Source organism: Dactylosporangium sp. NPDC005572, from assembly GCF_040605515.1.
Taxonomy (GTDB): domain Bacteria; phylum Actinomycetota; class Actinomycetes; order Mycobacteriales; family Micromonosporaceae; genus Dactylosporangium.
On the sequence record NZ_JBEXCY010000069.1, the window covers coordinates 1 to 51151 of the forward strand.

The window sequence follows — 51151 nt, forward strand, 5'->3', positions numbered from 1 at the left end:
CCGGAACTTACCGGCGTCACCATCGGAACGGCTGGGATGTCGCCGCGACGGTCAGGGTGGAACGCATGTGCCGCCTCCACAAGGAAGTGTTCAATTTCCTTGGTTCAAAGTTATTGGAGAGGCATACGACGCCGGAAGATCTTCCGTCGTCTTAACAGTTAACGCTCTGGCCTGCTGAGTGATTAACAGTTAAGAGTAGCCACGCCGGCGACGAGCACGGCGCCCGCGCGGGACGGTCGCCTGAATGAAAAAGCCGGGCGGCCGCACCCGCCAACTTGTGCGACCGCCCGGCGTCCTTGGTTGCAGGGCCCCCGTTCACCCCTGCGTTCAGCAGGTCACGTGAGGCGGATCCAGGCGGAGGCGTCGGACGGCAGGGTCCCGTCCTCGTTCAGGGGCACGCTCGTCAGCAGTACCTCGGCGTGCGGCGGCAGCGGCACCGCGGACGGGCCGAGGTTCGTCACGTTGGCGAAGCCGTCGCCGCGCGCGAACGCGAGCACCTGCGGGTCGGCGTCCAGCCACCGCATCGGCCCGTCCCCGAGCGAGGAATCGGCGCGGCGGATGCGCAGCGCCTCGCGGTACAACTCGAGGAAGGACCCCGCCACGCCCTCCTGGGCGGCGACCGTCTTGCCCGCCCAGCCCGCCGGCTGCGGGAGCCACGGGTCGCCGGTGGCGTCGGCCGGGCTGAACCCGAACGGCGGGGCGGACCCCGACCAGGGCAGCGGCACCCGGCAGCCGTCCCGGCCGGGGTCGATCCCCCCGGAACGGTGGAACATGGGGTCCTCGCGGAGCGCGTCGTCGAGGTCCTCGACCTCCTCCAGGCCGAGCTCCTCGCCCTGGTACAGGTAGACGGCGCCGGGCAGCGACATGATGAGCAGCGCGGCGGCACGGCCCCGGCGGGCGCCGAGCTCCAGGTCCGACGGCACGTCGAAGCGCTTGTCGGCGAACGCGAAGTTGGTGACCTCGCGGCCGAAGCGCGTCACCTCGCGCGTCACGTCGTGGTTGCTCAGCACCCAGGTGGCCGGGGCGGCGACCGGGGCGTGCACGGCCAGGGTCATGTCGATCTCGTACCGCAGCCGCTCGGCCTCCCACGGCGCCCCGAGGAAGGCGAAGTTGAACGCGGTGTGCAGCTCGCCCTCCTGGAGGTACCGCGCGAACGCCTCGTGGTCGGGCAGCCAGACCTCGCCGATGAGCGCCCGCGGCGGCGAGTAGGTGTCGGAGATGCGCCGCCAGGACTGGTAGATCTCGTGGATCCCCTCGTTGTCCTCGTAGTCGTCGCTGACCAGCGGGTCCTTGATGAGCACGGCGGCCGAGTCGATCCGGATGCCGTCGATGCCCCGGTCGAGCCAGAACCGCACGATGTCCTCGAACTCCTCGCGGACGGCCGGGTGGTCCCAGTTGAAGTCCGGCTGCTCGGGCGCGAACAGATGCAGGTACCACTCGCCGTCGGCGACCCGGGTCCAGGCGGGGCCGCCGAAGATCGACTGGAGGTCGGTCGGCGGCAGCTCGCCGTGCTCACCGCGGCCCTTGCGGAACCAGAACAGGTCCCGCTCCGGCGAGCCGGGCGCGGACGCGAGCGCCCGCTGGAACCACGCGTGCTGGTCGGAGCAGTGGTTCGGGACGATGTCGCAGATCACCCGGATGCCGGCGGCGTGCGCCTCCTCGATGAGCTTCTCGGCCTCGGCGAGGGTGCCGAAGATCGGGTCGATGGCCCGGAAGTCGGCGACGTCGTAGCCGCCGTCGGCCAGCGGCGAGGGGTACCACGGCACGATCCAGATCGCGTCGACGCCCAGGCCGGCCAGGTACGGCAGGCGCGAGCGCAGGCCCGCCAGGTCGCCGACACCGTCGCCGTTGCCGTCGGCGAAGCTCCGCAGGTAGACCTGGTAGATAGCGGCGCTGCGCCACCATGCTTGGTGGTTCTGGTCGGCCACGTGGAACCTGCTTTCTTGCATAGAAGTGTGGTGGGACGGTCAGGGGCGTGCGCTCAGCCCTTGACGGCGCCGCCCAGGCCGGCGCTGGAGAGGAACAGGCGCTGGAAGATGAGGAAGAACACGACCGGGATCAGCGTCGAGATCGCGAGGGACGCGAGGAACACGCCCAGATCGGTCTGCTGCGCGATCGCGGGCAGGCGCACCGACAGCGGCTGCTTGGCCTGGTCCTTGAGCACGAGCATCGGCCACAGGAAGTCCTTCCAGCTCGCGATGGCCGCGAAGACCGACACGACGCCGAGGATCGGCTTCGACATCGGCAGGACGACCGACCAGAACAGCCGGAACGAGCTGGCGCCGTCGACCTTGGCCGCCTCGAACACCTCGCGCGGGAGGCTGTCGAAGAACCGCGTCACGATCACCACGTTGAACGCGCTGGCGCCGGACGGCAGCCAGACCGCGAAGAAACTGTTGATCAGCGACGTGCCGATTCCGGGCGGGTTGAGGATCGTGAGGTAGAGCGGCACGAGGAGCACCACGCTCGGCACGAACAGGGTCGCGATCACCAGGCCGTGGACGATCTTGGCCCAGGCCGGCCGCAGGACGGACAGCACGAAGCCGCCCGTGGTCGCGACGAGCAGCTGCACGAACCAGGAGCCGGCGGCGAGCCAGATCGTGTTGAGGAAGTACCGGCTGATCTGGACGTCGTTCCACGCCTCGCTGACGTTCTCCCAGCGCACGCCGTGCGGGAAGACCGCCAGCGGCGTGCGGATGATGTCCTGCGTCGGCGTGATCGCGTACTTCGCGAGCAGCAGCATCGGCCCGATGCCGACCACCAGGAGCAGTGCCAGCAGCGTCCAGTGCAGGAGCTTCATGGTCACGCTGACGCGAGGGTTGCGCCAGTCCTGGTCGGAGACGAAGCCGCGGCTGCCGTCGAAGTGGGACGCCTTGGGCTTGCGGACCGGCCGGGCGACCCTGACCGCACCGGCCGGCGTCGCCTCGCCGGCCGGTGGCCGGGCCGGACTGGTGACGGTCATGGTGGTCCCCTTCTGGCCGGTCACGACTTGCTCCAGCCGGATGTGAGCTTGAAGTACACCAGCGACAGAATCGCCAGGAACGCGGCGAGCATCACGGACAGGGCCGTCGCCGCACCGTAGTTCCCGCCCAGGGAGCTACCGAATCCGTAGTTGTAGATCATGAGCAGGATCGTCAGCGTGGCGTTCGCCGGGCCGCCGCCGGTGAACAGGTAGGGCTCCAGGAACACCTGGACGGTACCAATGATCTGGAGAATGAAGGTGATGAGCAGGACGCCCCGCAGCTGCGGCATGGCCACGTGCCACACCTTCCGCCAGACGCCGGCCCCGTCGACCTCGGCCGCGTCGTAGAGCTCGTCCGGCACGCTGATGAGCGCGGCCAGATAGATGATCACGGTACCGCCGGCCGCGGCCCACGTCGCCTCGACGACCAGGGACGGCATCGCCAGGGACGGGCTCGACAGCCAGGTGTACGGGCCGAGGCCGACCCAGTCCAGGATCGTGTTGAACACGCCGTCCGCGGAGCCGTCGTAGAAGAACTTCCACAGCAGCACGGCGACGACCGGCGGCACCACCACCGGCAGGTAGGCGAGCGCGGAGTACAGGCCCTTGCGCTTGCGGACCGAGCTGATGAGCACCGCCGTCACCAGCGGGACCGGGAAGCCGATCACCAGGGCGAGCAGCGCGAAGTAGAGGGTGTTGCGGATCGCCGTGGGCAGGTCGGGATCGGTGAGCACGTACTGGAAGTTGTGCCAGCCGACCCACTTCGGCGTCCCGACGAGGTTGGTCTTCTGGAAGCTCATGACGACCGACCGCACGATCGGCCACCACGAGAAGACGCCGAAGATGACCAGGAGCGGCAGCGCGAACACGATCGAGCTCAGGCCGCCGCGCTGGACCCAGGTCATCGGGTCGCGCCGGCGCGGCCTACCGCTGGTCGCCGGCCGATGGTTGCCCCTGGCGCCGGTGGCGTCGCCGGTGCCGCGCGGGGCGCCCAGAGCACTCACGACACATCACTCCTCGTCCTGGTTTCCCGGCGTGGGCCGCCGGTCGTCCGGCGGCCCACGCCTTGCGGGTTGTTGATGGTGTGGTGAGCGTCAGCCGGCCGCGTCGATGGCGCGCTGCGCCTTCGCGTTGGCCTCGGTGAGCAGCTGGTCGATGTTGGCGTTCTTGTCGGTCAGGACCGCCTGCACCGCCGTGTCGAGCGCCTTGTAGACGTCCTGGGTGGCGATCGCCGGCTCGTTGACGAGCTTGGCGTCGAACACCTTGCTGGTGAAGGTGGTCATCTGGTCCAGCGGGACGTTGACGTAGGTCTTGATCCAGTCCTGGTACTGCTGGTACTGCTGCTGGGTGAAGATCGGCAGCTCAGGGGTGCCCACGGGCTGCTTGCTCGCCACCTGGATCTCCGCGTTCTTCTTCGCGGCGCCCTCGTTGGTGTACTTGCGCAGGTAGTGGTAGTCGATCCACTTGACGGCGGCGGCCTTCTCGTTGTTGCTGGCCTTGCTCGACACGGCGGCCATGGTGCCGCCACCGAGCACGCCCGACTCGCCACCCGAGAGCGGGATCATCGTCAGACCGTACGACTTCGGGTTGATGTTGTTGGTCTGCACCAGGCTCGTGTAGACGTCCTGACCCGAGGTGTACATGCCGATCTTGCCGGCGGCGAACGCCTGGTTGATGCCCGACCAGTCGTAGCTGAAGTTCGCGCCCATGGAGTTGTCCGTCCAGCGCAGGTCCTTCAGGAACTGCAGCGAGGCCTTGGTCGCGTCGTTGGTGAGCGTGGCCTTCTTGCCGTCCTCCATACGCCCGCCACGGGAGTAGGTGTCGACCGTCAGCTGCCAGCCGCCGGTGCCGTCCTTGGACATCTGGGCGAAGCCGGCCTGGCCGGTCTTCTCCGCGATGGCCTTGGCGGCCGTGCGGACCTCTTCCCAGGTGGTCGGCGGCTTGTTCGGGTCGAGGCCGGCCTGGGTGAACAGGTCACGGTTGTAGTGCAGGCCGATCGCGTAGATGCTCTTCGCGGGGATGGCGTAGACGTGGCCGTCCGAGCCCTGGCCGTACTGCAGCAGGTTCTTGTTGAAGTTCGACGCGTACGCGAGCTGGGTGAGGTACGCCTGCATGTCGGCGATCTGCGCGTTCGCGATCAGCGTCTTCGCGTCGGTGAAGGGAATCTCGAACACCGAGGGCAGCGTGCCGCCGGCGAGGTCGGCCGCGAACGTCGTGGCCTTCCACTCGTAGTCGTGGGTCTTGACCGTGATGTTCGGGTTTTCCTTCTGGAAGTCCGCCACCTCGTCCGCGAGTGCCTGCTGGGCCTCGGGCTTCGCGCCGGGGAGGAGCCCCACGACGTTGAGCGTGACCTTGGTGTTCGGGTCGAGCGTCGTCGAACCAGAGTCGCCGCTGCTGCTGTCGTCCGATGAGCACGCGCCCAGCGTGCTGCCGAGCGCGAGCGCACCCACGACGGCGATTGCCATCGTGGTACGTCGAGAGAACTTCATCGTCGCTCCTTGTTGGGGGGTGTGTAGGCATCCGGCCCGGCACGGTGCGGATCGGATGGAGGAACTGCTTCGAACGAGGCCGGACGGGCAGCAGGGCGTCCAACCTGGGCTGCCCGGGGGTGCTGCAAGCGCGTTACTGATCGGTTTCCATCGCATCGCGTCAGGATTTCGGCCTGGCGTTGGCAAGAGATTAGGCTCACGCTCCACAAGAAGTCCATGGTCCGTTGCAAAATTTTAATGATCCACTGGCACTTGCTTGCACGGACACGCTCCCATTGCCTACAACTTGCGCGGAAGCGTCCCAAAATGGATCGAGCGGCATGCTGCCTATCCCACCTGCGTAGTCGCAAGATCACGGATCGCAACTTGTAAGCGCTTAACGTCGGCAACGCAAAGAGCGCCGCGACTCCCTTCCGGAAGTCGCGGCGCTCGCGGGCCTGCTGGGGTGTGCGGCGGTGCTTATGCCGCCGAGGGGGCCTTGGCCTCCTGCAACGCGCCCGTGGAGCCGCGCACGACGAGCTCGGGCTCGAAGAGCATCTCCTCGGTCGGCACGAGGGTGCCGGCGACCTGGCTGACGAGCAGCGTCACCGCGGCCTGGCCCATCGCCTGGATGGGCTGGCGGACCGTGGTCAGCGGCGGGTCGGTGCAGTTCATGAACAGCGAGTCGTCGAAGCCCACGACCGAGACGTCGTCGGGCACCTCGCGGCCGAGCCGGCGGGCGGCCCGGATCGCGCCCAGGGCCTGCACGTCGCTGGCGCAGATGATGCCGGTGACGCCGTGCTTGATGAGCCGGGTGGCGCCGGCGCGGCCGCCCTCCATCGAGAAGATGACCCGCTCGACGTCGTCCTCGCTGACCGACTCGGAGAACGTCGCGGCCGCCTTGAACGCGGCGAGCTTGCGGTTGGACGGGGCGTGGTCGGCCGGCCCGAGGATCAGCCCGATGCGCTTGTGCCCGAGCGAGATCAGGTGGTTGAACGCCTGGTCGACCGCGTGACCGTCGTCGACCGAGACGCGCGGGAAGCCCAGGTCGTCGATGGCCGCGTTGACCAGCACGGCGGGCAGCCCGCGCTCGTGCAGGCGGTGGTAGTGGTCGTGCTCGGCGGCCGCCTGGTGGTAGAGCCCGCCGCAGAAGATGATGCCGGAGACGTGCTGGTCGAGCAGCATCTCGACGTAGTCGGCCTCGGACACCCCGTCGGCGGTGCGGGTGCAGAGCACGGGGGTGAACCCTCGCTTGGACAGCGCACCGGCGACCACTTCGGCGAAGGCGGGGAAGATCGGGTTCTGCAGCTCCGGCAGCACCAGGCCGACGAGGCGGGCCCGCTCACCGCGCAGCTTGGTCGGCCGCTCGTAGCCCAGCACGTCGAGTGCGGTGAGCACGGCCGTGCGCGTCGCGTCTGAGATGCCGGGCTTGCCGTTGAGCACCCGACTCACGGTCGCCTCGCTCACGCCGGCATACTTCGCCACCTCAGCGAGTCGTCGAGTCATGCCCGCAAGCGTAGTGCATACCTACGCAATTTTTTGCACGGATGTCACCCACCCAACCACACCGCGGGCCTTCACCCCCGGACGCCCCGCGATCCTGGAGTTGCGGTCCCGGGTTTGTCCCGACCTTCCGGACATGTTCGGGACCACAACTCCAAGATCGCGGGGACGGTGCGCGGACCGGTCAGGTGCGGCCCTCGCGCTCCTGGGCGGCCTCCAGGGTCGATGAGTGCGGGACCCAGTCGGCGAGGCGGACCGGGTAGCCCAGGCCGCGCAGCTTCTCGATCACCTCCGGGTCGTCGTCCACGACGATCTCGATCGGCGACTCGCGGGCCAGCCGGGCCAGCTGGCCGGCCTTGAAGTCGCGGGACGGGCGGCGGTCGTTCGCCGGGCGCATGAACAGCAGCTCGGCGGGCAGCTCGTGGCGGCGCAGCCAGTCGGTCGTCAGCGTGCGCAGGTGCTCGGGGCGGCCGGTCAGCCAGACCAGGACGTGGGTGGCCGCGTACTCGCGGGCCAGTGCCACGCCCACCGCGAGGGCCGGGTCGCGGCCCGCGGCGGCGAAGAAGCGCGACCAGTTCTTCGGGCGGCGCTCGAGGTGGTGCAGCCGGTGCCGGACGTCGGCCACCACGCCGTCGACGTCGAACACCGCGATCGAGGAGTCCACCCGCACATCTTTCCCCACGGAACCCCGCGCCGCATCGGTCACGCCCGGTCGCGCCAACCGGCCCATCACCCGGTGCGGGTTAGCCGAAAGTGGCGTTTCCGCAGGTCAGCGAGGGGTAGGCTTCGCCCCGACGCGGCGTGTCGCGGCAGAGCGACGACGGGGACGGAGGGGTGACACCACCGGCCCCACCGCGCGAGTGAAGGGGGTGTCCGCTTGATGCGGATCGATGGCCTGCGGGCCGCACCGGTGACGAAGGATCACGGCCATGTGGCCGCCTGAACACGAGCGCTTCGCGGACCGGACGGCCGCGGGACGCATGCTCGGCACCGCGGTCGCGGCTCACTTGCGGCAACTCTCGATGGCCGGAAAGCGCCCGACCGGCGAACTGCCGCCGATGGTGCTCGCCCTGCCGCGCGGCGGGGTGCCCGTCGGCGTGGCGGTGGCGGAAGGCATCGGCGCCGACTTCGACCTGGTGATCTCGCGCAAGATCGGCCTGCCCTGGCAGGCGGATCACGGAGTCGGCGCGATCGCGGAGAACGGGCCGCCGGTCTTCGACCGCAGCGCGCTCGCCGCGGTGGGGCTCAACGCCAGCGATCTCGGTCCCGCGGTACAGCGGGAGCGGGTGGAGCTGCGAAGGCGCCAGGAGCGCTATCGCGGGTCGCGACCGGCACCCGACGTGGCCGGCCGGATGGTGGTGGTCGTCGACGACGGCCTCGCCACCGGGGTGACCGCGCGGGCGGCGGTCCGTGCCCTCCAGGCGGGCAAGCCCGCCCACCTGGTGTTCGCCGCGCCGGTGTGCGCGGCGGAGTCGGTCGACCTGCTCGCCACCGACGTCGACGCGGTGATCGACATGCACAGCCCGCGCGAGTTCCACGCGCTCGGGCTCTACTACCGGAACTTCGCCCCGCTCACCGACGCCCACGTGGCCGAGCTGTGCATGCGGGCCTGGGGCGCGGCAAAGGTGCCGGCCGCAGTCTGAAGACCGAAGAATTCAACTGCCCGCCCGTGGTGTTTATAACGCCGCGGGCGGGTAGAGCATCACCCCATGAGGGCGGGAGGCCTGCGGGCCAGCATCGAGCGCCGGGGTGACGCGACCGTCGTGCGCCTCGGCGGGGTGCTCGACGTCGAGAGCTGCCCGTCGCTGCGGTCCGCCGTGATCGGGTGCCTGGCGACGGAGCCGTCGGTGATCGTGCTGGACGTCGCCGACCTGCGGCACCAGGACGACGTGGCCCTGACGGTCCTGCCGGCGCTCGCCCAGCACGCCGCCGCCTGGCCCGGCAGCGCCGTCACCCTGGCGGCCGCTCCCCCGCCGCTCGCCTCGGCGCTGGACCGGATGGCCGTCATGCGGCTCGTGCCGCTCTTCCCCACCACCGACGCGGCCCTCGCGCACCGGCCCGACGGCGCCGCTCCCCGCCGCCTCGAGGTGACCCTGCAGCCGATGGTCGACGCCACCGCGGCCGCCCGGCACCTCGTCGACCGCGCGTGCCACCTCTGGGACATCCCGCAGGTCAAGGACCTCGCTGAGCTCGTCGTCACCGAGCTGGTCAGCAACGTGGTGCGGCACGCCCGGACCGAGATGGAGGTCTGCGTGGCGCTGCGCCGGCGGCTGCTGCACGTCGCGGTGCGCGACCACAGCGCGGATCCGCCGCGGCCCGGCGCGACCAATGACTCACTGCGCGAGGACGGTCGCGGACTGTTGGTCGTCGGCGCGTTGACCGCCGGTTGGGGATATACACCTGTGCCCGATGGCAAAGTCGTCTGGGCCACTATTCGAATCTGAGGAAAAAGGTCACCCGCCAGCTCACCCTTTCGCATGGAAATCGGCGACTTCGCCGTGCGTACAGTGATGCGGAAAGCCAATCCGCCCACGTCCGTGACCGCACGCTCAACCGCGAATCGCTTGCCCCGCAATGCGATGGGATAGGGGGGAGTCTCCACCATGGAGACAATGCCCATAGAAGAAGTCCGAAGTGATTCGGTACTTTCACTGGAGACCTGGCGTAATGGCGACGACGAAGTCCTGCGACCGTCGGGAATCCTCGACTACGCGGCCAGCCTCGATCTGCGCGTGGCGCTGTTCGAACGTCTCGACGCCGGACACAAACAACTGACCGTCGACCTTTCCCGGCTGCGCCTGCTCGACTGCGCCGCCGCCGACACCTTGCTGCGGGCCCAGCTGGAGGCCCAGGAGCGGGGCGGCGCGCTGCGCGCCCCCGGCGCCAGCGAGCTGGTGCTCGACGTCCTGGAGATCATCGGGGCGGCGAAGCAGCTGAGGGCGTACGACGACCCGCCGCCCGGCTCGCCGCCGGCGGACGCCGACGCGGACGAGGCGGGAAACGACCCGCCGAGCCAGTGGACGACCGTCAACGAGCTGCTGCGTCAGGCGGCCGCCATGGACCGCAGCGACCCCCGGCGGGGCGCGCTGCGCGAGCGGGCGATCGAGCACAGCCTGCCGCTCGCCGACCGGCTGGCCCGCCGCTTCCACGGCATGGGCGAGTCACCCGCCGACCTGAGCCAGGTCGCCGCCCTCGGGCTGATGAAGGCGATCGACGGCTTCGACCCGGACTACGGCACCGATTTCGGCGGCTACGCGACGCCGACGATCGTCGGGGAGCTCAAGCGGTACTTCCGGGACAAGGGCTGGGGCGTCCACGTCCCGCGCCGCCTCCAGGAGCTGCGGATCGAGATCAACCGGGTCCGCGACACGCTCGGCCAGCGGCTGGGCCGCTCGCCGACCCCCAAGGACGTCGCCGAGCACCTCGGCGTCGACGAGGAGCAGATCCTGGAGGCGCTGGTCGCCTCGTCGGCATACCGGCCGGTGTCGCTCTTCGCGCCACTCGGCGGGGACGACGACGCGGGCACGCTCGCTGACGTGCTCGGCGACGACGACCGGGACATCGACGGGGTGGAGTTCCGGCAGGCGATCAAGCCGCTGATCGCCCGGCTGCCGGAGCGCGAGCGGCGGATCCTGTCGCTGCGCTTCTACGGCAACCGCACCCAGGCCCAGATCGCGGCCGACCTGGGCATCTCCCAGATGCACGTGTCGCGGCTGCTCAGCCGGACCCTCGAGGGACTGCGGAGGGCGCTGCTGGACGGCTAGAGCCTGGCGGTTGGGATCTTCGGTCGTGGGGTAGGAGGCTCCCCGGTGCGGGCGCCGACGCCGTCGCGTGTCTGCGCCCGCCCGACCGAAGGGGGAGATGTGACTGACCTCCACACCGTGGAGATCGCCGCCGTCCTGCGCCAGCTCACCGCGCGCCTCATCGCCAGCGACGACCTGGACGAGGCCATGGAGGACCTGGTGGAGACCGCCGCGGACCTCGTCGACGGGGCCTCGTGGTGCGCGGTGACCCTGGTGCGGGCCGGCGGCCCGTCGACCGCGGCGGCGTCGTCCGGGCTGCCGGCGGACCTCCTCGACAGCCAGTACGACAGCGGCACCGGGCCGTCGATGGAGGCCATCCGCTCCAGGGATCTCATCCTGAGCGACGACCTGGCCGTCGACACCCGGTGGCCGCGGTGGCGCGAGCGGGCCCTCGCGGCGGGCGTGCGCGGGGTGATCACCGTGCCGGTCGACATCGACGAGCAGGTGATCGGGGCGCTGACGGTCTACTCGGCCGCGGCGGGCTCGTTCACCACGGACGTCGGCCTGACCGCGATGCTGGTCGCCGAGCACGCCGGGCTGCTGCTGTCGGCCGTCCTCGACCGGGGCCGCCGGGCCGGGCTGCACGCCCAGCTGGAGGAGGCGCTCGCCGACGGGGAGACGGTGAACCGGGCGGTCGGGATCATGATGGTCCAGCGCGCCTGCTCGGCCGACTCCGCGCTGGAGGTGCTGCGCAGCACGGCGGGGCGGCTGCAGCTGCCGCTCACGACGGTGGCGCAGCGCCTGGTCGAGACCGTGGAGCGCCGCGCCACCGTATAGCGCCGGCTCGGCGACGGTCAGGCGCCGCGTGCCCGTCGCGTTGGCGGGCGGCTGCCGCCGTTCAGTGCGACAGGCAGTCGATGGTGGCCAGCAGGTTGTTCAGCGGGCGGCCGCTGGTCAGGCCGGTGTCGGCGAGCGACAGCCCGTGGACCGACGTCGCGTGCGGCGCGTTCGCGCTGTAGAACACCACCGGGAGGCCGGCCGTGGCCCGGTTGGCCCGCAGGAGGTCGAGCAGCTCGTCCCCGTCCTGCCGGGGCAGGTGCAGGTCGAGCACGGCCACGTCGAACCGCGGGTGGTCGGCGGCCATCGAGAGCGCCTCCCGCGGGCTCGCCGCGGTGATCACGTGGTGGCCGCCGATCTGGAGGCGGATCGCCGTCGTCTCCCGGATCGCCGCGTCGTCGTCGATGAGCAGGACTCGCGCCATGACAGCAGGGTTCCCTTCCCGATGGGGCCGCAACCTCCCCATCGGTCCGAATCGGCCGGAATCGGCGGGAACCTGAGTGCTACTGCCGCGGGCGACGCCGGCGCATGACGATGATGACCACCACGACCGCGACCACCACGACCACCGCGCAGCAGCAGGCGCCGATGAGGCCGCCGCTGGCGCGCGGGCGTCGCTTGGCGACCTCACCGCCGAGCTCCAGGGTGGAGGCGTCGACGACGGTGGCGAGATAGGCGTGCAACCAGGCGAAGACTGCGCTCATCCCGCCACCGTAGCCGGTCGTGTCACGCCCGCAGCCAGGCCGTGGTGTCCGGGGGCAGCGTGCCGTCGGCGGCCAGGTCACCGCTCGCGAGCAGCACCTCACCCGCCGGCAGCGGCACCGGCACCGGGCCGAAGTTGGTGATCACGCGGATACCGCCGTTGCGGAAATCGACCACATCCTCACCCTCGCCGGACCAGGCCAGGGTGCCGCCGCCGAGGGCGTGCTTGCGGCGCTGGCGCAGGGCCTCGACGTACAGCGTCAGCGTGGAGCCGGGAACCTCACGCTGGGCGTCGGCGGCGAAGCGGGCCCAGTCGGCCGGCTGCGGCAGCCACGACGCCGGGCCGGGGCCGAAGCCGTACGACGGGGCGTCGGCCGCCCACGGCACGGGCACCCGGCAGCCGTCGCGGCCGCGGACCTCGTGCTTCGAGCGGAACCACGTCGGGTCCTGGCGGACGTCGTCCGGGAGCGCGGTGTGCTCGGGCAGGCCGAGCTCCTCGCCCTGGTAGAGGTACGCCGAACCGGGCAGCGACAGCATGAGCAGCGTGGCCGCGCGGGCCCGGCGCAGGCCGAGGGCCTCGTCGGGCTGCCGGTCGCCGATCCCGATGCCGCCCTGGGTGGAGTAGCCGGGCTCGAAGCCCAGCCGGCTCGCGTGCCGGACCACGTCGTGGTTGGACAGCACCCAGGTGCAGCTCGCCCCGACCGGCTCGACGCCGGCCAGGCTGGCCTCGATCGCGGCGCGCTGGTCGGCGGCGGTCCACGGCGCCATGAGGTAGTTGAAGTTGAACGCCTGGTGCATCTCGTCGGGGCGCACGTAGCGGGCCAGCCGCTCGGCGGGCGCCACCCAGGCCTCCCCCACCATCATCCGATCGCCGTCGTAGCTGTCCAGCACGCGGCGCCACGAGCGGTACACCTCATGCACCCCGTCCTGGTCCCACATCGGGGGGACGCGGTGCTCGGCGCCCGGGCTGGTGATCGGCACCTGCGCCTCGGTCCAGTCGGGCAGGCCGCTCTCCTTGATGAGGCCGTGGGCCACGTCGACGCGGAAGCCGTCGACGCCCCGGTCGAGCCAGAAGCGCAGCACGTCCTCGAACATGGCGCGGACCTCGGGGAGGTCCCAGTTGAGGTCGGGCTGGCTGGTGTCGAACAGGTGCAGGTACCACTCGCCGTCGGGCACGCGGGTCCAGGCCGGGCCGCCGAAGACGCTCTGCCAGCCGTTGGGCGGCAGCTCGCCGTCGACGCCGGTGCCTTTCCGGAAGTGGTACCGGTCGCGCGCCGCACTGCCGGGCTCGGCGGCGAGGGCCTCCTGGAACCAGACGTGCTCGCTCGACGTGTGGTTGGGCACCAGGTCGACGACGACCCGCAGGCCGCGCTCCTTGGCCGCGGCGACCAGCGCGTCGAAGTCGGCGAGCGTGCCGAACCGGGGGTCGACGTCGCGGTAGTCCGCGACGTCGTACCCGGCGTCGTGCTGCGGAGACGGGTAGAACGGCGACATCCAGAGGGCGTCGACGCCCAGTTCGACCAGGTGGTCGAGGCGCGACGTGATGCCGCGCAGGTCGCCGAGGCCGTCGCCGTCTGCGTCGGCGAACGACCGCGGGTAGACCTGATAGATCACGGCATCGCGCCACCAGACCAGCTGACTCACCCCTTGACTCCACCGGCCAGCAGGCCGCGCACGAAATAGCGTTGCAGGGACAGGAACACGATCAGCGGGATGACCATCGACACGAACGCGCCGGACGTCAGCCGCTGCCAGTCGTTGCCCCGGGTGCCGGCCAGCTCGGCGAGCCGGACGGTCAGTGGCCGCGAGTCCACACCCTGGGTGAAGACGAGGGCCACCAGAAGATCATTCCAGATCCACAGGAACTGGAAGATCGTGAGTGACGCCAGCGCCGGCGTGATGAGCGGCAGGACGATCCGCCGGAACGTCATCGCCGGGCCCGCGCCGTCGACCCGGGCCGCCTCGAAGAGGTCCTTCGGCAGCTCGGACATGAAGTTGTGCAGCAGGAACACGCCGAGCGGGAGGCCGAAGCAGGTGTGGGCGAACCACACCGCGAAGAACCCGCCGCCCATGTCGGTGAAGCCGCTCAGCAGCTTCAGCATCGGGATGAGCGCCATCTGGATCGGCACGATCTGGAGGGCGAACACGCCGATGAAGATCCAGTCCCGGCCGCGGAAGTTCAGCCACGACAGGGCGTAGGCGGCCATCGCGGCCAGGCTGACCGAGAACAGCACGGCCGGCACCGTGATGGTGAGCGAGTTGATGAAGTAGCTCGCCAGCTGGCCGGACGAGGCCGACGTGCCGAAGACCACCTCGTTGTAGTTGTCGAGGGTCAGCGTGGGGTTCTTGAAGAACGTCCACCAGCCGGTGGTCTTGATGTCGTTCTCGGGCCGCAGCGACGAGACGAACAGACCGAACGTCGGGATGGTCCACACGATCGCGATGATGATCGAGATCACGCTGGCCACCCGCGAGGTGAGCCTGCGCCGCACGCGGCCGGCCATGGTGCTCGGCTCGGGCCGGTGGAGCGGGCCGGCCTCGGGAGCGTCGGTGCTGACGGTGCTGCTCATCGGATCTCCGTTCGGTGCCGCAGCTGCCGGACCTGGAAGATGACGATCGGGATGACGAGCACGAACAGCAGCACCGCGAGGGCGGAGCCGTGGCCGTTCTCGTACGCCCGGAAGGCCTGGTTGTACATCTCCAGCGCGAGCACGCTGCTCTTGAACTGGCCGCCGGTCGACGTCCGGACGATGTCGAAGACCTTCAGCGTGGCGATCGTGATGGTCACGACGACGACCACGACGGCCGGCCGGATGGACGGCATCGTCACCCGCCAGAACATCTGCCACGGGTTGGCCCCGTCGAGCCGCGCCGCCTCGACGATCTCGGCCGGGATGGCCTTGATCGCGGCGGAGAGGATGACCATCGCGAAGCCGGCCTGGATCCAGATCAGCATGATGATCATGTAGAACGTGTTGCTCGGCGAGTTGCTCAGGAACTGCTGCGGCTCCAGGCCGAGCCAGACCAGGATCTGGTTGAGCAGGCCGATCTGCTCCTGGTCCGCCTCGCGGAAGGCGTAGATGAACTTCCAGATGATCGCCGCGCCGACCAGCGAGATGGCCATGGGCATGAAGATCAGCGACTTGGCGATGCCCTCGCCGCGGGCCTTGTCCACCAGTACCGCATAGATCAGGCCGAACGCGGTGGACAGCAGCGGCACGCAGACCACCCAGATGAGGGTGTTGCGCAGCATGAGCAGCGTGTCGTCGTTGGTGAAGATCCACTTGTAGTTCTCGATACCGACGAACTCCTGGCTGGCGGCATCGAAGAACGACAGGTACACCGTGCGGATCAGCGGATAGAGCAGACCCACGCCGAGCAGGACGAGCGCCGGGCCGAGGAACCCGGCCATCTGCAGCCGCTCCTTGCCCTTCCCCCACCTGGGCAGGATGTCGAGCACGAACAGCAACGCGCCGACCACGACGATGAACCCGCCCATGTAGGCGAGCGCAGGCCAGATCTTGGCGACGTCTTCGGAGAAGTCGTATTCCATGGGGTGTCCTCCGACCAGCCGGGTCCGGCGCCGTGGTGCGTGGCGCCGGACCCGGACTTCAGTTCGCTACTTGGGCCAGGTGCTTTCGATGTAGTCCAGCGTGGCCTTGGTGTCCTTCGTGCCGTTGATCCAGTCGGTCATGCCGGTCCAGAAGGACTTCGAGCCGACCGCGGCGGGCATGAGGTCCGACCCGTCGAACCGGGCCACGGTGGCCGGGTCCTGCAGGATCGTGACGGACAGCTTGTCGATCGTGCCGCTCACGTTGCTGGCGTCCAGGCCCTTGTTGGCCGAGATCCAGTCACCGAGCTTGGCCTTGCTGTTCGCCCACTCGGCCGAGGCCAGGTAGGTCTGCACCTTGACGACCTCGTCACGGTCCGAGAAGGCCGAGACGAACTCGCCGGCGATGAGGACCGGCTTGCCCTTGCTGGGGTCCAGCGGCGGGAAGTAGAAGGCGAAGACGTCGCCGTCCTCAGCGACCTTGGTGCCCTTCTGCCACTGGTTGGAGTAGAAGTTCGCCTGGCGGTGCAGGCCGCACTTCTTCTCCTTGACCGGCAGGCCACCCTCCTGGAACGAGGTGGTGACGATGGTCTTGGGGTTGCCGACGTACTTCGGGTTCTTGAGGATCGACGCGGTGCGCTCGGCGGCCGAGAAGATCTTCGGGTCGTTGAACGGGATCTCGTGGTTGACCCACTTGTCGTAGGTCTCCGGACCCTGGTCGCGCAGGACGATGTCCTCGATCCAGTCGGTGGCCGGCCAGCCGGTGGCGTCACCGGACTCGATGCCCGCGCACCACGCCTGGATGCCGCTGGCCGCGATCTTGTCGCTGAGCTGGATCATCTCGTCCCACGTCTTCGGGACCGTGTAGCCCTTCTCCTTGAAGAGCTGCGGCGAGTACCACACCAGCGACTTGACGTTGGCGCCCATCGGCACGCCGTAGACCTTGCCGTCGACCGTGGCGTACTTGGCCCAGTCCTTCGACCAGTTCTTGTCGAGGTTGGCCTTGACCGGCGCCGGCAGCTCCTTGAGCTGCTTGCTCTTCACGAAGGAGGCAAGGAGGCCGGGCTGCGGGAAGACCGCGATGTCCGGCGGCTGACCACCGTCGGCGCGCACCTTCACCTGGGTCTCGAACTCGCCCGAGCCCTCGTAGTTGATCTTGATGTTGGTGCAGTCCTCGAACTGCTTCCAGGACTGGGTCAGCTTGTCGGCCTCGGCGTCGCGAATGGTCGCGTAGATCGAGACTTCCTTCTTCTTGTCGACCTTGTATTGCGCGTACGGCGCGCACTCGGGCTTGTCGGCGGTGCTGGAGCCGGAGTCGCTGTCGCTGCCGCAAGCGGCTGCCGCGAGGGCCAGACTGGCCACACCGGCGAGCGCGAACGCCCGACGCCGCCACGAGGGGACGGCCATGGTTAGCCTCCTTTGGCTTACCCGGTCCGGGCGGGTAGCCGCCCGCGTACCGGTGTGCTGTGTTCCTCGGATGTAAGCGTTTGCAGGGTTGGTTTGTCGAGAGCCTTGGCCGCTTTCATCGATAACGAGTGAGTAACACGATGGACATATTGCCGTGCGGCGCTGTGTTGCTAGCCTCGCCCTGTGGCCGACCCTTCCGTGCCCGTGAGCATGGAGGACGTGGCCCGGCTGGCCGGCGTCTCGACGGCCACCGTGTCACGCACCCTCCGCGGGCTGCCCAACGTCTCAGAGGAGACGCGCGGCCGCGTCCTGCAGGCCGCGGAGTCGCTGTCGTACGTGGTCTCCCCGATCGCGTCGCGGCTGGCCAGCGGGCGCACCCACACGGTCGGCGTGATCGTCCCGTACGCGTCGCGCTGGTTCTTCGGCCAGATCGTCGCCGGCGCCGAGTCGGTGCTGCGCGAGCACTCGCTCGACCTCCTGCTGTACAACCTGGGCGACATCCCGGCCCGCCAGCGCTTCTTCGGCCAGCTCCCGCTCCGCCGCCGGGTCGACGCGGTGCTCACCGTCGCGATGCAGTTCACCGATGCCGAGATGTCGGCCATGCGAAGCCTGGGCGTCCCGATCGTCGCCGTCGGCCACCACGTCCCGGGCGCCGGCTGCGTGCGCATCGACGACGTCGCGGCCGCCGCCACCGCGGTCCAGCACCTCCTGGGTCTGGGCCACAAGCGCATCGGCATGATCTCGACCTACAACGACCAGAGCATGTTCCTGCCCGTCGCCCACGCCCGGCGGCGCGCGTACGTCGAGACGCTGGCCGCCGCGGGCGTCCCCTTCAACGGCGAGCTCGTCATGTCCGTCCCCCATGGCATGGACGGCGGTGAACAGGCGATGCGCCGCCTGCTCACCCTGGCCGACCCGCCGACCGCCGTCTTCGCGGAATCGGACGAACTCGCCTTCGGCGCGCTGAGCGCCCTTCGCCGTACCGGACGTCACGTATCGGTCATCGGCTTCGACGACCACGAACTGAGCGCGTTGCTGGACCTGACCACGGTCCGCCAGCGCGTCTTCGAGCAGGGGGTGCTGGCCGCCGGGATGCTCCGCCGCGCGATGACCACGAGCGACTGGAGCCCGGAAGAGCTGCTGATGCCCACCACCCTGGTCCTTCGCGCCTCCACCTGGCCGGTTGCGGTTAGGACGCCAGACGCCGGGTAGGTCGCCGCCGCCACTTTGGAACTGATTCCGGAACCCGGGGGTGTGCCATGACAGCGGAAATGCCGAACCCACCCGTGACGTGGGACCAGCCCGACGAAGAGCTCGAAGAGCTCGTCGGACCCGACGCCGACATGATGATGGAGGAGGACTCCGACGAGGCTCCGCAGACGGACTTCTTCTGGGAGGACGACGAGGAGTAGCGACGCACACCGGAGGGGCGGGGGTATCTCGTTGGTGGGGCACGCAGGGGGCGTGCTAGGGTTACCTCCGTTCAGCCGGGCGCCGCTAGCTCAACTGGCAGAGCAGCAGACTCTTAATCTGCGGGTTGTAGGTTCAAGTCCTACGCGGCGTACTCGAATTGGTGGCCCCTGCTTCGCGGCGGGGGCCTCTTGCCTTTGTCGAGTCCGTATTCTTCGCGCTCGCTTCGCTCGCTCCCCAGTGGGGGGGCTTCGCCCACCCACACCCCCCGAAAACCGCAGCCATGTTCGTTGGCGGAATTGCGGTCCACCCGCATTCTGTGGGCGGTTATTCGCGTGGCGGAGGCTATTCGTGTTCATCGTCACGGCGATCTGAGAGTGGCTGAGAATGTCCATCAGCACCGGGGGCGACACGCCGCCGAGGAGGAGCAGGGTCGCGCAGGTGTGCCGGAGGTCGTGGAAGCGGATCTGACGCACCGCGGCACGGTTGATCAAAGTACCAAGAAGGTGTAAGAGCGGGGCACGATTGGCGTCACCAGCAGCGGATCCATGCCGTTCTCCACCGCTTCGACGACGGCGGGCATCACGTGGGCTCAGACATCTGGTTCACCGGCGTCAGGGCCGACAGTCCTGCAGTCATCGATAGAGCCGAGCAGGTGCTGTCGGGCTGGCTGTCGGACATCGGGCCGTGCTGTTGTCGAGTCCGCATTCTTCGCGCTCGCTTCGCTCGCTCTCCAGTGGGGGGCTTCGCCCACCCACACCCCCGAAAACCCCAGCCATGTTCGCCTGCGGAATTGCGGTCCACCCGCATTCTGTGAGCAGTTGCTCGCGTGACAGCCGTCGATTGTGTTCAGCGTCACGGCGACGCGACTTTGGCGGTCCGTAGACGACTCTGCCGCCCCGGGCCCGTTGCAGCGTCTGCACCACCTGCGGCTGGCGTCGGCACAGGTCGCTAACACCCCAAGAGTTCTCGCCGCAGACCGGAGGAATGTTGGCTGACCTCAGCGGGTCAGGGCGGGGCTACCCGCTTCGATCCAGGCGGGCGGGCAGCCCGGATCGGCAGATGGATCAAGCTGTGCGGCGAGCGGGCTGCCAGCCCCCACACCAGTGCGAACGCCACGGCTGCCGGCTTGTCGACGCTGAACTGGGCACCGAGTCGTCCCCCGTAGAGCATGGCGTGCTTGAGGGCTCGCGCCGGCCGAACGACCCGGTACTCGTTTGGGCCCGGGCGGACGTGGCTGACCAACACCGGCCAGGCCTGCTCCGACAACCGCACCGGCACCTCGTTCTGCCTCCTGCAGCGCATGGTAGGCCCGGGCCACATCACGATCACCCGGTTCTGCCCGGCGCCCGCACCGGAGTCAGCGACGCAGGATCAACCCACAGACTCGACAAGCCCCGGTCCGCCGGCGAGACCGCGGACCAGGGCGCGAGCGTCGATCGGGCGAACAACGCAAGGTATGAGCGGAACTTGCGGTGCGGTGACACCCTCCCCGACCCGGCAAAACCCGTGGTCTGGGCCCGCAAACCAGGGTTAGCTTCCTGCTGGCTCAGGTCCTGCATGGTGGAGGCGACAGGCATTGGCACACGCAAGAGTGACGGTGTGTGTCGTCGTGACCGACGGGCAGCCGGTAATCGACGCGGTCGCCGCCGCCTTGGCGCCCTTCGACATGGCGGAGGATCCCGGCGGACGCTGGGACCGGTGGCGCATCAACGGCGGGAGTGTCGCTCGGGCGCTGCCGGTCCGCGCCGGCGGCGAGGACGATCCCCGAATCCTGCGGGTGTCGGCGCCGCCGGAGCAGTGGGTGCCCGGCCGATGTGACGGCGCCCCGCGTGGGCTGCTGGACTTCGCCCCCGACCGTGCGGTCGCGCGCGCACACGCCGAGGCCGAGTGGGCGGGATGGCACGCGTTCGCCAGGCGGTATCCCGCCGCGCGGCCAGTGCCCGAGTTCCTGGACCGGCACGGCGCCCACCGAGGGGGCGACGCGTTCAGGGCGGCGCAGCGAGACTTCATGAGCCAACCGGTCATCCGGGCCTACATGACTGAACATGGTCTCGACCCGGATCGCTTCCTGTGGCACGCGTTCAACGACCCGGTCACCGTTTTCGGTGACGACCAGGTGGAGTACGTGCGCAACCGGGTCGCGCGCGCCATCCCGACAGACGAACTGCTACGGCTCGACGGGGTCTGGCTGGACTACGGCGACTTCAGTACCGGCCAGTTCGACGAGGCCGCCCATGACCGGTACTACCGCACGGCAGACGCCTATTTGGACACGCTGCCCGATACGGCATACGTCGTCCGGCTCCGCATCCACTGCTGAACCGTCACAGCGGGTCCAACTGGACGGCAGACCGGGGCCGTGAAGCCCCGCTGCCGCTGCATCAAGGGGCGGTGAACGTGGTCCACGTCTCTGCGAGACGGAAGCCCATGGACTCGTACAGTGGCTGGCCCGCCGTGCTGGCATGCAGATAGGCGATGTCCGCGCCGGCGGCGAAGCCGTCTGCCATCGCCCGTGCGGTCATCGCCCGGCCCAGACCGCGGCTCCGAGCGGATGGAACGACGGAGATGTTGAAGACGCCGACCGCGTCGGCGCCCTGCAGACCCAGCCCGGTGGCGACGGGTCGGCCGGATACCTCGGCGAGGTACCCGGTGAACGCGGGAGTGTCGAGCACCCGACCACCCATCAACGAGCCGAATGCGCCCGCGGGAACGCCGAAGCCGGCGACGAGGGCGTCGGTGTAGCGGTCGCTCTCGGTCGAGCCGACCGCGCGGATCGGCGTCCGCCGCTCCTCGACAGCTCCGAGCACGGCGTCGCCGACGGTGCAGGTCATGAACGGCATGGCGCCGTGTCTGGTCAGTCCGTGCGAGGCCGCGAGGCCGGCGACCGCATCGCTCGCCTCCCCACGGACGATGATCGACCAGGGCAGGCCGAATCTGCCGACCTCGGCGGCCATCTCGTCCAGCGACTCGACGTCCGGGTCGAGTGTCGTGCTGAGCGCCGCGTTGAGCGACGCGATGGTGGCGTGCGTCACCATCGCCCGGGCATCGCCTCGCTCCCCATACCGGCCCTTCGGGGTCACACCGCACAGTCGCTGCATTGCGTCGAGCCACGCGGCCGCCGCCCGGTCAGTGGTGAGCGTGATGGTCGTTTCTTGTTCCACGTCTTCCGGACGCGATCCGCCACCGGAAAGTTCGGTTCGCGAAGGAAGAATCTCTGCTCTGGGCGGCGCTAGCGTTCAGGCATGCTGTTGTTCAACTCGGGGGCCGGTGATGCGGAGCTGATCGTCCGGGCCGCCCAGGAGGGCGATCCAGGTGGCTTCGCGCAGCTGTTCGAGCTGCATTACGCCGGCATGCTGGCGGTCGCGAACCAGATCCTGGGTTCCGGCCCGGACGCCGAGGATGTGTGCCAGGACGCTGCGATCACGGCGTTCGCCCGGATCGGCGAGCTGCGCGATCCCGCCGCGGTACGGCCCTGGCTGCACGCCATCGTGCGCAACAACTGCCGGACGTTGCTGCGCGCGCGCAAGCCCATCCCGGTCGGCGTGGCCGGCGAGGATCTGCAGGCCTCGGCGCTCGACGACCCGGTCGCCCGCATCGAGCTCAGCGCCCTGCGCGACTGGATCTGGCACGGCCTGCGGCAACTGTCGCCAGCCGTGCTGCCGGTGGCGATGCTGCGTTACTTCACCGAGCACAACTCGTACGAGCAGATCGCGGCCCTGTGCGGAATCCCGGTCGGCACCGTACGCAGTCGCCTGAGCGAGGCCCGCCGGCAGCTCGCCGTCGTCCTCCCACGCGTCCGTGACGAACGGCACGAGAAAGCACTGTCCGCCGAGCGGCGTGCGGAGGCCGAGGCGTTCCTCTCCACAGCCGCCGGCGACACGTCGCTGCGCTCGGTGCACGACCGCTGGGCCGACGACCTGACAATGCACTGGCCCGACGGCCGCCGGTCGACCGGGCTGAAACCGGTCCTCGACGTGATGGGCCTCGACTACGACGACGGTGTGAGCTACCAGCTGAAAACAGTGGTGACCGGGCCCGGTGTCACGATCTGGGAGCACGAGTTCATCAACCCGCCGGAGGACCCCGACCACTGCCCGCCCGCCGGCACCTGGTTGATCCGCGAGCGGGAAGGCCGGGTACGCGAGGTCCGCCTCCTGCACGCACCGCGACCGGGGCGGGAAACTCCCGGCCCGGCCAGTCGAACTTCCGGGCGCCGGCCGAAGTCCTGAGGGTATGACAACACACTCGATCCACGACGTGGCGTCGCAGCTCGCCGCGAACCGCCGGTACTGGTGCGGCTGGGCCGGCGCCCGGTCCGACACCGACCTGCCCACCTACCGCACCGACATCACCCACGGCCTGCTCAACGGGGTCCTGCGGATCCGCAACCGGCCGCTGGACGAGGCGATCGAGGAGGCCAGGCAGCAGCTGGCCGGTTCGATGTGGAACTGGTGGGTCGGTGCCGACAGCGACGAGGGCACGGCCGACGGCCTGCTCGCCCGCGGCGCCACGCAGACGGGCGACATGCCGATCATGGCGGTGGACGTCACCACCGTTGCCGGCTTCGGGGCGCCGGCCGACCTGAAGATCTGCCCGGTGATCGACCGGGCCGAGATGCAGGAGTACGTCCGGGCCTATGCCGAGCCACTCGGGTTCCGCAGCGACAGCGTCGACACCGTCGTCGACCATGAGCTGAATTTCGGGTACCCCGACGTGGTTCGGCTCGCCGGCATCGTCGACGGCAGGACCGTCGGCACCTGCACCCTGTCGCTCGCCACCGATGTCGCCGCCCTCTACTGCATCGCCACCGACCCGGAGTACCGACGGCGCAGTATCGCGACCGCCCTCACCCTGGAGGCGTTGCGGATCACCCGCGAGTCCGGCCGGCGGTTCGCCACGCTGCAGGCCAGCAGCGAGGGCGAACCGGTGTATCGGCGCATCGGTTTCGAGACCGTGGCACGGTACCGCCTCTTCAAGCTTCCGGAGTGAGCGGATGGCGCGGCAGGGCACGGCGGAGCAGATGAACGGAGCAGAGGACAGATGAGTTTCGAAGACGACGTGCGCGCCACGTTCCGGCGTGGCGACAGCGCCGGCGTGCTGCGGATGGCGCAGGCGGAGATCGAGCGGGCCCGAGCGGCCGGCGAACCGGGCGGCGAGGTCGAAGGGCTCTACGCCATGGCGCGCGTGGCCGCCCGCGGCGGCGACCTGTCCCGTGCCGAGCAGCTGGCGAGCGAGGCGCTGGAGGTCGCCGTGCGTTGCGGCGACCGGCGGCTGGAGGAGCGCCCGCGGCACGTGCTCGCCGCGGTGACCCGGATGTCCGGCGACTACGTCAAGGCGCGTGAGTTGTACCTCGCGAGCATCGCGTTGAACGAGGCGCTGGGGCAGCCGGAGATGGTGAACTCCGAGTACCACAACCTGGCGTTCACCGAACTGCACCTCGGCAACCTCGACCGCGCCCGGGAGCTGTTCGCGGCCGGGCGTGAACGGGTGTTCCGGGAGGGGTACCGCCTGTTCGTGCCGTATCTGGGTGTCGCCGCCGCAGCCTTGGCGTCGGCCGAGGGCGACCACGTGCGGGCCGCACGGATGATCGGGTTCACCGACAGCGCGTACGCCGCGATCGGGCAGGTGCCTGACCCGGACGACGCCGCGGAACTGTCGAACGCCCGGGCCGCCGCCGTAGCCGCCCTCGGAGAGGCGAGCTTCACGCCGGCGTACGCGGCGGGCGCGGCCCTGACGGACACCGAGGCGTTCGGGCTCACGTGGCGTAGCTGAACCACCACTCGCTCACGGCGGGCTGGACATCCTTCTCCCAGGACCATCCGGCCAACCTGTAGTCGGCCAGAAGCAGAGAGGCGAAGCCAGACGACGAGGAGCTGCGCCAAACCGCCGCGTAAGCACTCCCTGAGCCCGTCGTAAACAAAAGCACTGACCTCACGGTTCAGCAGCGCAGATCTACGAAAGCCCGTTCATGGAGGACGAGGTGCTGGCGCTGTTCGCCGCGCTCGGTTTCCCGTCTGGGAGGGAAATCGTGCCGGTCATCGACCTGCACGACAAGGCGTTCGGAAACTACGACGCTATCGCCAGCCTGGCCGACATTCACGCCGGCGGCCTGATCCGCGCGGCAGAGCAAGGTTACGTGCTGGGTCCCGAGCATGATCAGCCCCCGAAGGAACTGGACTACCTGCAGTTCAGCGACCTGGTGTGGGGCTCGGTCTACGGCGGCGGACTCAGCCGCGATGAACTGATCGCGGAGTACGAACGACTGACGTCGCGCTGGCCGGACCAGCGATCGGGCCGTGAGAGCTAGTTTCCGCGCCGATCCGCGCTGCAGTGGACCCCTTTCGGTGTGCAAAGTCGCAGCCGATAGCCTGCGACTTTCTCGAACTTCCTGTCCGCAATCCGGTAGCTGATCCGAACCGAGTGGAACAGTGTTGCCTCGGCACCGCTGACTCGGATGACGAAAATCAGCTGATAGTGCTTCCGATGGTCCGGCTGCGACGGCTGCATCGTCGCACCTGGAATCGCGTTCGCCTCGACTGGAACCGCATAGCCGAGGGCTTCTCCCTTGAGCGTCCCCACGGGAACGGCATCCACGTCCAGTAACCGCACCTCTTCGACGACCGCGCCGGCGTCATTCGTCAGCAACTCCGCGCGCTCAATGACGATCGGACGGCGCCCGTCATTGGTCATGATGATGTCGCCGTACGTCATTACCTGTCCGACATCGACTCCTAAGCCGACCCACGACTCGTAGTCACCCGTGTTGAGGCTCCGCGCCTCGGCCAAGACGTGACGCCTGACGAGATAAGCGGCACCCGCGGCGCCCAGGAGCACGACGAGCGCAACCGCGAGCGTAACGGCGGAGCGCGAGCGCAGCGGAGCCTGTTCGGCCTGCATGCGATGCCGTCAGCCTATGTCGATGATGCCGGACAGAGCCGGCCCTGATCTTCGGCCTGGTGCCTCACGCGGTCCTCCCCCGAACGCCATGAGTCAATGCAAGCGCATCCTCCCACGGAAAACGCCGCACAACCGCCCCTCGGGATTCCGTTTGCGACCGCGGCGGTGGCAGGACCGCGCCGTAGCCGGAACGGGTCGGCCGAACTGGTCGCAGGGCCGCCGGGACGACCGGGGACATCGACGGTCGGCAGCACCTAGGGTCGGGTCAGGGGTGAGCTTCCTTGACGCTCGACGACTTCCGGCGGCAGCTGCTGCTGTCCGTCGACGTCCGTGGCTACGGGCGTAGTGGTGACGTGCGGCAGCACGAGATCCAGCGGCTCCTCAGTGAGATCCTCGACGCCGCTGCGGGGCGGTCCGGGCTCGACCGGGCCGGCTGGCAGCGGCAGGCCGCCGGTGACGGTGAGCTGTCCGTCCTGCCGGCCGGGGAGTCGGAGGTTCGGCTGGTCGACGACTTCGTCCGTGAGCTGGCGGCCGAGCTGCGGTTCCGGAACCGGGACGAGTTGCCGGGTGATCGGCTGCGGATGCGCGTCGCCGTGCACCACGGGGTTGTCCGGGCGGCGCCGATGGGGTTCGCCGGCAAGGGTGTGGTGGAGGTCAGCCGGCTCGCCGACTCCGCCGTCGCCCATCTGGCGCTCGACCGGAGCGACGCCGATCTCGTCGTGGTGCTGTCCCGGCAGATCTTCGAGGACACGGTCGAGCACACGTCGCTCGATCCGGCGCGGCTGCGGCAGGTCACGATCGACCACAAGGAGTTCCGCTCGACGGCCTGGCTGCTGCTGCCCGGACGGGACATCCACGCGATCGACCTCGACCCGCCGGCCGGGCCGGACCCGGCACCGGGCGGGGGCGCGGGTGCCGGCGCCGGTGCTGGTGCGGTGCACAACACCGTGCAGGTCAACCACGGCAACGTCGTGCAGGCCGGGAACGTCCAGGGTGGCGTGGTCATGGGCGATGGGAAGCAATAGTGCCGCAGATCTTCATCTCGTACCGCAGCGGCGACGAGAGCTTCGCCGCCGTCACCCTCGACCACCTGCTGTGCGAGCGGTTCGGTCCGGACGCCGTCTTCCGGGACGCCCGGTCGATCCCGCCGGCGACCGACTACACCGAGGTGCTCCAGGACCGGCTGGACCGCAGCGACCTCATGATCGTCGTCATCGGCCCCCGCTGGCACCTCGACGCCCAGGGCGGCAAGCGGCTGCACGACCCGTCGGACCCGGTGCGGCAGGAGGTGTCGTTCGCCCTGCGCAAGGGCGTGCCGGTGCTCCCCGTCCTGGTCGGGGACGCCGTCCTGCCGGCCTCGGCGGACCTGCCCGAGGACATCCGGACGCTGCCCGTCCAGCAGTACCGGCGGATGCGGGCCGCCACCGCGGACGCCGACGCACAGCGGGTGGCGAGCGACGTGACCGCCCGGCTGGAGTTCCGGGAGGCGGGCACGGTCGCGGTGATGCGCGCACCGGCGTCACTCGCCCCGGTGGTGCGCCGGGCGGCGGCGGGGTGCGGGCTGCCCGGCGTGGTCCTTTCCCACGAGGCCGGCGTGCTGCGCCTGACCCAGCCGGGCGCCGCACACGCCCGCGCCGTCGCCGTCGGGCTGACCGGTGCGCTCGACGCGGTGCTGCGTGACGTGCCGGATGCGGTACCGCTGCGTATCGCCATGGATCATGGGACGTCCGCCGGCGGCGCGCTGCGCCTGCTCGACGATCCCGCGTTCGACCTCGTGCTGCGGAGGGTGTCGGCCCGGCTCGTGCTGGTGCTCTCCGACGCGCTGCACAGCCTCGCCGTGCGGCCCGGCGGCGGAATCGACAAGGCGGCGTACACGCGTTTCGCGACCGCGGCGGGGCCCGCGGCCTGGGCGCACGTGCCGGGCCGCCCGGGCCTGCCGGGCCTGCCGGCCGATGCGACCCGGGCCGGCCACCGGCCCGGGCACGACCCGGGCGGACCCGAGGACGACGGCGGCGGCGGACACCACAACGTCGTGGAGGTCAACCACGGCCGGGCCGTCCTGGCCCGCGACATCTACGGCGACGTCGTCCTCGGCGACCGGATCGACGGGGGCCAGCGGTGACCACGCCGGCGGGACCCGCACCCGCGACGACCACGACGACCGCGGCGGCACCCACGCCGGCGCCGGCGCCGGCAGGTGGGCCCGACGCGGGCGCGCCGAACGGCGGCCAGCCCGCCGCGCCCGGCCAACCGGCCGCCCCCGACCCGACGGGCGCCGCCGCCCCGGTGGAGGCGGTCGACAGCGGATCGTGGTCCGAGCCGGGGCAGGCGACCGCCCGCTCGGGCGAGGGCACCGCGCGCCGGGAGCACTGGACGGCGGCCCGCAACATCTACGGTGACCACGTCGCCGGGCACAAGATCGTGCTGAGGATCGGTGACAAGACCCTGCCGGTGCCGGAGCTCTCCGCCGACCTGTCCGACCCGGTGCACTACGCGTTCGTCGACCCCGACAACTGGCTCGACCTGTGCGACCGGTTCCGCACCCAGCGCACGGCGATCGTGCGGGGCCCCGGCGGGGCCGGCAAGGACGCGAGCGCGATCCGGCTGCTCACCGGCGAGGTGGAGCGGGTGTACCACCTCGACCCGGCCGTCGAGATGCTGCACCTGGCGGAGTCGATCACCGAGCAGGCCGGCACGCTCGGCGGCGGCGACGGCGGCGTCGGCTTCCTGCTCTGCCAGCCGCATGACGCGGGCAAGCTGCACGGCTTCCTGTTCCACGCGCTGGAGAAGGCGCTCACCAAGGCCAACGCCCGGCTGGTGATCACCATGCCCGCCGGCGTGCTGCCGCCGGACAACGACCTGGAGCAGTACGTGCTCGACCTGCCCGAGGCGCGCGTGAGCCGGCGGCGGATCGTGCTGAGCCACCTGAGCTGGCGGCTCAGCGACGATCTCGCGGAGAAGCTGCTGGCGAACGCGGCCGTGCGCGAGCTGATCGAGGAGTTGGAGCACGGCGACCACAGCTGCCAGTCGGCGGCCGAGCTGGCCTGGATCATCAGCTCGGAGTGCAGCGACGCCGGCATCGTCAACGCGGCGCGGGTGCGCGAACGGCGGCGCCGGCAACGCGGCCACGCCTTCGACCGGTGGTTCGACAGCCTGCGGGACGCCGACGAGCGCAGCTTCGCGATCAGCCTCGCGGTGCTCGACGGGCTGCCCTTCGAGGACGTCTCCGACGCCGCGCGGCGGCTGCGCCGGAGGTTGGAGACCGCCCGGCAGCTGGTGGTGTCGACGACGGCCCAGGGCAAGTCGGAGCTGCGCATGAGCTCGCCCGACCTGCTGCGCGGCGCGACGGCGCGGCTGCTGCAGTCGCTGCGCGCCGACGAGGTCGACGAGGAGCAGCAGTTCGCCTACGGCACGGCGCCGGTGCGGATCGTGCGGTACAAGGACGGCAGCTATCCGCAGCAGGTGCTGGAGCGGGTCTGGCGCGGCTACCACATCCAGCCGACGGTGCTGGAGTGGCTCCACGAGCTGGTCATCTCACCGTCCGAGGCCATCCGCTTCTACGCGGCGAGCGCGCTCGGCGAGCTGTGCCGGTACTCGTTCGACTATGTCCACGCGTACTACCTCTCCCGCTGGGCGGCCAGCAAGGACTACCGCGTCCGCGAGGCGGTCGCCTACGCGCTGCGCGTCGCGGGGCGCGACCCGCGACTGGCGGTGGCCGTCGCGATGGTGGTCGGCGGCTGGTACGCCAACAAGGAACAGCCCTACCTGCAGGCCACCGCGGCCCGCGCGTACGGCGTCGGGGTCGGCGTGCCGGACACGGCGACCGCCATCGACCGGCTCGGCCGGTTGGCCACCATCGACGACTACTGGATCGCGATGGCGATCGGCGACGCGCTGGCGGACCTGATCCTGGAGGACGAGCAGGCCGTGGCCCCGATGGCGTGCGGCGCCCTGCTGGAGTGGTTCGAGAATCGGCGCCGGGTCCGCCCGGCCCAGCTCGCGTTCCTCATCCTGGCCAGCACCCTGGTGTTCTGGGAGCCCGCCGAACCCGGCCGGCCTCCGGCACGCTGGCCGACGCTGCTGCGGCTGGCCACCACGCTCGAGCCGCTCCGCGCGCCGCTCATCGGGCTCTGGCGGCGCGTCCTCAGCGAGAGCGTCCTGCACGAGGAGGCCCGGGCGGTGCTGAGCGGCTGGGCCGCGCTCGCCGAGAACGACCCGGCACAGCTGGACGACCTGGGGCAGCTCGTCGGCGCCGCGCTGTGGATGCCGGAGTGGAACCGCCGGATCGAGACGATTCTCGGTCGGCTCGCGCGGGACTGGGTCGCCGAGGAGAACCTGGTACCACTGCCGAACGCCCGCAAGACCGTGACCATGCTCTTCTCGGCGGAGGACAAGCTGACATGACCGACCCGATCAAGCTGATCGTGCACGAGGAGCCCGTCAAGCGGGTCACGCTGACCCCGGGCAAGGGCCGCCGGCCCTCCGTGGCCGTGGTCTACGCGACCCGCGAGGGCGATCTCGAGGTGCTCGACGGCGGGAAGCCGATGCGCTGGTCGGATCAGATGCTCACCAGGTACCGCACGCGCTACGAGGTGGACATCAGCGACCACCACCTGTCGCTCGAGTTCAAGGACAGCACGCCGCTGCCGACGCAGAGCGACGTCTACCACTTCCACGCCACGGTCAGCGTGAGCTTCCGGGTCACCGAGCCGGCCGAGACGATCCGGCGCAACGTGACCGACGCCGTCCCGCTCGTCCACGGTCATCTGCTCGGCATCTGCCGGCCGATCACCCGCCAGTACTCGATCGAGGAGGCCGAGGAGGCGGAGGCCAGCATCCACGCCCGGTTCCGCCGCGACACCCTCATCCAGGGCGGGATCACGCTCTACGCCGTCGAGGTCCGGCTCTCGCTCGACGAGGCCGGCCGCAAGTACCTGCAGGACATCGAGCACGCCCGGCGCGACGACAAGGTCAAGGCCGCCCAGCACGACACCAACGTCAACGACGTGGGCCGCAAGCATCACATCGAGCAGCTCCAGCAGGCCGGTGACCATGTGCTCCAGGCGCGCGAACGGCTGGCGATGGGGGACCGGCCGCTCGACGTCCAGGGCATGATCCAGCTCCACCTGCAGCGCCACCCGAACGACACCGAGGGCGCGATGAAGCTGCTCCTCGACTTCGAACAGAAGCAGCTGGAGTACCAGGAGCAGCGCGACGACCGCTGGCAGTCGATCCTGGCGACCATGGCGGCGAACGGCATGGCCCAGCCGGCCGACGTCGCGCCGCTGCTCGACGCCGCCGTCCGTCACCTGGAGGGGTCCGCCGGCGTCGTGCGCGCCGAGTCCACGGTGCAGCGGCCCGAGGAGCCGGCCCCGAAGCCGCCGGCCGCGATCGGCTGGCGCGACCGTCCGGCGGCGCCACCGGGCCCGGCGAGCGGGCCGGCCAATCTCGCGCCGGTGTACCTGATCCTCGACGAGTCGGCCGATGCCCGGCCGTGGGCCGACTCGCTCACCGACGCGGCCCAGGACCTGTTCGCCGCGGTCGCCGCCCGGCCGGACGTCTCGGCGGCGTTGCGGCTGTCGGTCGTCGGCTTCGCCGAACGGGTCGCCGTGCGGGTGCCGATCTCCCGGGTGGCGGCCGATCCGGCGGTACCCCCGCTGCTGCATCGGCAGACCGCGGACCACGGAGCGCTGTTCCAGTGGCTGCTGGACCACGTTCCGGCCGAGTACACGGCCCTGCGGGCCGAGCACACCTCGGTACGCCCGCCGCTGCTGATCCTGCTGAGCGCCGGCGCCGCGGCGGGTGACTGGGCGGACTCGCGGCAGCGGCTCGACCGCGCCCTGCGTCGTTCCGACGTCATCGCGTTCGGTCTGGGCGGTGCCGTGGAGACGATCGCCCGGTTCGCGTCGGAGGCGGACCTCGCCTTCGTGCCCGACGTCGGCATCTCCGACGAGACGGCGGTCAAGCAGTTCGGCGAGTTCCTCGAACGTCACGTGCTCGCCTGCGGTGAGGCCGCGCGGCTGGGCTCGGAGGCTCCGCCGCCCGCGCCGCCGCGCGGCTTCCGCCCGGCGTAACCACCGGCCGGTAGCTCCGGCCTGGAGCTACAGGTCGGAGCTGCAAGCGGGAGCTACAGGCGCTGCTCGAGCATCGGCGGGGCGGCGAGCACGGCGGCCGCGGTCAGCAGCACCAGCCAGAGCAGCCCCGGCAGCCATCCGAGGCCCAGCAGCAGCGCGCCGGCGAGCACCTGCACGACGCCCGCCCCGGCGGTGGCCGCCACCGCGAGCCGCGGTGTGCTCACCACCGACGCGCACAGCAGCCCGGTGGCGACCGACGCCAGCATGACCGCCAGCAGCAGGAGGTACTGCGACCACCAGCCCGGCAACCCCGGCACCCGGGGCAGCGCGGTGCCGAAGAGGTACGTCGCCCACGCCATCGGCACCGCGAGCACCGCGCACACCAGCCCGAAGAGCCCGAACTTGGCCGCGAGCACCGCGCCCGCGCCGATCCCGGCCCGCAGGTCCCGGCGCAGCGTGGCGCGCTGGGTCGCCGGATCGACCCGGCCGGTGACGGCGCCGGCGGCCACCGCGACGACCAGCAGCGGCCACAGCCGGTCGCGGCTCGCCAGCGCGCCGAGCACGGTCAGCAGCGGCATCACGAGGCACGTGGCGAGCGCGCCGGTGCCCCGCCGCCAGAACAGCAGGGCCTCCCGCCACAGCAGGGCGGGCGGGAAGCCCTCGGGCTCCCGGTGCTGCCGCCAGTTCGGCAGCTTCGCCGGCTGGTCGGTCCCCGGGTCGCCGGCGGGCGTCTCCATGGTCGCCAGGTACTCGGGCCAGGTGAGATCGGTCCGGCCGGTGCGCGCCCGGCCGGGCGGACCGGCGTGCCGCAGCCGGCCCCGCCGGTCGAACACGACGACCTGGTCGGCCAGGTCGAGGTTGCCGACGGACCGCACGCCGGTGACGACGGTGCACGGCAGGTCGCGGGAGACGGTGCGCAGGCGCGACATCAGGTCGCGGTCGCGGCCGAGATCGTACGACGTCGGCGAGTCGAGCACGAGCAGCAGCCCGGGCCGGCCGGCGATCTCGACGCCGATCGAGAGCCGCTTGCGCTCCCCCTCCGACAGCGTCCGCACCCACTTGTCGCGCTTGTCGGACAGCCCGATCCAGGACGCGATCTCGTCGAGCGTCGTGCCGGTGTCGTCGCGGGTGCCGGGCGACGGGCGCAGGGCCATCGCGAGCCGGAGCGTCTCGTGGACGGTGAGCGTGCCGTGCAGGTCGTCGTCGGCCGGGACCCAGCGGACCCGCGGGTTGCCGCTGCGGCTGGACCGGCCCACCCGCACGATGCCGCTGTCCGGGCGGTACCCGCCGGCGAGTGCGCCGAGGAGCATCCGCACGCTCGCCGCCTCCTGGCCGTACACGGCCGCGAACTCGCCCCCGGCGATGTCCAGTGAGACGTCGTCGAGCAGCGGTCTCCCGCCACGGCGTGCGTTCAGCCCGGCCACTTCGACGGCGAGGGCCCGCTGGGCGCCCCGGCTCGGCAGCGCAACGGTGTGGACGTAGCCGCCGATCATGATGCTGGTGCCCGGCTCGCGCTCGGCTGACGTCACCGGCTCCCCGTCGACGAACAGGTCGCCGTTGCGCGCCGTCAACCACCAGGTGCCCCGGGCGTCGACCTCGACCCGGGCGTGGTCCGGTACCACTGACGGGTGGTCGATGACGATGTCCGCGGTGCTGCCGGCCGGCCCGATGACGAACTGCCCCGGCGACCGCTGCTCCGGCTCGGGGCGGCGCTCGCGCGGCCGGCGCGGCGGGTCCGGCTGGCTGTAGGGCTCCCCGGACAGGCGTACCTCGGCCCGGTCGGCCGGCAGCGACACGTCGCCGTCGTCGGCGGGCCGGCCGTTGATGCGCAGCTCCCGCGGGTAGCGCGCCGGGCCGGTGTGGAACCACCAGGCGCCGAGCTCCGAGACGAAGTACCCGAAGCACGCCGACCGGTCGGGCGGGTGCTCCGACACGCGCAGCCGCCCGGCGTCCATCCAGAGGTAGTGCGGTGCCTGCTCGGGCAGGCGCCGCTGCTCGTCGTCGAGGATGAGCAGGAGCGAGCTCACAGCGGGACCCCCTGCATCAGCAGCCACAGCACACCCGCGCTGCAGACCACGGCCATGACGACGAGCAGGACGATCAGCACGAGGTTCGCCTCGCGCCAGCCGCCCGCCGGGGGCGCCGACGGCTGCCGGGGAGTGCCCGCGACCAGGACGGTCTCGCGGCGGTACTGCGTCGGCACCCACCGGCTGGGGTGCGGCGGGCGCACCACGGCGACGAACCGCCGGGTCGGCACCCGCACCGGCGGGGGCCCGGGCTCCGGCTCGGGCTGGAGGACCTCGGTCTCGACGGCCGCCTGGCCCTTGTCGTGGCCGGTCCAGCGGGCCGCGAGCCGCCGCCACTCGTCCAGGTTGACGTCCGCCCCGCCGCTCGTGCGCACCAGCAGCCGGGCCGCGCCCGCGTCGAGGGTGGGGGTCAGTCGCTCCACCTGGACGTGGCTCAGCGAGAAGTCGTTGAGCAGGAGCCAGATGGCGACCCAGGCGAGCCGCGCGAAGTCGGACGCCGGCGTCGGCCGGGCGGCCGACGGCACCAGGGTGGCGATGAAGTCGGGGGCCGCGGGCGAGCCGACGGATCCCCACGGGCCGATCATGACGTCGCAGTCGACGTAATACACGGCCGCGCCGTCGTCGGTGCACAGGATGTTGGACTCACGCACGTCGTTCACCAGCACCTGCCGCTGGTGGAACCACTGCAGCACCTCGGCGGCGTGGCCGATCGCCCGGGTCTTCACCCGGTCCGGCGCACCTTGGCGGACCTGACCCTGGACGGTGTACCGCACGAGGAAGGCCAGGGTCTGCGGGTGCATCCGCTGCCCGGCCTGGTAGAACCTGGCCGTCGCGAACGGCACCAGCACGCCGAGCAGCACCCCGCCCTCCCGGACCCGGAAGCGGGGCCAGGCGGCCACCAGGTCGAGATGGTCGCGCCGGTTGTCGTTCAGCCCGTCGCGCCACGCGATGAGCCGGCCGAGGGCGCGGGAGTCGGCGTCGGCGCGGAAGTCGTCGGAGTACTCCTTGAAGACGTACTGCTCCCGGTCGTACGTGCACTCCCACAGCGTCGAGTTGCCCGCGTCGCGCCAGCCGAGGCGGTGCAGGTCGCGGAGTTCGTGGTACTCGACCCAGTAACCGTCGTCTATTGAATCCACACCGCAACAGCCGATCTGTCGTCGTTGAAGTAGTCGTCCTGGAACCCGACCTGCGCGAGGAAGTCGACCGCGGACGGCGGGTCCGGCCAGTGCTTGTCGAGCTCCCGGCTCAGCGGGGAGCCCTCGCCGCCCAGGGCGCCGGCGAAGCCGTCGCTGCCCACGATCACCACGGTGCCGCGCCGGACGACGAGGTCGTGCCCCTCCGTGGGCTGGTGCTTCGGCAGGTGCCGGGTGATGTTCTCGGAGTCCCGGACCCGCTCGTGGTGCAGCGCCTTCCACTTGCCGGGCCGCATGACCCATGCCTCCGAGTCACCGACGCCGCAGGTCGTGACCAGCACGCCGTCGCGGGTGGGACGCAGCTCGGCCAGGACGAGCGTCGTGGCGCCCTCGAGGCCGCCCCGGTCGATCTCGCGGTACAGCCCGGCGCTGACCCGCCGGAAGATCTCGGTCAGCGGATCGCCGGGCCCGATCCGGGCGCCGTGGTCGAGGGCCAGTTCGGCGGCCGTCTGCGCGACGGTGCCCGAGTCGCGGAGCGAGCCGAGCCCGTCCGCGGCGACCAGGAGCAGGGCGCCGCGCGCGGCGCTCCAGCCGACACCCACGGCGTCCTGGCCCGGTTCCCGGTCGTAGGCGTGCGCCTTGCCGCGCACGGTGGCGGCCCGGATCACGAAGCGGGTGCCGCCCGCGTCGTGGGTGGCGTGGAAGACCGAGTCACACCACGAGCCGTGGACGACGACCGGGTCGACGAGCGCGGGCTCGGTGTCCGGGCGGCCGCCCCGGCCGAACCGCAGGGGCTTCGGCGGCAGCCACTTCTGGAACGTCGACGTCCTGGCCGGCCGCGGCGACCGGGCCGGCCCGGCGGAGCCGGAGGGCGACGGCGGCGCCTTGCCGGCCCGTCCGGTCGACACCTCCGCCCCGGCCGGCACCCGCTGCACGTTGTGCGAGCGACGGCGCTGCAGGGCTATCCATCCGAACAGCGCCAGAGCCAGCAGCCCGACGACGGCGATGAGCGTAGGCCCGTCAGCCATTGGCCGGCCCGTCGATGCGCCGCATGCCGACCGGCGTGCGGATCGACAGCAGCCCGGTACGGGCCGACGCGGAGATGCTGCTCTTGATGGCGTCGACGACGCTCACCGACAGCTCCTTCGGGTCGGCGCGGCGCTGGTCGGAGATGAACGCGTTGCGGCGCAGGCCGTGCTCGTTGCCGGTGGCCAGCCACCAGAGCACGTCCTCGTCGGCGCCCGGCAGCCCGATCGCGACGATGCGCGCCTCGGTGGGCGGATCGGTGAGCTGCTCGCGGTACTGCATCCACTCCGCCTTCGCCTGGTCCGCGTCGTTCGCGAAGGGCCGCCCGTCGGTGACGAAGAAGATCCACGGCCGGGCGACGTCGACGTTGTAGCCGTCGCGTGACCGGTCCTGCTTCACCGCCCGGACGTCCTTGACGTGCTGGGCGACCAGGAACTTCAGGACGCCCGCGTAGTCGGTGCCGAAGCCGATCCGCGGCTTGCCGATCGGCACGGCCCGGTCCAGGGGCGTCATCGGCCGCAGGATCTCGGCGTCGTCGTTGAACGCCAGCACACTCACCGCGGCCAGGTTGTTGGTCACCGGATTGGCGGCGAGCTCCCGGATCATCCGCGGGAAGAGGTCGATGAAGTGGTCGAGCGGCGCGCTGCGCTGCTTGGCGCCCGGCTTGGGCACGCGCATCGACTCCGAGGTGTCCAGCACCACGTAGATCAGATAGGTGCGGACGGTGGCCGCCGGTGGGTTGTCGAACTGGGTGGTCATGTGTACCTCCCCGGCCCGTCGTCGCTTCTGAGCTCCTGGGTCGGCATGTCCTCGAGGTTCTCCGAATCTGTGAGCGCCGAGTCGGCGCCGGACCAGCCCCGCCCGGACGGCCCGATGGCGGTGCGCATGTAGTGCTGCTCGAGCGCGTCGACCAGGGCGCCCCGCTGCTCGTCGAGGTTGGCCCGGGTGATCCGGCTCTCCTGGTCCATCAGCTCGGCCTGGGTGCGGAACGCGATGTCCGTCTGGCGGCGGACCAGGTCGCCGTAGTGCGCGTTGCGGTCGATCTCCTCGGCGGAGCGGTACCGCTGCAGCAGCTCCTGGTCGGTGAGCTTCGCCTCCAGCAGCCGCTCGTACGAGCTGGTGCCGCTCAGCGCCTTGAGCAGGACCGGCAACGCGTCGACCAGAATGAAGAAGATCCGGATCGCCCACTGCGTCACGCGCACGTAGTCGTTGGTGGCCACGAGCTCGTCGAGGGCCCGGAACCGTTCCAGCAGACCGATCTTGCCCTGCCGGCCGCGGACCGCGGCGAGGTCCTCCTGGATCGCCGTGTCCAGGAGGGCGGCGTAGTTGTTGCGCGCCTGGCCCACCTGGTTGTTCAGCTCGGCCAGCCTGCGGTTGAGGTCGGCGAGCTTCGCACCGTTCTCGTCGATCCGGTGATCGCTGCGGTACTGATCGGCCTCGCTGCGCAGGCGCCTGCAGTTGATGCCCTCGCCGTACCGGCCGGTGAGCCCGTCGCCTGAGGTGCCGTTGCACTCCTTGCGAGCCAGGTCCTCGAGCTTCGCGTAGGCCGCGGCGTCCGCGTCGACCGTCTTCTTCAGGTCGTCCCGCTGCACGACCAGGCTGTCGAGCTGGCTCTGCAGCGCCTCCGGCGAGCCACCGCCGAGGGACAGCCGCAGCCCCTTGCACCGGTCGGACGTGGCGACCCCGGTGGCCGCCTCGGGCGTGCCGGGGACGGGGTTGCACGTGCGCAGGTCACTCTCGCGGGTGTCGACCTCCTGCTTGCGGTCGTGCGCGATCTTCTCGGTGATGGCGGTGTTGTAGATGCCCAGCAGCAGCGGCTCCGCGAGGACCACGCCGAGCGCGATCGACAGCCCCAGCCGGGGCAGCAGGTTGCGCAGGGCCTTGCCGGAGTGTGACATCGACGTCGAGGACATGAGCCAGCGGTCGAGGCTCAGGATGAACAGGCCCCAGGCCGGCACGGCGAACACCATGAACAGCTGGAAGCCGCCGAAGATCGCGTAGATCGCCGCGCTCATCGACAGCATCGCCATGACGGCGGTCCCCACGACGACCCCGCCCATCGACGTGTACCGCGCGCGTTCGCTCGGCACGTGCGCGAGGATGTCCTCCCGCACGCCGGTTGCCAGGCGCAGCACGCGCCCCAGGCCCCAGCGGGCCGGTTCGGGGTCGGCCGGGCGCAGCGCGTCGGCGTCGACCTGCTCGGTGAACGGTGCTCCCATGGTCAGTTCCCGTATCCGTCCCGCGGCCGCACCCGGCCGTTGTCAACATCGAAGTCGGCATACCGATCACGGTGATGGAAGCCGTTGTCCTGGTCCTCGGCCGGCCGCCGCTGCTCGGGCGGCTCCCAGCTGGCGTGGGCCCGGTGGCTGACGACCGACACCTCGACCAGCTGCAGGCGCATGCCGGGGATCACGAGCGGTTCGAGCTCGTTGCGCGCCATCGCCCGGGCGAGGATCCGCTGCTGGACCTCGGGGTTGTCGTCCACGTCGTGCCGCAGGCTCAGCATCCGGATCTTCGCGTCCCCGAGCAGGTAGGCCATCAGGTGACCGCGCACGTCCCAGCAGCCGCCCTCGAGCACCCGGACCGGATCGGTGACCTGGCACTGATAGGTCGCCCGCAGCCCGAGCCGGAAGTTCGGGTCCACGGACGGCAGCATCGCCACCGCCGGCACCACCTGTGCGCGGGTCAGCACGACGGCGACCATCGTCGCCTTCACCACCACGTCCGAGCGCAGCATCCGGGGCCCGGTCGGCGCGAGCGCGAAGCGGTCGTTGGCCTGGAAGACCAGCACGGACCCGCCGACCGGCTCGGGCAGTTCGCCGGCCTGCCGCCGGGTCGGCCGGAACCAGCGGCTCGTCACGGGGCTCAGCGGCGCGGCCTCGACGACGGGAAACTTTTCGTCCGGCCGCATGACGTCGACACCGGAGGGAAACAACCGCAGCTCCCGAGTCTGGTCGTGTTCCTGGGGATTTCAGCCTTTCAGCGCCGGAACCGGCAGAGATCGGCAGGAAGGCCGATCGTCGGCGAGACATCAGCCGAACTTGGAACACGATCAGCCCAGCTATTCCGGATATCGCCGATGATCACTGTCGCCACTACGGGCGCACTAGAACATGTGTTCGAATCAGCGTTCACGGCGTCTCAAGTGGACGGTCGTGCGATCCTCAGGCGCGACGGAAGCGGATGAAGTCCACCTCGTCCGCGTCGGTGGCGACATCGACCTGCCAGCGTCCGGCCCCGAGCGTGACGACGCCCACCCCGTCATTCGCCCGAATCCGCGCCGGATCCGCGGCCCCTTCGGCGGCGGAGTCGAACATGTACAGGCGACCGTCGGTCAGCGTGATGACGTCCACTCCGACCGAACGCCAGCTACCTGCGGGCACCTTCGCAGGATCGGCAGCGGCCTCACCGATCGACGAACGCACGAGTACCCCGCCCGCGCTGTCCGCCTCGAACCACGTGAGGATCTCACCGTCAAGGACCAGGACCGGCCGGCCCTGGACGTCGACCCACCCGAAGCCACCGTACGGAGTTCCCTCGAAGACCGGCGGATCGCATGCCCGGTCGTAGTCACACTCCGGGCCGTTCGCATCGCCCCAGGTCCACCCTTGAGGAACCACGGCACCCACGGGAGGCGACGTCCCCCGCCAGTGCCCGGCAAGCTCGGCCGGGACCACGATGATCGGTCCGCCGCCCGAGATCGTCCACGGCCGGCCGCGTTCATCGATGTTGACCCCCACGGCACCTCCAGCTGATCTCCCTGCGTCACACACCTTGCGCGACCTCGACGAGCTTTCCATGCGCAGGGGCGATCATGTGATGCCCTCCGCGTTAGGGTGCCGCCCATGGAACAGCCGCCGACCGTCATCGGGTTGTTGCGTCGCCTGGTCGGGCGGCGGCTCGTCGGCGTGACCGAGGCTCGTTACTGGTACGAAGGGCGCAGGGACGGTGACGCCGCGAGCCTCCTGCATTGCTGGCTGCACTTCGCCGGCCTGCCACCCGTCATGGCCCACGGATGCGGCGAGCACCTGCTGCTGGAGTTCGCCGAGCCGTACGCCTCGTACGACATGCAGGAATACGGGGAGACGCGGGTCGGGCCGGCGCAGCCCCCCGACCTCCTGGCCGCGTACGCAGGGCAGCTGTTGCGCAATGTCGCGCCGATCCAGGGCTACACCTCGGAGCCTTCCGTCGGAGGTGTCCGACTGCGATTCGAACGCGCGGACCTGGTCGTCGCGTCGTTCGCCGACGAATGGTTGCTCACACCGGGACCGGTCCCGCGGGAGCTCGCGGCCTACCTGACCGTCGGAGACTGGCTCGCCGGCGCATGAGGCGGCTTGCGAGGATGGCCGGGTGAAGATCACCCGACTCCTTGCGCCGGAGGACGCGCCGGCCCTGGCCGAGCTGCTTCGCGTCAACCGTGAGTTTCTTGAGCCGTGGCAGCCGGTCCGGAGCGAGGACTACTTCACCGCAGCCGGCCAGCTCGCCGTCATCCAAGCCGATCTCGACGAGTACGGGCAGGGGGCGAAGCTGCCGCACGTCATCCTCGACGACTCCAGCCTCCCGATCGGCCGCATCACGCTCAGCGGCATCGTGTACGGGCCGTTCCAGTCATGCGCGATGGGCTACTGGGTGAACGCCGGCCACAACGGCCGAGGGTTTGCGACCGCGGCTGTGTCCGAGATCGTGCGGGTGGCCTTCGAGGAGTTGGGGCTGCACCGGGTGCAGGCTGAGATCCTCCCGCACAACACCGGATCGCGGCGGGTGCTGGAACGTAACGGGTTCACCCGGTTCGGCATGGCGCCCGAGTACCTCAACATCGCCGGCCGGTGGCAGGACCACGCCATGTACCAGGTGGTGAATCGGTCCTGGGCAGCAACTGACTGAATTGTGCGGAGGCCATCTCGCGATCTGCAAATCAGCACTGGGCTACCTGTGGCAAGAGGCTTCCGGAGCACGCCGCGAGCCTGGCCGAACAGATCGGTGGGATCACCGACCGGCACGTGAGAATCAGATATTTGGTCAATGCTTTCCGCTTCGGAGGTCTCGGTACTGTGCGGTGCGCCGGACCAACGGGGGTTGACGCGTGGCACGACGTGGGTTCTTCGCCGAGTTGAACTATCAGGCTCAGCAAGCCGAGAAGCGGCGCAGACAGCAAGCGGCCGCCGCCTACCGGGCCCAAGTCGCGGCGCAGCGCGAAGCAGAGCGGGCATACAAGGCGTACCAGCGAGCTGCAGCCGCAGCAGCCCGAGCGAGTGCGGCCGAGCACGCGGAGGCGCAGCGGCTGGCGGCGCGCATGCACGTGGAGGCGCGCACGGCCGAGGCCGAGGCGATGAACGCCGATCTCGCGCAACTCTTCGAAGACCTGGACGGTCTCCTCGCATCCACGCTCGACGTGGACGACTACGTCGACCTCGAATCCTTGAGGATCCGGTCTGTGGAACACCCGCCGTTCGACGCGGGTCCGCTGTCCCGGCCGGTGCCGCCGCCACCACCGCCGGTGTATCCGCCCGAACCGCAGTACCAGGAACCAGCCGCTCCTACGGGACTGTCCGGCGCCTTCGGCGGCAAGAAGCGGTATGAGGAGGCGATTGCGCAGGCTCGCGCCACGCACGAGACGGCCCACCGTGCCTGGCGGGAACACTGCGCTCGGATGCATGCCGGGTACTCGGCCGAACTCGAGCGGCGCCGAAAGGCCGACCAGGATCGCGTCCAGAAGCTCGACGCGGCCGAGGAGATCTACCGACAGGAGTGTCGGCAGCGGGAGGTGGAGGCCGAGGCGCACAATCAGAACCTCTCGCAGTTCATCAACAACCTCGCATTCGACGTCGAGTCCGCTATTCGGGACTACGTCGCGGTGGTGTTGTCGAACTCCGTTTATCCGGATGCATTTTCAGTCACCTACGAGCACAGCTTCGACATCAGCAGTCGCGAACTCACCCTCCAGGTGACCGTTCCGGATCCCAGCGCCATACCGGCGGTGCGCGGCTACCGATACGTCAAGGCGAAGGACGAGATCGTTCCCACGGCGCTACCGGCAAAAGAACGAAAGGAGCGCTACGCCAACGCAGTGTGGCAGGTGGCGTTGCGCACCTTGCACGAGATCTTCGAGGCCGACCGGGCCGCGAAGATCCGGTCGATCGCGCTGAGCGTGAGCACCGACCGGACCGCCCCCGCGACCGGGCGGCCGGAAGAAGTTCCGCTGGTCGTCGCGGCGGCCGACCGCGACACCTTTGGCACTTTCGACCTCGCCCACGTGGTCCCCCATGCCACCCTTGTGCACCTCGGCGCGACGCTGTCCAAGTCACCATTCGACCTGACGCCGGCGGACACCAGCGCCGGTGTGCGCATCCGGGGAAGATAGGCCTATGCGATTCAATCCTCCGCCGGGTTGGCCGCAACCTCCTGCCGGGTGGTCACCACCGGCCGGCTGGAATCCTGACCCGTCATGGCCGGCCCCACCCGACGGATGGCAACTCTGGCTCCCGGACGGGCCTGACCAACCGAGATCCGGCACGGAGCCCTCTACCGCCGTGCGCCACCACAGACCGCCGGCGGCAATTCCGCACCAGAGCCGCATTGACGCAGTTCCTCCCACGCCTTCTGCGGAGACGGTCGCGCCGGCCAATGCCGAGAACAGCGCACTCCTTGCCCGGATCGCCGAGCTGGAAGCCGCGTTGCTGCACGCGCGGGCGGGTGTGGACCATGCTCTCGTCGAACTCGATGACCAGCGCGTGCTGCAAGATGTCGGCGTCTACCGGTACCACCACCCGCTGGAGGACGCTGCCGCCTACAAGGAACGCCTGCGCGCCCTCGAATCCGAGATGGACGACATCATCAAGGCCGGCCGTGCGGTCCTTGCCGCCGACATGTTCACGTTCTCGGGTTCGCTCGCCAAGGGTCGCAAGATGGTTGCGGACCTGTCCAAACTGATGCTTCGCGCCTACAACGCCGAGGCGGACAACTGCGTGCGGTCTTTGAGATCAGGCAACATCACGACCGCGAAGAGGCGCCTGGAGTCGTCCGTCGCCGCAATTGAGCGGCTCGGAACGATCATGGAAATGCGAATCAACCCGCTGTACCACGGCCTGCGCGTGCAAGAGCTCGAACTCACCGCCGACTTCCAGATGAAGATCCAGGAAGAACGCGAGCGGGCCCGTGAGGAGCGCGAGCTCTTGCGGGAGCAGCGCCGCGCCGAGCAGGAACTGGCGGCGGAGCGCGAGCGCCTCGAGAAGGAGAAAGCGCACTACGAGAGCGTCTACGCCACGCTGCAGGCCAACGGCGACGAAGCTGCCGCGACCGAGATGGCCCGGCGTCTCGCGGAGATCGACCAGGCGATCGGCGAGAACGACTACCGCATCGCGAACATCCGCGCCGGCTACGTCTACGTCATCTCGAACATCGGGGCGTTCGGACCGGGCGTCGTCAAGATCGGCATGACTCGGCGGCTCGAACCACTCGATCGGGTTCGCGAGCTCGGCGACGCGTCGGTGCCGTTCCCCTACGACATGCACGCACTGTACTTCTCCAGCGATGCGATCACGCTGGAGAACGAGCTGCACAAGGCCTTCGCCGATCGGCGGGTGAACTTCGTCAACGAACGGCGCGAGTTCTTCTTCGTCACGCCGGCCGAGGTGCGGGAGATCCTTCAGGAGAAGGCCGGCGGCCTGCTCGAGTTCACCGAGAAGCCGGAGGCGTCCGAGTACTTCCAGAGCAAAGGCCGGTGGCAGCAGCCGTAGCCCGCTCGCGAAAAACCCGGTTACCGGTGCGTACGTCAGGTGCCAGCATGGCGCGATGACGTACACCATCAGAGCGGTCCGGGCCGAGGACTGGCCGCTGGTCAAGGAGATCCGGCTCGCTGCGCTGCGGGATCCGGTCGCGCCCATCGCCTTTCTCGAGACGTATGACGCGGCCGCTGCGATGCCGGACGAGTTCTGGCAGGGGCGGGCGGCGGGCGCGGCCGAGGGGAAGAGCGTGCGGCAGTTCGTCGGGGAGGGCCCGGACGGGTCCTGGTCGGGCACCGTGACCGTGCTCGTCGAGCCGGCCGGCGTGCAGGACTACTTCGGCGAGACGTCGGAGATCGCGCAGACGCAGGTCGTGGCGGTGTTCGTGCGGCCCGAGGCGCGTGGCGGCGGGCTGGCCGAGGCGCTCTTCCGGGCCGCGCTGGACTGGTCGTGGGCGCTGACGGAGCCGTACGTCGAGCGCGTGCGGTTGTACGTGCACGAGGACAACGCGCGAGCCCGGGCGATGTACGAGAAGGCCGGGTTCAAGCCGACCGGCGTGACCGCGACCTCCGCGGCCGGTCGCGAGGTCGAGCTCGCCGTCGAGCGCCCGTAGCCACCGGCCGGCGGCGCGCCTGCGGACGCGGATCGCGCACCGATTAGGTTTTCGCGCGGCGCCCGTCTGTACGTGTGAGACCAACTCACGGAAGGCTGACGCCATGCGGAAACTGACCTTCGGCATGAATGTGACCCTGGACGGCTACATCGCCGCGCCCGGCGACGACCTCGGCTGGAGTGGGGGTGAGGGACCGGACTCGTCGTCGAGCGACGAGCTGTTCCAGTGGTGGTCCGACCGGGTGGCGGCGACGGGCCTGGCGCTGTATGGGCGCAAGCTGTGGGAGGCGATGAGCTCCACCTGGCCGACCGCCGACCAGCAGCCCGGCGCCACCCCGGCGGAGATCGAGTTCGCCCGCCGCTGGCGGGACATGCCGAAGGTGGTGTTCTCCTCGACGACCAGCACGGTCGACTGGAACACCCGCCTGGTCACCGGCGACGCGGTCGCCGAGATCACCCGGCTCAAGGCCGAGGACGGCGGCCCGATGGACATCGTCGGCGCCACACTTGCCGCAGCGGCCATGCGGGCCGGGCTGATCGACGAGTACGTGCTGGTCACATACCCGGTCCTGGTGGGCGGCGGCACGCCGTTCTTCACGGCCCTGGACAGCTGGGTGAGGCTGACCCTGGTGGAGACGCGGACGTTTCCCGGCGGCGTGCTGCTGACCCGATACGAGACGAGGCGATGAGCGCGGGCCGGACGATCGGCTCGTGAGGCCACGTTGATCGTGACGATGTTCTTCGGGCATGAACAAGCCCCGCCGGCGTTGCCGGCGGGGCGGCCCGTGGCGCTGGACTCGTCGACGACGGGGACATGTGTGATCACAGTGTCGGGGGCAGGTCCAGCCATGGTTTGTCGGTGGCGTCGAATCCGGTGAGCTCGGCGATCTTCCCGTCGACGATGTGCAGGACCGCGATGTTGAACAACCGGTACTCCGGGTCGTCGGGGGTGCGGCGGTACAGCGCGGCGGCGGGCATGCGGTTGACCGTCGTGGTGATACAGCGCCAGTCGTCGTAGCCGGGCTGGAAGAGCCCACCGGAGACCCAGCCGTCCACCGCGTCCTTGGCCGTGACGACCGAGGTGCCCGCCTCGGGCAGCATCACGAAGCGCAGGTCCTCGCGCAGCAGGGACATCAGCCCGTCGAGGTCGTTGCGCTCATGAGCGTCGATATATGACTTCACCACGCCGCGCTCGTCATTCGACAGCTCGTGGGTGGCGGGTCTCCGCCAGTCGAGGCGGCGGCCGGGCAGCTGCTCGCGCATCGTCACACGGGCCCGCTGCAGTGCGCTGGTCACCGATGCGACGGTCAGCTCGAGGGCGTCGGCGGCCGTCGCCGCCGGCCAGCCGAGGACGTCGCGCAGGATGAACACCGCCCGCTGCCGGGGCGGCAGGTGCTGGACGGCGACGATGAACGCCAGCTCGATCGTTTCCCGCGCCACCACCGATTCCTGCGGGTCCTCGGGGAGCATCCGGTCGGGGTACGGCTGCAGGTACAGCACCTCGGAGCCGACGTCCGCCAGCTCGGACGGTACCGGTACGGGTGTGCGGTCGTTGCGCTTCTCCAGGAAGTCGAGGCAGGCGTTCGTCGCGATCCGGTACAGCCAGGTCCGCAGGGCCGCGTGGCCCTTGAACGACGCCCGCTTGTTCCACGCTCGCAGGAACGTCTCCTGCGTCAGGTCCTGGGCGTCCTCGTAGTTCGCGAGCATCCGGTAGCAGTGCACCTGCAGCTCACGCCGGTGGCGCTCCGTGATGAGGGCAAACCGCGCCGTGTCGTCTGAGCGGACCGCCGCGATGAACGCGGCCTCGTCGGCGCCCAGCAGTCTGGCGTCGGTCATGTCATCAGTCCTTCCACCCGTGCGAGAAGCTAACAGAACTGACGACGTGACGGAGGATTTCTGATCGGGGTAGAGCCGCTGACACCGGGCCGTCCGGCGCCGGAGCCGGCGTATCACGCCGACTTTGAGGGCGCGCCGCAGGTTGGGCAACGGCCCGCGTCGGTGTGGAATGGTCGGCCGCCTGACGGCAGTCGGCCCCGCGCCGCGAGGGCCAGCGGCATCGAAACCAGGCCGACCGTCAATACCAGCACTGATGCGGCCACCATGGATGACCATGCCGGGGTGATGGGCCTGCCGGGGCCGGCGTCGTCGAGCATCGCGCCGAGCGGGTTCAGCGCCAGCATGCCGATCGGTGTGAGCAGGATCAGCAGCGCCCAGACGCCGCGGTAGTCGTGCCGGGCGGCCAGGCCGAGCGCGAGCAGCGTCGCGCCGATCAGCAGTGTCACCGCAGCGGCCGGCAATGCCGTTGCGGCGGCTTGGTAGTAGCCGCCGGAGAAGACGAGGTGCGGCGCGGCACTGGCGGCGACCGGCACGCTCGCTGCCGCGGCGGCGAGCGGTATCAGCCGAACCCACCAGGGTTGCGGTCCGGCCGCGCCGAGCGCGACGATACCGAGCACGAGTTGGGGCAGCAGCACCAACAGCGGCGGGCGGGGCATTCCGGTCAGCATCGCAGCCGGCACGACGCCCGCAGTCACCAGCACGGCGAGGCCGGCCGCCCACCGGAACCACCGGCCGGGCGCGACAACGTGCATGACGACGGCCAGCAGCCAGGCCGCCCACGCTGCGACGCCGAGCGACAGGAAAGGCCCGGCATACCGAAACCGCAGCAACGTGGGCGCCACCGCCTCGAAGATCGCCCACCCGGTCGCGAACGCGGCCAGCGTGGTCAGCGCGAGCAGGCCGGCGAGGCGGAAACCGGGACCGAGGCCTTGCGCGATCCGCAGGTGCTGGCGCAGCCCACCGACCGCGAGGTCCGCGACGTCGGCTGCCGAGGGCCTCTTGCGGTCGGGCGCGGCCAGGGACAGGTAGGTGTCCACCAGCTCCGAACCACGCTCCCGCCGATAGCCGGCCGGGTAGAACAGCGCCGTCCAGCGCGCGTAGCGGCGTTCCAGATCGGTCATGGTCGAGCCTCCCTGGTCCCGCCCTTCCGGGCTCATGCGACCCCTCCACTGAGGCGGGGCGCAGCCTGGATGGCACGCAACCGGGCGGTCGCGGCATCGACGTTGCGGCGCATGCGTTCGGTTTCGGCGGCCAGCACCTCGCCGCCGGGCTCGGCGAGCCGGTAGTAGCGGCGCCGCCGACCTTCGACGATCTCCTCATGGTCAACGCGCACCAGGCCGGCGTCGACCAGCCGGTCGAGCGCCCCGTACAGCGTGCCGGGCCGCAGCGAGATGCGGCCGCCGGACAGCCGGTCCACCTCGGCGATCAAGCCGTACCCGTGCAAAGGCTCGCCGGCCAGGGCGGTGAGGATCAGGAACGTGGGTTCTCGCAGCGGGGTCTCCACGCGAGCCAATATATCGGCTGCGAAGGTATGGCGGGAGATCGCCGGGCGGGCGCCGTTGCGGTAGAATCGAACATGTGTTCGAATGCTCAACGGCGTCGTTCCCCCTGGAGGTGCTTCGTGCTGTTCGACCCGGCCGCGAACCTGATTCGGTCCGAGCCGGTCATCGGGTTGCCCGTCATCGCGGGTGACGCCGCGGTCGGGCAGGTCTGCAGTGATCCGTCGGCGTTCGCCGACGTCACCAGTCTCGTCGGCGGGTTGCCCGTGCCGGTGCTCGACTCGCGCCTGCGGGGGCTGTTGCGGCTGGTGTGGCCGGACACGCGCACGCAGGCGCGGCTGCTGTGGGGGGCTCGGGTCCGGAGTGCTCGCGGGGATCTGGCCGGCGCGGTCGCCGAGGTCGTCGGGGTGCCGGGCTCCGTCCTGCGACGGGTCGCGGCGCGGTGCCGGGAAGGCGGGCGCGACAGTGTCGACGCTGTGGTCCGGGCCGCGGTGCCGCTGGCGGTGCTGCAGGCAGAGGTCGTCCAGATCGTGCGCGAGCGGGCCGGCGCGCCCCGGCCGCCCGAGACCGTGCTGGACGAGCTGCTGTTCTGGCGCGGGACCGGGCGGGATCACGTCTCGCTCGACGAGGTGGCCTGGCTGGTGAGTGCCCTCACGGCGGCGGTCTGGGACGCTTCGCGCACCGCCCGGGCCGGGATGGTCGGGTGGCTGCGGGTGACCACGGAGGCCGTGGTGCTGGGTGGGGTGCGGATTCCGGGTGGCACCCGGTGCCTGCTGCTCGTCGACGCCGTCGAGCGGGCGGATCGCCCGGCCCGGCCGGCGCTGCAGACCCTGCGGTGGCTCGCGCCCGCGGCGCCCGAAGGAGCCGGGGCCACCGTGGCCCGGCTGCTCGGGGACGGGCCGGCCACCCTCCAACGAGCCGCCTAGACAAAGCCGTCCGACAAGCAGCCTGGACAAAGCCCTCCGACAACACCGGCCGGCTAGCGGGACTGTTCGCGGCCGCACCACCACGTGGTGCGGCCGCCCACCACGCCCCGGTGCATCTGGGCGCCGCACCTGGGGCACCTGCCGTCCGGGTGACGGGCCGGGATGACCGACAGCACATGGACGCCGCCGCCGTCGACTGCGGCGTTCACCGCCGTCCGTAACGCGCGGAGCAGGCGGTCCACGTCCGGGCGGGACAGCTCGTCCACCGGGCGGGCCGGGTTGATCTTCGCCAGCCACAGCGTCTGGTCGGCCAGCAGGTTGCCCACGCCCGCGACCGCCTCCTGGTCCAGCAGCCTGGCCTTCACCGGGGCCGTGCCGCGGGAGAGCATCGCCCGGAACTGCGCGGGGGTGATCTCGCGGGCGTCCGGGCCCAGTCGCTCGACGGGTGGGTCCAGGCGGACCCGGCCCAGCCGGCGCGGGTCGACCAGCAGCAGGCTGGTGCCGTCCTCGAAACGCAACGCGAAGCGGGCGAAGCGATAGTCGCCTTTCGCCCGGCCGCGCTCCCAGTAGTCACCGCCGTCGATCTCCTCCCCGTCCGCGGCGGCGAAGACCACCTTGCCGGACATGCCGAGGTGGATACCCAGGACCGGGCCGTCGCCGGACGTGTCGCACCACATGCTCTTGCCGCGGCGGTTGGCGGCCGTCAGGAACCGGCCCACCAGGGCGGCGCGGATCTCACCCGGGTGGTGCGGGCGGCACACGTACGTGTCGGAGTCGTCGACGTCCACGATGCGCCGCTTGAGGGCGTACCGCGACAGCACCGCGCGGGCGGACTCCACCTCGGGAAGTTCAGGCACGCCGACGAGCGTAGTGTCCGACGTCGTGCAGGCATTGCCCGTCGTCCCGGCGATTCCGCGGCTGCTCGAGGTGCTCGACCAGGGGACCGCGGTGCTCGTGGCGCCGCCCGGGAGCGGGAAGACCACGCTCGTGCCGCTCGCGCTCGACGAGCACCTGCAGAGCGGGCGCGTCCTGGTGGCCGAGCCGCGGCGGATCGCGGCCCGGGCCGCCGCGCGGCGGATGGCGCAGCTCAGAGGTGAGCAGGTCGGGGAGAGCGTCGGGTACGCCGTGCGCGGGGACCGCAGGACCGGGCCCGGGACGCGGGTCGAGGTGGTCACGACCGGGCTGCTCGTGCAGCGGCTGCTCGCGGATCCGGAGCTCCCGGGGGTGTCCGCCGTGGTGCTCGACGAGTGTCACGAGCGGCAGCTGGACACCGACCTCGCGTTCGCGTTCCTGGTCGAGGCGCGGGCCACCATCCGGCCCGACCTCAGGCTGCTGGCCACCTCGGCCACGGCGGAGGCCGAGCGGTTCGCGGACAAGCTCGGCGGCACGGTCGTCGCGGCCGAGGGCGGGCTGTTCCCGGTCGACGTCCGGTGGGTGCCGCCCCGGCAGCCGATGCGGCCGGCCCAGGGGATGCGGGTCGACCGCGGGTTTCTCGACCATGTCGCGGCCACGGTCCGCACGGCGTGGGACGAGACCGCCGGGGACATTCTGGTGTTCCTGCCCGGCATGGCGGAGATCGAGCAGGTCCGGCGGCAGCTCGGCGACGCCGTCGTCCTGCACGGACGGCTGCCGGCCGCGCAGCAGGACCAGGCGCTGGTGAAGACCGGCACCGAACGCCGCATCGTGCTCGCCACCGACGTCGCCGAGAGCAGCCTCACCGTGCCCGGCGTGCGGGTCGTGGTCGACGCGGGGCTGGCCCGGGTGCCGCGGGTCGATCTCGCCCGCGGACTGGGACGGCTCGTCACCGTCAACGCCGCCAAGGCGAACGCCACCCAGCGGGCCGGGCGGGCCGCCCGGGAGGCGCCGGGGATCGTGTACCGGTGCTGGTCCCAGGCCGAGCACGAGCGGCGGGCCGAGCAGCCGGAGCCCGAGGTGGCCACCGCCGACCTCACCGGTTTCGCGCTCGCGCTGGCCTGCTGGGGCGGCCTGCACAACGAGGCGCTGCCCGACCAGCCGCCCGAGGGGGCGATGCGGGTGGCGCGGCAGACCCTCGAAGCCCTCGGCGCCCTCGACGCGGACCACCGGGTGACCGGGCGGGGCCGCCGGATGCAGCGGGTCGGCGCCCACCCGCGGCTCGCCCGCGCGCTGCTCGACGGCGCGCCACGGGTCGGCGCACGGACCGCGGCCGAGATCGTCGCCGTGCTGAGCGAGGACGCGGCCACGACGACCGACGACCTGACCGCGGTCGAGCTGACGCCCGCGACCAGGTCCGAGGCCGACCGCCTGCGCCGCCTCATCGACGCGAAAGGCAGGGAACGGGGCCGGGAACACGCCGCCGGGATCATCGCCAGCCTCGCCTACCCGGAGTGGATCGCCAGGCGGCGCGGCGACGGCTACCTCATGGCCGGCGGCACCGAGGCGACGCTGGCCAGGAACTCGGCACTGACGGGCGAGCAGTGGCTGGCGATCGCCGCCGCCGACCGTCCACACGGCAGTGTCAACGCCCGGGTCCGGCTGGCCGCCCCGATCGACGAGGAGACCGCGCGAGCGGCCGGCAGCGCGCTGCTGTCCACCGTGGACGAGGTGAGCGCGAACGGCGCCCAGCGGGTGGAGCGGCTCGGCGCCATCACCCTGCGGGAGCAGCGCATCGACGCGCCCGACCTCGTCTCCAGGGCCCGCAACGAAGCCCGGCGCAGGCGCGGACTGCCGTGGACCCCGCTGCGGCGGCGGATGGCGTTCCTCCACCACGCCCTCGGCGCCCCGTGGCCGGACGTGAGCGACGACGACAACCTGGCCGACGGGGAGATCGATCACG

General features: G+C 70.6%; 48 protein-coding genes, 1 tRNA gene and 1 pseudogene. 24 read left to right on the plus strand and 26 right to left on the minus strand.

The features are described 5' to 3' along the window. Positions 1–335 precede the first annotated feature (335 nt). The 6 genes from ABZS66_RS28980 to ABZS66_RS29005 form a co-directional block, all read right to left on the minus strand. Positions 336–1928, minus strand: coding sequence for an alpha-amylase family glycosyl hydrolase (locus ABZS66_RS28980; RefSeq protein ID WP_354763045.1), 1593 nt, complete (start codon positions 1926–1928; stop codon positions 336–338). A 53-nt stretch (positions 1929–1981) separates the two neighbouring features. Continuing rightward, positions 1982–2962 (minus strand): carbohydrate ABC transporter permease, encoded by a 981-nt coding sequence (locus tag ABZS66_RS28985; protein WP_354763047.1) that lies wholly within the window; start codon positions 2960–2962, stop codon positions 1982–1984. 20 nt (positions 2963–2982) lie between these two features. Next, positions 2983–3966: a sugar ABC transporter permease gene (locus tag ABZS66_RS28990; RefSeq protein ID WP_354763049.1), complete on the minus strand. Its 984-nt coding sequence runs from the start codon at positions 3964–3966 to the stop codon at positions 2983–2985. A gap of 90 nt (positions 3967–4056) precedes the next feature. Next, entirely contained in the window at positions 4057–5451 is a 1395-nt protein-coding gene (locus ABZS66_RS28995) for an extracellular solute-binding protein (protein ID WP_354763051.1), read from the minus strand. 459 nt (positions 5452–5910) lie between these two features. Further along, positions 5911–6936 carry a LacI family DNA-binding transcriptional regulator gene (locus tag ABZS66_RS29000; RefSeq protein ID WP_354763053.1) on the minus strand — a complete coding sequence of 342 codons (1026 nt, stop codon included), beginning with the start codon at positions 6934–6936 and terminating at the stop codon, positions 5911–5913. Between the two features lie 181 nt (positions 6937–7117). Then, the gene (locus ABZS66_RS29005; protein WP_354763055.1) at positions 7118–7597 is read right to left on the minus strand and encodes a hypothetical protein; all 480 of its coding nucleotides are present in this window, start codon (positions 7595–7597) and stop codon (positions 7118–7120) included. Between the two features lie 265 nt (positions 7598–7862). On the opposite strand from ABZS66_RS29005, the gene ABZS66_RS29010 reads away from it, so the two are divergent. From ABZS66_RS29010 to ABZS66_RS29025, 4 genes are all read left to right on the plus strand, one after another. After that, complete coding sequence (locus ABZS66_RS29010; protein WP_354763057.1) at positions 7863–8576, plus strand: phosphoribosyltransferase family protein; 714 nt, start codon at positions 7863–7865, stop codon at positions 8574–8576. Positions 8577–8642: 66 nt separating this feature from the next. Further along, positions 8643–9377 carry an ATP-binding protein gene (locus tag ABZS66_RS29015; protein ID WP_354763059.1) on the plus strand — a complete coding sequence of 245 codons (735 nt, stop codon included), beginning with the start codon at positions 8643–8645 and terminating at the stop codon, positions 9375–9377. A gap of 168 nt (positions 9378–9545) precedes the next feature. Next, complete coding sequence (locus ABZS66_RS29020; RefSeq protein ID WP_354763061.1) at positions 9546–10697, plus strand: SigB/SigF/SigG family RNA polymerase sigma factor; 1152 nt, start codon at positions 9546–9548, stop codon at positions 10695–10697. A gap of 99 nt (positions 10698–10796) precedes the next feature. Then, positions 10797–11513 (plus strand): GAF and ANTAR domain-containing protein, encoded by a 717-nt coding sequence (locus tag ABZS66_RS29025; protein ID WP_354763063.1) that lies wholly within the window; start codon positions 10797–10799, stop codon positions 11511–11513. Positions 11514–11574: 61 nt separating this feature from the next. On the opposite strand, the gene ABZS66_RS29030 is transcribed toward ABZS66_RS29025, so the two are convergent. The 6 genes from ABZS66_RS29030 to ABZS66_RS29055 all read right to left on the minus strand — a co-directional run bounded on the left by ABZS66_RS29030 (position 11575) and on the right by ABZS66_RS29055 (position 17172). After that, positions 11575–11937 carry a response regulator gene (locus tag ABZS66_RS29030; protein WP_354763065.1) on the minus strand — a complete coding sequence of 121 codons (363 nt, stop codon included), beginning with the start codon at positions 11935–11937 and terminating at the stop codon, positions 11575–11577. Positions 11938–12016: 79 nt separating this feature from the next. Further along, positions 12017–12217, minus strand: a complete 201-nt coding sequence (locus ABZS66_RS29035) for a hypothetical protein (RefSeq protein WP_354763067.1) — start codon at positions 12215–12217, stop codon at positions 12017–12019. 22 nt (positions 12218–12239) lie between these two features. Continuing rightward, on the minus strand, positions 12240–13859 hold the full coding sequence (locus ABZS66_RS29040; RefSeq protein ID WP_354763069.1) for a glycoside hydrolase family 13 protein: 1620 nt from the start codon (positions 13857–13859) through the stop codon (positions 12240–12242). Then, positions 13856–14785, minus strand: coding sequence for a carbohydrate ABC transporter permease (locus ABZS66_RS29045; RefSeq protein ID WP_354763071.1), 930 nt, complete (start codon positions 14783–14785; stop codon positions 13856–13858). The genes ABZS66_RS29040 and ABZS66_RS29045 overlap by 4 nt, the downstream gene beginning before the upstream one ends. Beyond that, complete coding sequence (locus ABZS66_RS29050) at positions 14782–15768, minus strand: sugar ABC transporter permease (RefSeq protein ID WP_354763073.1); 987 nt, start codon at positions 15766–15768, stop codon at positions 14782–14784. Before ABZS66_RS29050 ends, ABZS66_RS29045 begins: the two co-directional genes overlap by 4 nt. Before the next feature lie 66 nt (positions 15769–15834). After that, entirely contained in the window at positions 15835–17172 is a 1338-nt protein-coding gene (locus ABZS66_RS29055) for an ABC transporter substrate-binding protein (protein ID WP_354763075.1), read from the minus strand. Between the two features lie 183 nt (positions 17173–17355). On the opposite strand from ABZS66_RS29055, the gene ABZS66_RS29060 reads away from it, so the two are divergent. From ABZS66_RS29060 to ABZS66_RS29070, 3 genes are all read left to right on the plus strand, one after another. Beyond that, positions 17356–18384 (plus strand): LacI family DNA-binding transcriptional regulator, encoded by a 1029-nt coding sequence (locus ABZS66_RS29060; RefSeq protein ID WP_354763077.1) that lies wholly within the window; start codon positions 17356–17358, stop codon positions 18382–18384. Positions 18385–18443: 59 nt separating this feature from the next. After that, the gene (locus tag ABZS66_RS29065) at positions 18444–18584 is read left to right on the plus strand and encodes a hypothetical protein (RefSeq protein WP_354763079.1); all 141 of its coding nucleotides are present in this window, start codon (positions 18444–18446) and stop codon (positions 18582–18584) included. 79 nt (positions 18585–18663) lie between these two features. After that, positions 18664–18736: transfer RNA gene (locus ABZS66_RS29070), tRNA-Lys, on the plus strand. 211 nt (positions 18737–18947) lie between these two features. Here the strand turns inward: ABZS66_RS29070 and ABZS66_RS29075 are convergent. Continuing rightward, positions 18948–19178 (minus strand): annotated as a pseudogene (locus tag ABZS66_RS29075) (tyrosine-type recombinase/integrase); the annotation flags it as partial. 1016 nt (positions 19179–20194) lie between these two features. On the opposite strand from ABZS66_RS29075, the gene ABZS66_RS29080 reads away from it, so the two are divergent. Beyond that, complete coding sequence (locus tag ABZS66_RS29080; protein ID WP_354763081.1) at positions 20195–20905, plus strand: hypothetical protein; 711 nt, start codon at positions 20195–20197, stop codon at positions 20903–20905. A 61-nt stretch (positions 20906–20966) separates the two neighbouring features. On the opposite strand, the gene ABZS66_RS29085 is transcribed toward ABZS66_RS29080, so the two are convergent. After that, complete coding sequence (locus tag ABZS66_RS29085) at positions 20967–21746, minus strand: GNAT family N-acetyltransferase (protein WP_354763083.1); 780 nt, start codon at positions 21744–21746, stop codon at positions 20967–20969. A gap of 81 nt (positions 21747–21827) precedes the next feature. Here ABZS66_RS29085 and ABZS66_RS29090 point away from each other — a divergent pair, with 81 nt between their 5' ends. The 4 genes from ABZS66_RS29090 to ABZS66_RS29105 all read left to right on the plus strand — a co-directional run bounded on the left by ABZS66_RS29090 (position 21828) and on the right by ABZS66_RS29105 (position 24892). Further along, entirely contained in the window at positions 21828–22814 is a 987-nt protein-coding gene (locus tag ABZS66_RS29090) for a sigma-70 family RNA polymerase sigma factor (RefSeq protein WP_354763085.1), read from the plus strand. 4 nt (positions 22815–22818) lie between these two features. After that, entirely contained in the window at positions 22819–23574 is a 756-nt protein-coding gene (locus ABZS66_RS29095; RefSeq protein WP_354763087.1) for a GNAT family N-acetyltransferase, read from the plus strand. A 51-nt stretch (positions 23575–23625) separates the two neighbouring features. After that, positions 23626–24357 carry a tetratricopeptide repeat protein gene (locus ABZS66_RS29100; RefSeq protein WP_354763089.1) on the plus strand — a complete coding sequence of 244 codons (732 nt, stop codon included), beginning with the start codon at positions 23626–23628 and terminating at the stop codon, positions 24355–24357. Between the two features lie 196 nt (positions 24358–24553). Then, positions 24554–24892 (plus strand): hypothetical protein, encoded by a 339-nt coding sequence (locus ABZS66_RS29105; protein WP_354763091.1) that lies wholly within the window; start codon positions 24554–24556, stop codon positions 24890–24892. Here ABZS66_RS29105 and ABZS66_RS29110 read toward each other — a convergent pair. Beyond that, positions 24889–25482 (minus strand): hypothetical protein, encoded by a 594-nt coding sequence (locus ABZS66_RS29110; RefSeq protein WP_354763093.1) that lies wholly within the window; start codon positions 25480–25482, stop codon positions 24889–24891. The two genes, ABZS66_RS29105 and ABZS66_RS29110, sit on opposite strands and share 4 nt — an antisense overlap. Before the next feature lie 281 nt (positions 25483–25763). Here ABZS66_RS29110 and ABZS66_RS29115 point away from each other — a divergent pair, with 281 nt between their 5' ends. From ABZS66_RS29115 to ABZS66_RS29130, 4 genes are read left to right on the plus strand one after another with little or no spacing between them, the layout of a single operon-like run. Next, entirely contained in the window at positions 25764–26507 is a 744-nt protein-coding gene (locus tag ABZS66_RS29115) for a hypothetical protein (RefSeq protein WP_354763095.1), read from the plus strand. Further along, positions 26507–27604 (plus strand): toll/interleukin-1 receptor domain-containing protein, encoded by a 1098-nt coding sequence (locus ABZS66_RS29120; protein WP_354763097.1) that lies wholly within the window; start codon positions 26507–26509, stop codon positions 27602–27604. Before ABZS66_RS29115 ends, ABZS66_RS29120 begins: the two co-directional genes overlap by 1 nt. Next, complete coding sequence (locus tag ABZS66_RS29125; RefSeq protein WP_354763099.1) at positions 27601–29886, plus strand: hypothetical protein; 2286 nt, start codon at positions 27601–27603, stop codon at positions 29884–29886. The genes ABZS66_RS29120 and ABZS66_RS29125 overlap by 4 nt, the downstream gene beginning before the upstream one ends. After that, positions 29883–31556 (plus strand): hypothetical protein, encoded by a 1674-nt coding sequence (locus ABZS66_RS29130; RefSeq protein WP_354763101.1) that lies wholly within the window; start codon positions 29883–29885, stop codon positions 31554–31556. The genes ABZS66_RS29125 and ABZS66_RS29130 overlap by 4 nt, the downstream gene beginning before the upstream one ends. Positions 31557–31609: 53 nt before the next feature. Here ABZS66_RS29130 and ABZS66_RS29135 read toward each other — a convergent pair whose 3' ends face one another. The 7 genes from ABZS66_RS29135 to ABZS66_RS29165 all read right to left on the minus strand — a co-directional run bounded on the left by ABZS66_RS29135 (position 31610) and on the right by ABZS66_RS29165 (position 39482). Then, positions 31610–33583, minus strand: coding sequence for an ATP-binding cassette domain-containing protein (locus ABZS66_RS29135; protein ID WP_354763103.1), 1974 nt, complete (start codon positions 33581–33583; stop codon positions 31610–31612). Then, positions 33580–34719, minus strand: a complete 1140-nt coding sequence (locus ABZS66_RS29140) for a hypothetical protein (RefSeq protein WP_354763105.1) — start codon at positions 34717–34719, stop codon at positions 33580–33582. Before ABZS66_RS29140 ends, ABZS66_RS29135 begins: the two co-directional genes overlap by 4 nt. Further along, positions 34707–35744 carry a protein phosphatase 2C domain-containing protein gene (locus ABZS66_RS29145; RefSeq protein WP_354763107.1) on the minus strand — a complete coding sequence of 346 codons (1038 nt, stop codon included), beginning with the start codon at positions 35742–35744 and terminating at the stop codon, positions 34707–34709. The genes ABZS66_RS29140 and ABZS66_RS29145 overlap by 13 nt, the downstream gene beginning before the upstream one ends. Next, complete coding sequence (locus ABZS66_RS29150; RefSeq protein ID WP_354763109.1) at positions 35737–36501, minus strand: hypothetical protein; 765 nt, start codon at positions 36499–36501, stop codon at positions 35737–35739. The genes ABZS66_RS29145 and ABZS66_RS29150 overlap by 8 nt, the downstream gene beginning before the upstream one ends. Next, complete coding sequence (locus ABZS66_RS29155; protein WP_354763111.1) at positions 36498–37961, minus strand: DUF4407 domain-containing protein; 1464 nt, start codon at positions 37959–37961, stop codon at positions 36498–36500. Before ABZS66_RS29155 ends, ABZS66_RS29150 begins: the two co-directional genes overlap by 4 nt. A 2-nt stretch (positions 37962–37963) precedes the next feature. Beyond that, positions 37964–38653, minus strand: a complete 690-nt coding sequence (locus tag ABZS66_RS29160) for a hypothetical protein (RefSeq protein WP_354763113.1) — start codon at positions 38651–38653, stop codon at positions 37964–37966. 253 nt (positions 38654–38906) lie between these two features. Next, complete coding sequence (locus ABZS66_RS29165; RefSeq protein WP_354763115.1) at positions 38907–39482, minus strand: hypothetical protein; 576 nt, start codon at positions 39480–39482, stop codon at positions 38907–38909. A gap of 105 nt (positions 39483–39587) precedes the next feature. On the opposite strand from ABZS66_RS29165, the gene ABZS66_RS29170 reads away from it, so the two are divergent. From ABZS66_RS29170 to ABZS66_RS29195, 6 genes are all read left to right on the plus strand, one after another. After that, entirely contained in the window at positions 39588–40070 is a 483-nt protein-coding gene (locus ABZS66_RS29170; RefSeq protein ID WP_354763117.1) for a hypothetical protein, read from the plus strand. Positions 40071–40092: 22 nt separating this feature from the next. Then, positions 40093–40626 (plus strand): GNAT family protein, encoded by a 534-nt coding sequence (locus tag ABZS66_RS29175; protein WP_354763119.1) that lies wholly within the window; start codon positions 40093–40095, stop codon positions 40624–40626. A gap of 199 nt (positions 40627–40825) precedes the next feature. Beyond that, a complete protein-coding gene (locus tag ABZS66_RS29180; RefSeq protein WP_354763121.1) occupies positions 40826–42103 on the plus strand; it encodes a hypothetical protein in 1278 nt (425 codons plus the stop codon). 169 nt (positions 42104–42272) lie between these two features. Further along, positions 42273–43478: a DUF4041 domain-containing protein gene (locus ABZS66_RS29185; RefSeq protein ID WP_354763123.1), complete on the plus strand. Its 1206-nt coding sequence runs from the start codon at positions 42273–42275 to the stop codon at positions 43476–43478. Between the two features lie 55 nt (positions 43479–43533). After that, a complete protein-coding gene (locus tag ABZS66_RS29190) occupies positions 43534–44076 on the plus strand; it encodes a GNAT family N-acetyltransferase (protein WP_354763125.1) in 543 nt (180 codons plus the stop codon). Positions 44077–44179: 103 nt separating this feature from the next. Then, a complete protein-coding gene (locus ABZS66_RS29195) occupies positions 44180–44764 on the plus strand; it encodes a dihydrofolate reductase family protein (protein ID WP_354763127.1) in 585 nt (194 codons plus the stop codon). Positions 44765–44897: 133 nt separating this feature from the next. Here ABZS66_RS29195 and ABZS66_RS29200 read toward each other — a convergent pair whose 3' ends face one another. The 3 genes from ABZS66_RS29200 to ABZS66_RS29210 form a co-directional block, all read right to left on the minus strand. Next, complete coding sequence (locus ABZS66_RS29200) at positions 44898–45911, minus strand: RNA polymerase subunit sigma-70 (RefSeq protein WP_354763129.1); 1014 nt, start codon at positions 45909–45911, stop codon at positions 44898–44900. A gap of 113 nt (positions 45912–46024) precedes the next feature. Then, positions 46025–47032 carry a hypothetical protein gene (locus ABZS66_RS29205; protein ID WP_354763131.1) on the minus strand — a complete coding sequence of 336 codons (1008 nt, stop codon included), beginning with the start codon at positions 47030–47032 and terminating at the stop codon, positions 46025–46027. Positions 47033–47064: 32 nt separating this feature from the next. After that, positions 47065–47415 (minus strand): helix-turn-helix transcriptional regulator, encoded by a 351-nt coding sequence (locus ABZS66_RS29210; protein ID WP_354763133.1) that lies wholly within the window; start codon positions 47413–47415, stop codon positions 47065–47067. Between the two features lie 117 nt (positions 47416–47532). On the opposite strand from ABZS66_RS29210, the gene ABZS66_RS29215 reads away from it, so the two are divergent. Then, positions 47533–48336: a hypothetical protein gene (locus ABZS66_RS29215; RefSeq protein ID WP_354763135.1), complete on the plus strand. Its 804-nt coding sequence runs from the start codon at positions 47533–47535 to the stop codon at positions 48334–48336. Between the two features lie 53 nt (positions 48337–48389). Here ABZS66_RS29215 and ABZS66_RS29220 read toward each other — a convergent pair whose 3' ends face one another. Next, a complete protein-coding gene (locus ABZS66_RS29220) occupies positions 48390–49193 on the minus strand; it encodes a DNA-formamidopyrimidine glycosylase family protein (RefSeq protein WP_354763137.1) in 804 nt (267 codons plus the stop codon). Positions 49194–49218: 25 nt separating this feature from the next. On the opposite strand from ABZS66_RS29220, the gene ABZS66_RS29225 reads away from it, so the two are divergent. Beyond that, positions 49219–51151: helicase-related protein (locus ABZS66_RS29225; RefSeq protein WP_354763139.1), on the plus strand; the 1933-nt coding region annotated here is incomplete at its 3' end.

Bases quoted from the DNA above. Each gene is read 5' to 3' on its own strand.
- ABZS66_RS29015 (WP_354763059.1), top strand. From the start codon at position 8,643: ATGAGGGCGGGAGGCCTGCGGGCCAGCATCGAGCGCCGGGGTGACGCG.
- ABZS66_RS29155 (WP_354763111.1), bottom strand. From the start codon at position 37,961: ATGGGAGCACCGTTCACCGAGCAGGTCGACGCCGACGCGCTGCGCCCG.
- ABZS66_RS29110 (WP_354763093.1), bottom strand. From the start codon at position 25,482: ATGCAGGCCGAACAGGCTCCGCTGCGCTCGCGCTCCGCCGTTACGCTC.
- ABZS66_RS29045 (WP_354763071.1), bottom strand. From the start codon at position 14,785: ATGAGCAGCACCGTCAGCACCGACGCTCCCGAGGCCGGCCCGCTCCAC.
- ABZS66_RS29190 (WP_354763125.1), top strand. From the start codon at position 43,534: ATGACGTACACCATCAGAGCGGTCCGGGCCGAGGACTGGCCGCTGGTC.
- ABZS66_RS29020 (WP_354763061.1), top strand. From the start codon at position 9,546: ATGCCCATAGAAGAAGTCCGAAGTGATTCGGTACTTTCACTGGAGACC.
- ABZS66_RS29195 (WP_354763127.1), top strand. From the start codon at position 44,180: ATGCGGAAACTGACCTTCGGCATGAATGTGACCCTGGACGGCTACATC.
- ABZS66_RS29100 (WP_354763089.1), top strand. From the start codon at position 23,626: ATGAGTTTCGAAGACGACGTGCGCGCCACGTTCCGGCGTGGCGACAGC.
- ABZS66_RS29055 (WP_354763075.1), bottom strand. From the start codon at position 17,172: ATGGCCGTCCCCTCGTGGCGGCGTCGGGCGTTCGCGCTCGCCGGTGTG.
- ABZS66_RS29050 (WP_354763073.1), bottom strand. From the start codon at position 15,768: ATGGAATACGACTTCTCCGAAGACGTCGCCAAGATCTGGCCTGCGCTC.
- ABZS66_RS29035 (WP_354763067.1), bottom strand. From the start codon at position 12,217: ATGAGCGCAGTCTTCGCCTGGTTGCACGCCTATCTCGCCACCGTCGTC.
- ABZS66_RS29200 (WP_354763129.1), bottom strand. From the start codon at position 45,911: ATGACCGACGCCAGACTGCTGGGCGCCGACGAGGCCGCGTTCATCGCG.
- ABZS66_RS29090 (WP_354763085.1), top strand. From the start codon at position 21,828: ATGCTGTTGTTCAACTCGGGGGCCGGTGATGCGGAGCTGATCGTCCGG.
- ABZS66_RS29065 (WP_354763079.1), top strand. From the start codon at position 18,444: ATGCCGAACCCACCCGTGACGTGGGACCAGCCCGACGAAGAGCTCGAA.
- ABZS66_RS29150 (WP_354763109.1), bottom strand. From the start codon at position 36,501: ATGACCACCCAGTTCGACAACCCACCGGCGGCCACCGTCCGCACCTAT.
- ABZS66_RS28995 (WP_354763051.1), bottom strand. From the start codon at position 5,451: ATGAAGTTCTCTCGACGTACCACGATGGCAATCGCCGTCGTGGGTGCG.
- ABZS66_RS29030 (WP_354763065.1), bottom strand. From the start codon at position 11,937: ATGGCGCGAGTCCTGCTCATCGACGACGACGCGGCGATCCGGGAGACG.
- ABZS66_RS29130 (WP_354763101.1), top strand. From the start codon at position 29,883: ATGACCGACCCGATCAAGCTGATCGTGCACGAGGAGCCCGTCAAGCGG.
- ABZS66_RS29160 (WP_354763113.1), bottom strand. From the start codon at position 38,653: ATGCGGCCGGACGAAAAGTTTCCCGTCGTCGAGGCCGCGCCGCTGAGC.
- ABZS66_RS29145 (WP_354763107.1), bottom strand. From the start codon at position 35,744: ATGGCTGACGGGCCTACGCTCATCGCCGTCGTCGGGCTGCTGGCTCTG.
- ABZS66_RS29010 (WP_354763057.1), top strand. From the start codon at position 7,863: ATGTGGCCGCCTGAACACGAGCGCTTCGCGGACCGGACGGCCGCGGGA.
- ABZS66_RS29205 (WP_354763131.1), bottom strand. From the start codon at position 47,032: ATGACCGATCTGGAACGCCGCTACGCGCGCTGGACGGCGCTGTTCTAC.
- ABZS66_RS29105 (WP_354763091.1), top strand. From the start codon at position 24,554: ATGGAGGACGAGGTGCTGGCGCTGTTCGCCGCGCTCGGTTTCCCGTCT.
- ABZS66_RS29095 (WP_354763087.1), top strand. From the start codon at position 22,819: ATGACAACACACTCGATCCACGACGTGGCGTCGCAGCTCGCCGCGAAC.
- ABZS66_RS28985 (WP_354763047.1), bottom strand. From the start codon at position 2,962: ATGACCGTCACCAGTCCGGCCCGGCCACCGGCCGGCGAGGCGACGCCG.
- ABZS66_RS29170 (WP_354763117.1), top strand. From the start codon at position 39,588: ATGGAACAGCCGCCGACCGTCATCGGGTTGTTGCGTCGCCTGGTCGGG.
- ABZS66_RS29000 (WP_354763053.1), bottom strand. From the start codon at position 6,936: ATGACTCGACGACTCGCTGAGGTGGCGAAGTATGCCGGCGTGAGCGAG.